This window comes from Nocardioides sp. Z38_18, assembly GCF_058215695.1.
Map to the genome: position 1 here is coordinate 112,362 of NZ_JBZAJE010000002.1, position 55,210 is coordinate 167,571.

Annotated in this window: 59 protein-coding genes and 1 pseudogene (2 of these 60 only partly in view); 26 read left to right on the top strand and 34 right to left on the bottom strand. The window is 71.1% G+C overall.

The genetic code is table 11. The annotated features are described in order from the left end of the window. Positions 1-367, bottom strand: partial view of a GNAT family N-acetyltransferase gene (locus tag AC4BGC_RS11615; protein WP_490555877.1) — the 5' portion only. 29 nt of this gene lie to the left of the window's left edge; 367 of the gene's 396 nt are visible here — the first part of the coding sequence; its start codon is at positions 365-367; its stop codon lies beyond the left edge, outside the window. 1 nt (position 368) lies between these two features. Further along, positions 369-1,427 carry an NAD-dependent epimerase/dehydratase family protein gene (locus AC4BGC_RS11620; RefSeq protein WP_490555881.1) on the bottom strand — a complete coding sequence of 353 codons (1,059 nt, stop codon included), beginning with the start codon at positions 1,425-1,427 and terminating at the stop codon, positions 369-371. Between the two features lie 102 nt (positions 1,428-1,529). Between AC4BGC_RS11620 and AC4BGC_RS11625 the strand changes: the two genes are divergently transcribed. Both AC4BGC_RS11625 and arfB read left to right on the top strand, forming a co-directional pair. Next, entirely contained in the window at positions 1,530-1,949 is a 420-nt protein-coding gene (locus AC4BGC_RS11625) for a CoA-binding protein (protein ID WP_490555883.1), read from the top strand. A 3-nt stretch (positions 1,950-1,952) separates the two neighbouring features. Beyond that, a complete protein-coding gene (gene arfB / locus AC4BGC_RS11630) occupies positions 1,953-2,411 on the top strand; it encodes an alternative ribosome rescue aminoacyl-tRNA hydrolase ArfB (RefSeq protein WP_490548309.1) in 459 nt (152 codons plus the stop codon). Between the two features lie 3 nt (positions 2,412-2,414). Here the strand turns inward: arfB and AC4BGC_RS11635 are convergent, their stop codons facing one another. Further along, positions 2,415-2,837 (bottom strand): VOC family protein, encoded by a 423-nt coding sequence (locus tag AC4BGC_RS11635; protein ID WP_490555884.1) that lies wholly within the window; start codon positions 2,835-2,837, stop codon positions 2,415-2,417. A gap of 87 nt (positions 2,838-2,924) precedes the next feature. Here AC4BGC_RS11635 and AC4BGC_RS11640 point away from each other — a divergent pair, with 87 nt between their 5' ends. After that, positions 2,925-3,878 carry a helix-turn-helix transcriptional regulator gene (locus AC4BGC_RS11640; RefSeq protein ID WP_490555885.1) on the top strand — a complete coding sequence of 318 codons (954 nt, stop codon included), beginning with the start codon at positions 2,925-2,927 and terminating at the stop codon, positions 3,876-3,878. A gap of 30 nt (positions 3,879-3,908) precedes the next feature. Here the strand turns inward: AC4BGC_RS11640 and purE are convergent, their stop codons facing one another. Next, on the bottom strand, positions 3,909-4,448 hold the full coding sequence (gene purE / locus AC4BGC_RS11645) for a 5-(carboxyamino)imidazole ribonucleotide mutase (protein ID WP_490555886.1): 540 nt from the start codon (positions 4,446-4,448) through the stop codon (positions 3,909-3,911). Next, on the bottom strand, positions 4,445-5,581 hold the full coding sequence (locus AC4BGC_RS11650) for a 5-(carboxyamino)imidazole ribonucleotide synthase (RefSeq protein WP_490557177.1): 1,137 nt from the start codon (positions 5,579-5,581) through the stop codon (positions 4,445-4,447). The genes purE and AC4BGC_RS11650 overlap by 4 nt, the downstream gene beginning before the upstream one ends. A 125-nt stretch (positions 5,582-5,706) precedes the next feature. Here AC4BGC_RS11650 and AC4BGC_RS11655 point away from each other — a divergent pair, with 125 nt between their 5' ends. Then, complete coding sequence (locus AC4BGC_RS11655; protein ID WP_490548304.1) at positions 5,707-6,270, top strand: NYN domain-containing protein; 564 nt, start codon at positions 5,707-5,709, stop codon at positions 6,268-6,270. A gap of 25 nt (positions 6,271-6,295) precedes the next feature. Here AC4BGC_RS11655 and AC4BGC_RS11660 read toward each other — a convergent pair whose 3' ends face one another. The 3 genes from AC4BGC_RS11660 to AC4BGC_RS11670 all read right to left on the bottom strand — a co-directional run bounded on the left by AC4BGC_RS11660 (position 6,296) and on the right by AC4BGC_RS11670 (position 8,610). Continuing rightward, positions 6,296-7,255, bottom strand: coding sequence for an adenylate/guanylate cyclase domain-containing protein (locus AC4BGC_RS11660; RefSeq protein WP_490555887.1), 960 nt, complete (start codon positions 7,253-7,255; stop codon positions 6,296-6,298). Beyond that, positions 7,242-7,754, bottom strand: a complete 513-nt coding sequence (locus tag AC4BGC_RS11665; protein ID WP_490555888.1) for a PH domain-containing protein — start codon at positions 7,752-7,754, stop codon at positions 7,242-7,244. The genes AC4BGC_RS11660 and AC4BGC_RS11665 overlap by 14 nt, the downstream gene beginning before the upstream one ends. A gap of 76 nt (positions 7,755-7,830) precedes the next feature. Next, on the bottom strand, positions 7,831-8,610 hold the full coding sequence (locus AC4BGC_RS11670; protein ID WP_490548301.1) for a biotin--[acetyl-CoA-carboxylase] ligase: 780 nt from the start codon (positions 8,608-8,610) through the stop codon (positions 7,831-7,833). A gap of 88 nt (positions 8,611-8,698) precedes the next feature. Between AC4BGC_RS11670 and AC4BGC_RS11675 the strand changes: the two genes are divergently transcribed. From AC4BGC_RS11675 to AC4BGC_RS11695, 5 genes are read left to right on the top strand one after another with little or no spacing between them, the layout of a single operon-like run. After that, positions 8,699-10,330: an acyl-CoA carboxylase subunit beta gene (locus AC4BGC_RS11675; protein WP_490548300.1), complete on the top strand. Its 1,632-nt coding sequence runs from the start codon at positions 8,699-8,701 to the stop codon at positions 10,328-10,330. Continuing rightward, a complete protein-coding gene (locus tag AC4BGC_RS11680) occupies positions 10,327-10,560 on the top strand; it encodes an acyl-CoA carboxylase subunit epsilon (RefSeq protein ID WP_490555889.1) in 234 nt (77 codons plus the stop codon). Before AC4BGC_RS11675 ends, AC4BGC_RS11680 begins: the two co-directional genes overlap by 4 nt. A gap of 52 nt (positions 10,561-10,612) precedes the next feature. Next, on the top strand, positions 10,613-12,055 hold the full coding sequence (locus AC4BGC_RS11685; protein ID WP_490548298.1) for an MBOAT family O-acyltransferase: 1,443 nt from the start codon (positions 10,613-10,615) through the stop codon (positions 12,053-12,055). A gap of 8 nt (positions 12,056-12,063) precedes the next feature. After that, positions 12,064-13,266 carry an alginate O-acetyltransferase AlgX-related protein gene (locus AC4BGC_RS11690; RefSeq protein WP_490555891.1) on the top strand — a complete coding sequence of 401 codons (1,203 nt, stop codon included), beginning with the start codon at positions 12,064-12,066 and terminating at the stop codon, positions 13,264-13,266. 11 nt (positions 13,267-13,277) lie between these two features. Continuing rightward, positions 13,278-13,877: a Maf family protein gene (locus AC4BGC_RS11695; RefSeq protein WP_490548296.1), complete on the top strand. Its 600-nt coding sequence runs from the start codon at positions 13,278-13,280 to the stop codon at positions 13,875-13,877. A 48-nt stretch (positions 13,878-13,925) separates the two neighbouring features. Here the strand turns inward: AC4BGC_RS11695 and AC4BGC_RS11700 are convergent. Further along, positions 13,926-14,345: pseudogene (locus AC4BGC_RS11700) on the bottom strand (GtrA family protein); the annotation flags it as partial. A 37-nt stretch (positions 14,346-14,382) separates the two neighbouring features. On the opposite strand from AC4BGC_RS11700, the gene rfbA reads away from it, so the two are divergent. Continuing rightward, positions 14,383-15,252 (top strand): glucose-1-phosphate thymidylyltransferase RfbA, encoded by an 870-nt coding sequence (gene rfbA, locus AC4BGC_RS11705; RefSeq protein ID WP_490555892.1) that lies wholly within the window; start codon positions 14,383-14,385, stop codon positions 15,250-15,252. Here the strand turns inward: rfbA and rfbD are convergent. Continuing rightward, a complete protein-coding gene (rfbD, locus tag AC4BGC_RS11710) occupies positions 15,223-16,083 on the bottom strand; it encodes a dTDP-4-dehydrorhamnose reductase (protein WP_490555894.1) in 861 nt (286 codons plus the stop codon). The two genes, rfbA and rfbD, sit on opposite strands and share 30 nt — an antisense overlap. Before the next feature lie 36 nt (positions 16,084-16,119). Here rfbD and AC4BGC_RS11715 point away from each other — a divergent pair, with 36 nt between their 5' ends. Beyond that, entirely contained in the window at positions 16,120-16,758 is a 639-nt protein-coding gene (locus tag AC4BGC_RS11715) for a dTDP-4-dehydrorhamnose 3,5-epimerase family protein (protein WP_490557178.1), read from the top strand. A gap of 3 nt (positions 16,759-16,761) precedes the next feature. After that, positions 16,762-17,616, top strand: a complete 855-nt coding sequence (locus AC4BGC_RS11720) for a glycosyltransferase family 2 protein (protein ID WP_490548293.1) — start codon at positions 16,762-16,764, stop codon at positions 17,614-17,616. Here AC4BGC_RS11720 and AC4BGC_RS11725 read toward each other — a convergent pair. The 3 genes from AC4BGC_RS11725 to AC4BGC_RS11735 are packed head-to-tail and all read right to left on the bottom strand — an operon-like array spanning position 17,606 to position 21,802. Further along, the gene (locus AC4BGC_RS11725) at positions 17,606-19,834 is read right to left on the bottom strand and encodes a hypothetical protein (RefSeq protein WP_490555895.1); all 2,229 of its coding nucleotides are present in this window, start codon (positions 19,832-19,834) and stop codon (positions 17,606-17,608) included. The two genes, AC4BGC_RS11720 and AC4BGC_RS11725, sit on opposite strands and share 11 nt — an antisense overlap. After that, entirely contained in the window at positions 19,831-20,745 is a 915-nt protein-coding gene (locus AC4BGC_RS11730) for an NAD-dependent epimerase/dehydratase family protein (protein ID WP_490555896.1), read from the bottom strand. Before AC4BGC_RS11730 ends, AC4BGC_RS11725 begins: the two co-directional genes overlap by 4 nt. A 43-nt stretch (positions 20,746-20,788) precedes the next feature. Continuing rightward, complete coding sequence (locus AC4BGC_RS11735) at positions 20,789-21,802, bottom strand: glycosyltransferase (protein ID WP_490555898.1); 1,014 nt, start codon at positions 21,800-21,802, stop codon at positions 20,789-20,791. 54 nt (positions 21,803-21,856) lie between these two features. On the opposite strand from AC4BGC_RS11735, the gene AC4BGC_RS11740 reads away from it, so the two are divergent. Next, positions 21,857-22,345 carry a GtrA family protein gene (locus AC4BGC_RS11740; protein ID WP_490555899.1) on the top strand — a complete coding sequence of 163 codons (489 nt, stop codon included), beginning with the start codon at positions 21,857-21,859 and terminating at the stop codon, positions 22,343-22,345. Positions 22,346-22,354: 9 nt separating this feature from the next. Then, positions 22,355-23,359, top strand: coding sequence for a class I SAM-dependent methyltransferase (locus AC4BGC_RS11745; protein ID WP_490555901.1), 1,005 nt, complete (start codon positions 22,355-22,357; stop codon positions 23,357-23,359). Between the two features lie 16 nt (positions 23,360-23,375). Here the strand turns inward: AC4BGC_RS11745 and AC4BGC_RS11750 are convergent, their stop codons facing one another. Then, positions 23,376-24,548, bottom strand: coding sequence for an acyl-CoA dehydrogenase family protein (locus AC4BGC_RS11750; RefSeq protein WP_490555902.1), 1,173 nt, complete (start codon positions 24,546-24,548; stop codon positions 23,376-23,378). A 61-nt stretch (positions 24,549-24,609) separates the two neighbouring features. Between AC4BGC_RS11750 and deoC the strand changes: the two genes are divergently transcribed. From deoC to AC4BGC_RS11770, 4 genes are read left to right on the top strand one after another with little or no spacing between them, the layout of a single operon-like run. Further along, positions 24,610-25,581 carry a deoxyribose-phosphate aldolase gene (gene deoC, locus AC4BGC_RS11755; protein ID WP_490555904.1) on the top strand — a complete coding sequence of 324 codons (972 nt, stop codon included), beginning with the start codon at positions 24,610-24,612 and terminating at the stop codon, positions 25,579-25,581. 8 nt (positions 25,582-25,589) lie between these two features. Further along, positions 25,590-27,071 carry an aldehyde dehydrogenase family protein gene (locus tag AC4BGC_RS11760; RefSeq protein ID WP_490555905.1) on the top strand — a complete coding sequence of 494 codons (1,482 nt, stop codon included), beginning with the start codon at positions 25,590-25,592 and terminating at the stop codon, positions 27,069-27,071. Beyond that, on the top strand, positions 27,068-27,925 hold the full coding sequence (locus tag AC4BGC_RS11765) for an aldehyde dehydrogenase family protein (RefSeq protein WP_490555906.1): 858 nt from the start codon (positions 27,068-27,070) through the stop codon (positions 27,923-27,925). Before AC4BGC_RS11760 ends, AC4BGC_RS11765 begins: the two co-directional genes overlap by 4 nt. A gap of 37 nt (positions 27,926-27,962) precedes the next feature. Beyond that, a complete protein-coding gene (locus AC4BGC_RS11770) occupies positions 27,963-28,574 on the top strand; it encodes an ATP-binding protein (RefSeq protein ID WP_490555908.1) in 612 nt (203 codons plus the stop codon). Positions 28,575-28,709: 135 nt separating this feature from the next. Here AC4BGC_RS11770 and AC4BGC_RS11775 read toward each other — a convergent pair whose 3' ends face one another. Further along, a complete protein-coding gene (locus AC4BGC_RS11775; protein WP_490555910.1) occupies positions 28,710-29,798 on the bottom strand; it encodes an adenosine deaminase in 1,089 nt (362 codons plus the stop codon). Between the two features lie 47 nt (positions 29,799-29,845). Between AC4BGC_RS11775 and AC4BGC_RS11780 the strand changes: the two genes are divergently transcribed. Further along, a complete protein-coding gene (locus AC4BGC_RS11780; protein WP_490555911.1) occupies positions 29,846-30,298 on the top strand; it encodes a MaoC family dehydratase in 453 nt (150 codons plus the stop codon). A 754-nt stretch (positions 30,299-31,052) separates the two neighbouring features. Here the strand turns inward: AC4BGC_RS11780 and AC4BGC_RS11785 are convergent. From AC4BGC_RS11785 to AC4BGC_RS11795, 3 genes are all read right to left on the bottom strand, one after another. After that, the gene (locus AC4BGC_RS11785; protein WP_490555912.1) at positions 31,053-31,286 is read right to left on the bottom strand and encodes a hypothetical protein; all 234 of its coding nucleotides are present in this window, start codon (positions 31,284-31,286) and stop codon (positions 31,053-31,055) included. 120 nt (positions 31,287-31,406) lie between these two features. Further along, positions 31,407-32,165: a 4-hydroxy-tetrahydrodipicolinate reductase gene (dapB, locus tag AC4BGC_RS11790; protein ID WP_490548278.1), complete on the bottom strand. Its 759-nt coding sequence runs from the start codon at positions 32,163-32,165 to the stop codon at positions 31,407-31,409. A 50-nt stretch (positions 32,166-32,215) separates the two neighbouring features. Then, positions 32,216-32,500, bottom strand: coding sequence for a DUF1540 domain-containing protein (locus tag AC4BGC_RS11795; protein WP_490548277.1), 285 nt, complete (start codon positions 32,498-32,500; stop codon positions 32,216-32,218). Between the two features lie 196 nt (positions 32,501-32,696). Between AC4BGC_RS11795 and AC4BGC_RS11800 the strand changes: the two genes are divergently transcribed. After that, entirely contained in the window at positions 32,697-32,867 is a 171-nt protein-coding gene (locus tag AC4BGC_RS11800) for a hypothetical protein (protein ID WP_490548276.1), read from the top strand. 10 nt (positions 32,868-32,877) lie between these two features. Here the strand turns inward: AC4BGC_RS11800 and AC4BGC_RS11805 are convergent, their stop codons facing one another. The 6 genes from AC4BGC_RS11805 to AC4BGC_RS11830 form a co-directional block, all read right to left on the bottom strand. Continuing rightward, a complete protein-coding gene (locus AC4BGC_RS11805) occupies positions 32,878-34,137 on the bottom strand; it encodes a M16 family metallopeptidase (protein WP_490548275.1) in 1,260 nt (419 codons plus the stop codon). A gap of 10 nt (positions 34,138-34,147) precedes the next feature. Then, a complete protein-coding gene (locus AC4BGC_RS11810) occupies positions 34,148-36,385 on the bottom strand; it encodes a polyribonucleotide nucleotidyltransferase (RefSeq protein WP_490555914.1) in 2,238 nt (745 codons plus the stop codon). A 232-nt stretch (positions 36,386-36,617) separates the two neighbouring features. Then, positions 36,618-36,893 (bottom strand): 30S ribosomal protein S15, encoded by a 276-nt coding sequence (gene rpsO, locus AC4BGC_RS11815; protein ID WP_490548273.1) that lies wholly within the window; start codon positions 36,891-36,893, stop codon positions 36,618-36,620. Positions 36,894-37,038: 145 nt separating this feature from the next. Further along, positions 37,039-38,178: a hypothetical protein gene (locus AC4BGC_RS11820; RefSeq protein ID WP_490555915.1), complete on the bottom strand. Its 1,140-nt coding sequence runs from the start codon at positions 38,176-38,178 to the stop codon at positions 37,039-37,041. Further along, positions 38,175-38,501 (bottom strand): PadR family transcriptional regulator, encoded by a 327-nt coding sequence (locus tag AC4BGC_RS11825; protein WP_490555917.1) that lies wholly within the window; start codon positions 38,499-38,501, stop codon positions 38,175-38,177. Before AC4BGC_RS11825 ends, AC4BGC_RS11820 begins: the two co-directional genes overlap by 4 nt. A 43-nt stretch (positions 38,502-38,544) precedes the next feature. After that, complete coding sequence (locus tag AC4BGC_RS11830) at positions 38,545-39,936, bottom strand: wax ester/triacylglycerol synthase family O-acyltransferase (RefSeq protein WP_490557179.1); 1,392 nt, start codon at positions 39,934-39,936, stop codon at positions 38,545-38,547. A 145-nt stretch (positions 39,937-40,081) separates the two neighbouring features. On the opposite strand from AC4BGC_RS11830, the gene AC4BGC_RS11835 reads away from it, so the two are divergent. Together AC4BGC_RS11835 and AC4BGC_RS11840 are read left to right on the top strand one after the other, a co-directional pair. Beyond that, the gene (locus tag AC4BGC_RS11835) at positions 40,082-40,900 is read left to right on the top strand and encodes a 1-acyl-sn-glycerol-3-phosphate acyltransferase (protein ID WP_490548270.1); all 819 of its coding nucleotides are present in this window, start codon (positions 40,082-40,084) and stop codon (positions 40,898-40,900) included. Beyond that, positions 40,897-42,531 (top strand): AMP-binding protein, encoded by a 1,635-nt coding sequence (locus AC4BGC_RS11840; RefSeq protein WP_490548269.1) that lies wholly within the window; start codon positions 40,897-40,899, stop codon positions 42,529-42,531. Before AC4BGC_RS11835 ends, AC4BGC_RS11840 begins: the two co-directional genes overlap by 4 nt. Here the strand turns inward: AC4BGC_RS11840 and AC4BGC_RS11845 are convergent. The 7 genes from AC4BGC_RS11845 to AC4BGC_RS11875 all read right to left on the bottom strand — a co-directional run bounded on the left by AC4BGC_RS11845 (position 42,528) and on the right by AC4BGC_RS11875 (position 50,346). Continuing rightward, positions 42,528-43,577, bottom strand: coding sequence for a hypothetical protein (locus AC4BGC_RS11845; protein ID WP_490555919.1), 1,050 nt, complete (start codon positions 43,575-43,577; stop codon positions 42,528-42,530). The genes AC4BGC_RS11840 and AC4BGC_RS11845 overlap by 4 nt on opposite strands. Continuing rightward, a complete protein-coding gene (locus AC4BGC_RS11850) occupies positions 43,574-44,551 on the bottom strand; it encodes a bifunctional riboflavin kinase/FAD synthetase (RefSeq protein WP_490555920.1) in 978 nt (325 codons plus the stop codon). Before AC4BGC_RS11850 ends, AC4BGC_RS11845 begins: the two co-directional genes overlap by 4 nt. A gap of 25 nt (positions 44,552-44,576) precedes the next feature. Further along, complete coding sequence (gene truB / locus AC4BGC_RS11855; RefSeq protein ID WP_490555922.1) at positions 44,577-45,467, bottom strand: tRNA pseudouridine(55) synthase TruB; 891 nt, start codon at positions 45,465-45,467, stop codon at positions 44,577-44,579. Beyond that, on the bottom strand, positions 45,464-45,970 hold the full coding sequence (gene rbfA, locus AC4BGC_RS11860; RefSeq protein ID WP_490555923.1) for a 30S ribosome-binding factor RbfA: 507 nt from the start codon (positions 45,968-45,970) through the stop codon (positions 45,464-45,466). The genes truB and rbfA overlap by 4 nt, the downstream gene beginning before the upstream one ends. A gap of 304 nt (positions 45,971-46,274) precedes the next feature. Next, entirely contained in the window at positions 46,275-49,220 is a 2,946-nt protein-coding gene (infB, locus tag AC4BGC_RS11865) for a translation initiation factor IF-2 (RefSeq protein ID WP_490555925.1), read from the bottom strand. A 122-nt stretch (positions 49,221-49,342) separates the two neighbouring features. After that, positions 49,343-49,699 carry a YlxR family protein gene (locus AC4BGC_RS11870; RefSeq protein ID WP_490555926.1) on the bottom strand — a complete coding sequence of 119 codons (357 nt, stop codon included), beginning with the start codon at positions 49,697-49,699 and terminating at the stop codon, positions 49,343-49,345. An 11-nt stretch (positions 49,700-49,710) separates the two neighbouring features. Next, positions 49,711-50,346: a TetR/AcrR family transcriptional regulator gene (locus AC4BGC_RS11875; protein ID WP_490555928.1), complete on the bottom strand. Its 636-nt coding sequence runs from the start codon at positions 50,344-50,346 to the stop codon at positions 49,711-49,713. A 142-nt stretch (positions 50,347-50,488) separates the two neighbouring features. Between AC4BGC_RS11875 and AC4BGC_RS11880 the strand changes: the two genes are divergently transcribed. Beyond that, positions 50,489-51,580, top strand: a complete 1,092-nt coding sequence (locus tag AC4BGC_RS11880; protein ID WP_490555929.1) for a class I SAM-dependent methyltransferase — start codon at positions 50,489-50,491, stop codon at positions 51,578-51,580. Between the two features lie 13 nt (positions 51,581-51,593). On the opposite strand, the gene nusA is transcribed toward AC4BGC_RS11880, so the two are convergent. Together nusA and rimP are read right to left on the bottom strand one after the other, a co-directional pair. Beyond that, positions 51,594-52,586, bottom strand: coding sequence for a transcription termination factor NusA (gene nusA, locus AC4BGC_RS11885; protein WP_490548254.1), 993 nt, complete (start codon positions 52,584-52,586; stop codon positions 51,594-51,596). Next, on the bottom strand, positions 52,587-53,054 hold the full coding sequence (rimP, locus tag AC4BGC_RS11890; protein ID WP_490548252.1) for a ribosome maturation factor RimP: 468 nt from the start codon (positions 53,052-53,054) through the stop codon (positions 52,587-52,589). Between the two features lie 109 nt (positions 53,055-53,163). On the opposite strand from rimP, the gene AC4BGC_RS11895 reads away from it, so the two are divergent. From AC4BGC_RS11895 to AC4BGC_RS11905, 3 genes are read left to right on the top strand one after another with little or no spacing between them, the layout of a single operon-like run. Then, positions 53,164-53,697 (top strand): hypothetical protein, encoded by a 534-nt coding sequence (locus tag AC4BGC_RS11895; protein WP_490555931.1) that lies wholly within the window; start codon positions 53,164-53,166, stop codon positions 53,695-53,697. Continuing rightward, positions 53,697-54,116, top strand: coding sequence for a ferritin-like domain-containing protein (locus AC4BGC_RS11900; RefSeq protein ID WP_490555933.1), 420 nt, complete (start codon positions 53,697-53,699; stop codon positions 54,114-54,116). The genes AC4BGC_RS11895 and AC4BGC_RS11900 overlap by 1 nt, the downstream gene beginning before the upstream one ends. 59 nt (positions 54,117-54,175) lie before the next feature. After that, complete coding sequence (locus AC4BGC_RS11905; RefSeq protein WP_490548249.1) at positions 54,176-54,532, top strand: HNH endonuclease; 357 nt, start codon at positions 54,176-54,178, stop codon at positions 54,530-54,532. A 4-nt stretch (positions 54,533-54,536) separates the two neighbouring features. On the opposite strand, the gene AC4BGC_RS11910 is transcribed toward AC4BGC_RS11905, so the two are convergent. Next, positions 54,537-55,210, bottom strand: the 3' portion of a protein-coding gene (locus AC4BGC_RS11910) for an HAD family hydrolase (protein WP_490555935.1). The gene runs 16 nt beyond the window's last position; the window shows 674 of its 690 coding nt (coding positions 17-690); the start codon falls outside the window, past its right edge; the stop codon is at positions 54,537-54,539.

Sequence of the window (55,210 nt, forward strand, 5' to 3'; positions counted from 1 at the left end):
GGCCGATCCCGGGCTCTCCGGCCTCCGCCTCGGTGTGCACGTCGCGCACCCCCAGCCGGGCGGCGTCCTCGACCCGGCGGGCGACCAGGCCGGCGTGGATCCCCCGACCCTGCCACCGCGGGAGCGTCGCTGAGCCGGTCAGGTACGCCGAGCCGCCCTCCACCAGCAAGGAGGCCACCGCGACGATGTCCCACCCGTCGAAGACGGCGTACGTCGTGCGCCCGGGCGCGGCCATCATCTCGCGGCACCACCGCTCCAGGTCCGCGTCCAGGGGCAGGTCGAGGCTCTCGGCCAGCACGCGCGCGACGTAGCGGTGCAGGTCCGGGCCGATCTGCTCGATCGGCAGGGGGCCGGAGTCCGATGCCACGTCAGGTGGCGGTGCGCCCGGTGGCCGTCACGATCCCCGCCTCCCGGGCGCCCCGGACCGTCGCCTGCAGCGTCGCCATCGTGTCGTGCTCGGGCCGCCAACCGAGCACCTCGCGTGCCCGGCTGGTGTCCATCACGACCGGGACCCTGGCTGCCTGGATCCACTCGACCTGGGACGGCATCGCCGGAAGCCGCCCGACCAGCTCGGCAGTCACGTCGACGGCCACTGCGGGGACCGGGATGCTGTGCCAGCCCAGCTCACGGGCCAGGTCGCGCATCGTGAACTCACCCTCGGCGGCGAGGTTGTAGTAGCCGGGCTCGCCCGCGCCCTCGACCGCGCGCACCAGTGCGTCCGCCACGTCGTCGGCGTGCACCAGCTGCATCGGGGTGCCGGGATCGAGGATGACCGGACCGGGCTGGGGCACCCGGTCGAGGAGGCTGCGGATGACCGCCGGCACCAGCGAAGGTGTGCCGAGGTAGGGGATGTTGCTCACCAGGGCGGGCGAGTCGGGACCGCCCACGACGCAGGGGCGGAACACGTAGGCCTCGACGTCGCTCCCCGCCAGCGAGTCCGCGAGCGTGGCCTCCAGCTCCGCCTTCTGCGCCGAGTAGTAGAACTCCTCGGTCCCTGCTGGCCCGACGTCCTCGTGGAGCGGCTGGGGGTTCGAGGCGTGGAAGCCGTACGCCGCCACCGAGGAGGTGTAGACGAGACGCTTCGCGCCCGCCGCCACGGTGGCCTCGAACACGTTGCGCGAGCCGGTCAGGTTCACCGCACGGCTCTCCTCGGGGGACCCGAAGATCAGGAACGCCAGGTGCACGACGACGTCGGCCCCCTCGACCAGCCGGTCGATCGCCTCCCTGTCGAGCACGTCGCCCTGGACGTAGACGGTCTTGGACAGCCCCTTGGCCTGCGGGTCGAACGGCCGCCGCGCCATTCCCCGGACCTCGGCGACCCGGTCGCAGCGCTCCAGTGCCCCCAGGAACGCGAGCCCGATCTCCCCGGTCGGGCCCGTGACCGCCACGGTCAGGCCTGCGGGCTGCATCGTTCCGGTCTCGCTCATGGTGCTCCTCGGCTCGTCACTGCGCTCGAACCTAGACGACGAGCCCCTCTCGTCGCAGCCCACGGGGGACCCCTGTGGGCACGGCCGGGTTAGCGTTGCCGCATGGCGAAGTGGCAGGACGACGAAGCGGTCCGGTTCATGCTCGACGAGTGCACCACCTGGGCGGTGGTGGGCCTGTCCGGTGACCCCAGCCGGACGGCGTACAGCATCGCCGCGCTGCTCCAGCAGCGCGGCAAGAAGATCGTCCCGATCCATCCCGACGCCCCCACGGTGCTGGGCGAGCAGGGCTACGCCTCGCTGGCCGAGGTGCCGTTCGGGATCGACGTGGTCGACGTCTTCCGACGCTCGGAGGCGGCCGGGCAGTTCGCGGACGAGGCGGTCGCCGTCGGCGCCAAGGCCGTCTGGTTCCAGCTCGGCGTCATCGACGAGGCGGCCTTCGACCGGACGCACGCGGCCGGCGTGCCGATGGTGATGGACACCTGCCCTGCCATCGAGTGGCGCAAGCGCCCGGCCGGCGGCTGAACCGTGCCGAGGTCGAGCCACGACCCGGAGCCGGGTCAGGACCTCGTCCTGCGCCCCGGGCCGGGACTGCCCCAGGGGCTGGTCGTCCCCGCGGGCGAGATCGTGGAGCAATTCTCCCGCTCCTCGGGCCCGGGCGGCCAGTCGGTGAACACCACGGACAGCCGGGTCGAGGTCGTCTTCGACGTGTCCGCGTCCTCGGTGCTCACCGACGCGATGCGCGAACGGGCGCTGCGCGCCCTCGGCTCCGGGCGGATCGTGGTCACCGCCTCGGAGCACCGCTCCCAGCACCGCAACCGCGTCGCCGCCCGCCAGCGCCTCGCGGACCGGCTGCGCACGGCGCTGGCCCCACCCGCACTCCCCCGGGTCCCGACCAAGCCGACCAGGGGCTCCCAGCGGCGCCGGATCGAGGGCAAGAAGCGCCGCTCCCAGGTCAAGGCGATGCGCGGCCGCGTGCGCGACTGAGCCTCAGCGACCCCCCGCCAGGATCTCCAGGTAGTGCGGGTTGGTCATCACCCCGAGCAGGTTGCCGAAGGGGTCGACCACCGAGGCGGTGACGAACCCCTCGCCGGCGCCCTGCGCCGTGATCGGCTGGTACTCCTTCGCGCCCATGGCCAGCAGGCGGTCGAAGGTGCCCTGGAGGTCGTCGACGTGCCAGTGCATCAGCGCGCCTCCCGGCTCGGTCGCCGAGGACGGCGGCCGGTAGCGGCTGTCGATGATGCCCAGCTCGGCCTGGTAGTCGCCGATGCGGAACTCGGCGTACGCCGTGCGCCCGTCGGGTCCCGGCACGCGGTAGTAGGCGTCCTGGCCCAGCAGGTCGGCGTACCACTCAACGGCCGCCGGCACGTCCTCGGCCCAGATGTTCAGCGTTGCGAATCCTCGAAGGCTCATCGGCCTTTCCTTTCCTCGGTGTCGGTGATTCCACGCTAGATCGACTTGCGGAACCTACGGTTCCTCAATGGCTGTCAGACTGGGCCGATGCTGGACACCTCGGTTCGACTGCTGCGGCTGCTCTCGCTGCTCCAGGCACGCCGCGAGTGGTCGGGGTCCGCTCTCGCCGAACGGCTCGAGGTCACCACCCGCACGGTGCGCAACGACATCGAGCGGCTCCGGATCCTCGGCTACCAGGTGCACTCCAGCACCGGGATCACCGGCGGCTACCGGCTGGGCGCCGGCTCGGTGCTGCCCCCTCTCCTGCTCGACGACGACGAGGCGGTCGCGGTGGCGCTCGGGCTGCGTGCCGCCGCCTCCGGGTCCGTGACCGGGATCGAGGAGACGTCGTTGCGGGCGATGACCAAGCTCGAGCAGACGCTGCCCTCGCGGCTGCGGCACCGGGTGGACGCGCTCCGGTTGGCCACCGTCTCCGCCGCGAGCCGCGGACCGACGGTGGCCGCGGAGACCCTGACGACCGTGGCGGCCGCCTGCCGGGACCACGAGCGGCTGCGCTTCGACTACCTCGGACACGAGGGCGAGCCGAGCCGGCGCGACGTCGAGCCGCACCGCCTCGTCTACACCGGGCGCCGCTGGTACCTCGTGGCGTGGGACCGCGATCGGGAGGACTGGCGCACCTTCCGCGCCGACCGCGTGCAGCCGCACCTGCCCACGGGCCCGCGCTTCGCGCCCCGCGAACCGCCCGAGGACGTCGTGCGCCACGTGGTCCGCGGCACCAGCTCCACCGGCTGGCCCCACCCCGCGCGCGTCCGGCTGCACGTCTCCGCCGCCGGCATCGGCGACCGGATCCCGCCCGCAGCCGGCCTAGTGACCCCCGAGGGCCCGGACCGGTGCGTGCTGGAGACCGGCAGCGGGTCCCTGGGCGACCTCGTCGGCTTCCTCACCAGCCTCGAGGTGGGCTTCGAGGTGCTCGACCCGCCCGAGCTGCGGGAGCTGTTCGCCGAGCTGGCCGAGCGCTACCGCGTCGCCGCCGGCGGCTGATCCCGCCGCAGCACGGCTGTCAGCGGGCGCTCAGAAGCCGGTACGGCGTGGCTTGCCCGCGGCCTCGCGGACGGTCCGGCCCTTGGCGTGAGCGGCGTCGCGCAGCTCGGCCTGGAAGTCGACCATCCGCTGCCGCAGGGCCGGGTCGCCCGCTCCCAGGATGCGTATGGCGAGCAGGCCCGCGTTGCGCGCGTTGCCCACCGCCACCGTCGCGACCGGGACCCCGGCCGGCATCTGCACGATCGAGAGCAGGGAGTCCATCCCGTCGAAGTACTTCAGCGGCACCGGCACGCCGATCACCGGCAGCGGGGTGACCGCGGCGAGCATCCCGGGAAGGTGGGCCGCTCCCCCGGCCCCAGCGATGATCACCTGGACGCCTCGACCGGCGGCCTCGCGGCCGTAGGCGAGCATCTCGTCGGGCATCCGGTGCGCCGAGACGACGTCGGCCTCGAAGGCGATGCCGAACTCCTCGCACGCCTCGGCGGCGGCCTTCATCACCGGCCAGTCCGAGTCGGAGCCCATCACGATGCCGACGCGGGCGGGGCCCTCGGGTGCTGCCGTGCCGCTCATTCGCTCTCCTCGCCGAGGTCTCCTGCAAACCATGCTGCCGCATGCCGCGCACGTTCGAGGCAGTCCTCGAGATCGTCGCCGTAGGCATTGACGTGTCCCACCTTGCGTCCCGGCCGCAGCTCCTTGCCGTAGAGGTGCACCCGCAGCCGCGGGTCGCGGGCCATCGCGTGCGGGTAGCCGTCGTAGAGGTGCCCGGTCTGGCGGTCGCCGCCCAGGATGTTGACCATCACCGTCCACGGCGCCCGTGCGTCCGGGGCGCCGAGCGGGAGGTCGAGCACCGCGCGCAGGTGGTTCTCGAACTGGCTGGTGACCGCGCCGTCCTGGGTCCAGTGGCCGGTGTTGTGCGGCCGCATCGCGAGCTCGTTGACCAGCACCTTGCCGTCGTTGGTCTCGAACAGCTCGACCGCCAGCACGCCGGTGACGCCGAGCTCGCCGGCGACCCGCATCGCGATCTGCTGTGCCTGCACGGCCAGCTCGGGGTCGAGATCGGGGGCCGGGGAGATCACCTCGTGGCAGATCCCGTCGCGCTGGGTGGAGGCGACCACCGGCCAGGCGGCGACCTGGCCCGAGGGCGAGCGCGCCACCAGCGCGGAGAGCTCGCGCCGGAAGTCGACACGCTCCTCGGCGAGGACGGCCGTGCCCGACTCGAAGGCGGCCGCGCAGTCCTCGGGGCCCTCGACGAACCAGACTCCCTTGCCGTCGTACCCGCCGCGCGTGGTCTTCAGGACGCAGGGCCACCCGCCCACCGACTCGGCGAAGGCCACGACGTCGTCGACGTCGGCGACCAGCGCGTTGCGCGGGCACGGGATGCCGAGCTCGGCCAGGCGGGCCCGCATCACGCCCTTGTCCTGCGCGTGCACCAGCGCCTCGGGGCCCGGACGCACCGCCAGGTCGGCCTCGAGCGCGTGCAGGTGGTCGGTGGGGACGTGCTCGTGGTCGAACGTGACGACCGCACAGCCGCGGGTGACCTCGCGCAGCGTCTCCAGGTCGGTGTAGTCGCCGACGAGCTGGTCGGGGATCACCTGCGCGGCGCTCACGCCGGGCGCCTCGGCCAGCAGGCGCAGCGGGATCCCGAGCGCGGCGGCGGGCTCGGCCATCATCCTGGCCAGCTGGCCGCCGCCGATCACGGCCACGGTGGGGGCCCGGCCCGGTGTCTGGCCCGGTGTCCGGCCTGCTGTCTGGCCCGATGTCGCCGCAGAAGTCACGCGCTGACCCTATCCACCGACCGCCGACGGCCGGACTCCCCTAGGGTCGTGCCATGCCACTGGACTCCCAGCGCACCAGCTACGTCCTCGTCGACGGCGAGAACATCGACGCCACGCTCGGCGCCTCGATCTTCGGTCGCCGCCCGAACCCCACCGAACGGCCCCGCTGGGAGCGGCTGCTCACCTTCGCGGAGGCCACCTGGCGCCAGCCGGCCAAGGGGCTGTTCTTCCTGGCGGTCAAGGACGAGCTGCCGATGAGCTTCATCCAGGCGCTGACCAGCATCGGCTACCGGCCGATCCCGCTGTCCGGGGCCCAGAACGAGAAGGTCGTCGACCTCGCGATCCAGCGCACGCTCGAGGAGCTTGCGCGCCGGGACGCCGACGTGATGCTGGTCAGCAACGACGGCGACTTCCTGCCCCAGATGGAACGCCTGCTCGACGGCCGCAGGGCCGGGCTGATGGCGTTCCGCGAGTTCAAGAACAGCGGGTTCACCTCGCTGATCGAGCGCGGCCTGGAGTTCTTCGACCTCGAGTACGACGTGCTCGCGTTCAACGAGCGGCTGCCGCGGCTGCGGGTCATCCCGATCGAGGAGTTCGACCCCGCCGACTTCCTGTGACCGGTGGCCGATCCCGCACGCGGGGTCAGCGGCTGGTGCGGCGTACGGCGACGGGCTCGAGGTCGCCGAACCCGCGCACCGGCCGGGCGGGCAGCACGCGCGTCTCGTAGCTGTCGCGGTCCAGCGCCGCGGCGGTGTGCTTGTCGGTGATCACCCGGTTGCGCCGCGCGACGGCGACCAGGCGTGCCGCCAGGTTCACCGCGGGGCCGTAGACGTCGCCCATCCGCAGCACCACGGACCCGGTGACCAGGCCGACGCGGACGTCGGGCAGCCGGGTGTCGCCGCCGATGACCTGGACGATGTCCCAGGCGATCTCCACCGCCGCTGCCGGGCTCGGCGCCAAGAAGAGCACGGAGTCGCCCAGGGTCTTCACCACTCGTCCGCGGTGCAGCGAGACCACGTCGTGGCTGCGCCCCTCGAACACCTCGACCAGGTCGCCGATCTCGTGCTCCGCGAGCTGGTTGGTCAGCGCGCTGAAGCTGACCAGGTCGGCGAACCCCACGGTGGCCTCGGCGACCTGCTCGTCGGCCGCGCTCTGGAGGCTGTCGACCCGGGTGACCGCGGCGAGCAGGTGCCGGCGCCAGACGTAGACCAGCAGCGCCTCGAAGTCGGGACCGATCGCCTTGACCAGGTCCAGTGCCTGGTCCCGTTGGGCCGCGGCGGTCGCGGACTTGTCGAGGACGGCGGACAGGGTGGCCACCTCCCACTCGGAGAGGCGGTCCATCGTCTGGCCGACCGCGCGGGTCATCCGCACGATCGTGTCGAAGTCGAGGCCGCCCTTCTCCACGATGGACGCGACCCGGACCAGCGCCTCCTGGTCGGCGCGGTTGAACGCGGGGGCGTCGCCGGCCTCTGGGAAGCCGAGCGCCCGCCACAGCCGCTGCGCGTGCTGGACCGTGAGGCCGGTCGGCTCGGTCACCTGCTCACCGGTCAGGTTGGGGGCCGAACCGATGATCGCGCGCTCGAGGTCCTCAGGATCCGTCATGGGTCCCGGAGGCGCTGGTGCGGTGGTAGAGCTCTTCGCTCACGGTCAGCTGGGCCTGCTCGACCCGGGGGATGTCGCGCAGCTCCACCCGGCCGAGCTCGCTGGCGTCGGAGACCACCAGGGTCCCGCATCCGAACATCCGGTCGATCAGGCTCTTCTCGTAGGAGACGTCGCTGATCCGGTTCAGCGGGATGTCGTGCCCGCGCCGGGTGAGCACCCCGGTCCGGGTGATCAGTCGCCGCGTGGTGAAGGTGTAGGTGGTCAACAGCCACTGCAGGAACGGCGCCACGCTGAACCAGACGATCAGCACCGCCGCGATCCCCCAGACCACCCAGCGCCACACGTCGGCGTTCGCGCCGTTCGGCAGGCTGGAGAGGTATCCCGCGAGACCGGCCACGACCAGTAGCGCCACCACAGGCAGCAGCAACGCCTTGACGTGCGTGCGGGTGCTCAGGATGACGTGCTCACCGTCGTTGAGCAGCTTGCGCGAGATGGCCACAGCGCGATCATGCCACGGTGCGGCTGCCGGGAAGTCGTGTCGCGAAAACCCGGCGGGGCCCGCGGCGGCGCCTCGGCTACTGCCTGCGGACGTGTACGACGTCCCCGGCGCCGAGGTGCTCCTCACCCTCCTCGGTGCGTACGACGAGCCGCCCGTCGGCGTCCACGTCCACGGCCGTCCCGAGCACCACGCCGCCGGGCACCTCGACCCGCACCTGCTGGCCGGGGGTCGCGCACAGCTGGAGGTAGACCTCGCGCAGGTCGTCACCGGCACGCCACCGGTCGTACCAGGTGCCCAGCTCCTCGAGCAGCGCGGTGAGCAGCGCGCTGCGGTCGACGGCACCGCCGGTGACGATCGCCAGCGAGGTGGCCTCGGGGACGGGGAGCTCGTCACCGGACTGCGCACAGTTGAGGCCGATCCCCACGACCGCGGCGGCACCACCGGGCCGCTCGACGCGCTCGAGCAGGATCCCGCCCAGCTTCTGCCCCCCGGCCAGCACGTCGTTGGGCCACTTCAGGTCGACGTTGGTCCCGGTGACCCGGCGTACCGCCCCGGCGGCGGCGATCCCCGTCAGCAGCGGGAGCCAGGGCCAGCGCTCGGCCGGGACCCCCTCGGGCACCAGCAGCATCGAGACCGTCAGCGACGCGCGGGCCGGGGTCTCCCAGGTCCGGCCCAGCCGACCGCGCCCGGCGGTCTGGTGCTCCGCGACCAGGACCAGCCCCTCCTGCTCGCCGCCGCGGAAGCGCTCGGCGACGTCTGCGTTGGTGGAGGTCGTCTCCTCGACCACCTCCACGCGCCAGCGTTCACCGGCCGTTGCCGGGCCAATCGGTGGGCGGCTGTCCTGCTGCTCGGTCATGGCCACTAGATTGACGCAGGAATCAACGGGTGGCTACACCGCCACGGACACCGGCCCGTCTCCACGGGGCCAGGAGGAGTCGACAGTCGTGAGCGCACAACCAGGTGCTGGCACCGAGGTCCCCGAGGACATCGACATCCACACCACCGAGGGCAAGCTGGCCGATCTCGACCGCCGGATCGACGAGGCGGTCCACGCCGGGTCGGCCAAGGCAGTGGAGAAGCAGCACGCCAAGGGGAAGTGGACTGCTCGCGAGCGGATCGAGCACCTCTTCGACGACGGCTCCTTCGTGGAGCTCGACGAGCTGGCCCGGCACCGGTCGGTGGCCTTCGGCCTGGAGAAGAACCGCCCCTACGGCGACGGCGTGATCACCGGCTACGGGACCATCGACGGCCGCCAGGTCTGCGTGTTCTCCCAGGACTTCACCGTCTTCGGCGGCTCGCTCGGCGAGGTCTACGGCGAGAAGATCTGCAAGGTGATGGACCTGGCGATCAAGACCGGCTGCCCGATCATCGGGATCAACGAGGGCGCCGGCGCCCGCATCCAGGAGGGCGTCGTCTCCCTCGGTCTCTACGGCGAGATCTTCCGGCGCAACGTGCACGCCTCGGGCGTGATCCCGCAGATCAGCCTGATCATGGGCTCCTGCGCCGGCGGGCACGTCTACTCCCCCGCGGTCACCGACTTCACGATCATGGTCGACGGCACCTCCAACATGTTCATCACCGGGCCCGACGTGATCAAGACCGTCACCGGCGAGGACGTCACGATGGAGGAGCTCGGCGGGGCCCGGACGCACAACACCAAGTCCGGCAACGCGCACTACATGGGCAGCGACGAGGAGGACGCCCTGGAGTACACCAAGGCGCTGCTCTCCTTCCTGCCCCAGAACAACCAGGACGACCCGCCGTCGTACGCGGAGTACCAGCTCGGCGGCGGCACGCTCGAGATCACCGACGAGGACCGTGCGCTGGACACGGTGATCCCGGACTCCCCGAACCAGCCCTACGACATGAAGTCGGTCATCGAGTCGGTGCTCGACGACGGCGAGTTCCTCGAGGTGATGGAGCTCTTCGCGCCCAACATGGTGATCGGCTACGGCCGGGTCGAGGGCAAGTCGGTCGGTGTCGTGGCCAACCAGCCGATGCAGTTCGCCGGCACCCTGGACATCGACGCCTCCGAGAAGGCCGCGCGCTTCGTGCGCACCTGCGACGCCTTCAACATCCCCGTGCTCACCTTCGTCGACGTCCCGGGCTTCCTGCCGGGCACCGACCAGGAGTGGAACGGCATCATCCGCCGCGGCGCGAAGCTGATCTACGCCTACGCCGAGGCCACCGTCCCGCTGGTCACGATCATCACCCGCAAGGCCTACGGCGGGGCGTACGACGTGATGGGCTCCAAGCACCTCGGAGCCGACATGAACCTCGCCTGGCCGACGGCCCAGATCGCGGTGATGGGCGCCCAGGGGGCCGCGAACATCCTGCACCGCAAGGAGCTCGCCAAGGTCGCCGACGACGGCGGCGACGTCGAGGCCCGCCGGGCCGAGCTCGTCGCGGACTACGAGGACCGGCTCGCCAACCCCTACGTCGCGGCCGAGCGCGGCTACGTCGACGCGGTGATCACCCCCCACGAGACCCGGGTGGAGATCGTCCGCGCGCTGCGCCTGCTCGCCTCCAAGCGGGAGACGCTGCCGCCCAAGAAGCACGGGAACATCCCGCTGTGAGCGACGAGGAGGGCGCCGAGGCCCCCGAGCCGCAGGCGCCGCTGCTGCGGGTCGTCAAGGGCGACCCCACTGCCGAGGAGCTGGCCGCCCTGGTCACCGTCGTCTCGGCGATGGCCGGAGCAGCCGAGGGTGAGGCCGGGGAGACCCGGTCGTCGTGGAGCAGCCACCACCGCAAGCTTCGGGCGCCCCATGCCCACGGACCTGACGTGTGGCGGCAGCACGCGCGCTGAGCCCTAGGGTTCACCCGCGTCCGCGTCCGCGACCGTCCAGGAGCCCACCGACTTGTCCTTCGCCAGCTCGCTCTTCCTCTGGTACTTCCTGCCCGCGATCCTGATCGTCCGGTGGGTGCTGCCGCACCACTTCCGCAACGCCGTGCTCGCGGTGTTCTCCATCGCCTTCTACGCCGTGGGCGGCAAGCAGTTCGTCCTGCTGCTCCTGGCGCTGATGGCGCTGAACTACCTCGCGGGCCTGGCGGTGGGCGCGGCCAGGAGCCGCGGGACCCGGCCCACGCCGCGGACGATCATGGTCCTCACGGTGGTGGCCGACCTCTCCGTGCTGGCCGTGTGGAAGTACCTCGGCTTCGCCTCCCAGGTCGCGCACACGATCGCGGAGAACCTCGGCCTCGGAGAGGTCAGCGTGATCCACCTGGCGCTGCCGATCGGGATCAGCTTCTTCACCTTCCACCACCTCTCCTACGTCGTCGACGTCTACCGCGGCACCCGGCCGCCGATGCGCAACCCGCTGACGTTCGCCACCTACATCGCGATGTTCCCGCAGCTCGTCGCCGGGCCGATCGTCCGCTACCACGAGATCGACGAGCAGTTGCGCAATCAGCGCAGCGACAAGCTCCAGGACTTCATCGACGGCTTCCCGCGGTTCGCTTGGGGGCTGACGAAGAAGGTGGTCATCGCCGACTCCCTGGCGCCCCTGGCCGACGTCGCCTTCGCCAGCGAGGACCCCTCCTTCACCACCGCCTGGATCGGCGCCCTGGCCTACGCCGGGCAGATCTACTTCGACTTCTCCGGGTACTCCGACATGGCGATCGGCCTGGGCCTGATGTTCGGCCTCCGGCTCCCGGAGAACTTCCGCCGGCCCTACTCCGCCGTCTCGATCACCGACTTCTGGCGGCGCTGGCACATGTCGCTGTCGCGCTGGTTCCGCGACTACCTGTACATCTCCCTGGGCGGCAACCGCCACGGCACCGCCAAGACCTACCGCAACCTGGTGATCGTCTTCTTCGCCACCGGGTTGTGGCACGGCGCGGCGTGGACGTTCATCCTGTGGGGGATCTACCACGGCGCGCTGCTGATCATCGAGCGCGCGACCGGGCTGGCACGCCTCGAGGGCTACGTCGTCGTACGCCGCCTGGTGACCTTCGTGCTGGTCGTCTTCGGGTGGGTGCTGTTCCGGGCCTCCGACCTGAACAACGCCGGGGTGATGATGCGCGCGATGCTCGTGCCCGACCGGCTGCGCGAGCCTTTCCTGGGCGCCTCCCCCGACCTCGTCCTGCTGCTCGACTTCCGGACCGTGGCGCTGCTGGCCCTGCTCCTGGCGATCGTGGCCCTTCCGGGGTCGCTGGTCGTGGGTCGCGTCATCGACGGCCTCGACGAGACCCCGCCCCGTCGACAGCTCGGTGCCCGGCTCGTCGCCCTGGCGGTCTCGCCGTACACCGCGCTCGCCGTGGTGGCCGGGTCCTTCAGCCCCTTCCTGTACTTCCAGTTCTGATGAGGACCATGGACAAGCCCTACCGCCTGCTCGCGCTGCTCGTCGCGGCGAGCTTCGTCTTCGGCCCGGCCGTGCTGTACGCCGCCGGCCAGCGACCCGTCGCGTTCGAGAACCGCCCGCTCGCCCCGGCCCCGGACCCGGCCGAGGGCTGGGACCTCCTCGACGCCGTGCCCGTGTGGGCGGCCGACCACCTGCCCGGGCGCCAGCAGGCCGTCCGGCTCAGCTCGTGGATCGACTACTTCGCGCTCGACTCGCTCCCCCGCACCGCCGCCACGATGGGGCGCACCGAGACGAAGCCCGACGGCGAGGTCGTCACTCGCTCACCCGAGGTCGTCCGCGGCAAGCAGGGCTACCTGTTCTACGGCCCTGAGTTCGACAGCGCCTGCGAGGCGGGCCCGGGCTTCGCCCGCGGGCTGCGCAACCTCGCCAGGCTCGCCGAGGTGATCGAACGGTCCGGGCGGTCGGTGGTGTTCGCGGTCGCACCCAACAAGTCCTCGGTGCAGCAGGACGCCCTGCCCGACGCCCTGCCCCACGGGGAGTGCGCGCGCCGCGGGATGGCTGGCCAGGCTGCCGCCCTCGACGCGATCGACCACCCCCGTTCGGTGCCGCTGCACCAGCGACTCGTCGCGAGGAGCGAGCGGGGCGAGCAGCTGTACTGGAAGACCGACACGCACTGGGGCAACCGCGGCAGCGCCGTCTTCACCGACCTGCTCCGCCGCAAGCTCACCGGCTCCGAGACCCCGCTCGCGCTGACCCCCACCCCTCAGGAGCGCCGCGGCGACCTGACCGTGCTCGCGGGGCTGTTCTTCCGCGAGCAGGCGCCGGGGGTGGTCGTCGACGGCACGTCGGTCACCGCCAAGCCGGGTAGTGCTCGCTACCGGCCCCAGAAGGACACCTACGGCCTGAACACCTGGCGCACCCGACCCGCCGCCGGGCTGGTCCCCGGTCGCACCCTGCTGGCGGGCGACTCCTTCGCCTACTACGGTCTGCCCACCCTGCAGCACGCGTTCGCCGAGGGCAGCTTCCTGTGGGCCGAGGCGAACCCGCGCGACACCCTGATCCGGGAGATCCTCAAGGCCGACACCGTGGTGCTCGAGATCGTGCAGCGCTCCGTCCACCGGACCACCCACCCGCTGGTGGACCCCCGGTTCCGCCGCGACCTCGAGGCCAGGCTGCAGAGCGAGTCCCGGCCTGTCGGGGCCGGCGACTAGGCTGCCCGATCGTGGCCACCCCTCCGCGTCTCGTACTCGCCTCCGCCTCCCCCGCGAGGCTCAAGACGCTGCGCAATGCCGGCCTCTCCCCCGAGGTGGTGGTCAGCGGCGTCGACGAGTCCCAGCTCGAGCACACCGAGCCGGCCGACTACACGCTGAAGCTGGCGCAGCTCAAGGCTGTCGCCGTGGCGGCCGGGCAGAAGCGGGCCATCGTGATCGGCTGCGACTCGGTCCTCGCCCTCGACGGCGAGATCCTCGGCAAGCCGGCCAGTGAGGCCGAGGCGATCGCCCGCTGGAAGAAGATGCGCGGCCGGGCCGGCGTGCTGCACACCGGTCACTGCGTGATCGACACCCACCGCGAGGTCTGGCTGGCCCGCTCCGCGGCCACCCAGGTGCGGTTCGCGCAGGTCTCCGACGAGGAGATCGAGGCCTACGTCGCCACCGGCGAGCCCTCAGCCGTGGCGGGCGCCTTCACACTCGACGGTCTCGGCGGAGCCTTCGTCTCGGGCGTGACCGGGGACCCCCACAATGTCGTGGGCATCAGCCTTCCCCTGCTGCGGCTGATGCTCGACGAGCTCGGGTTCGTGTGGACGGAGTTCTGGAACCGCTGACCCCGGCCCGGCGCCGAGCGCGATCGGGTTCCGCTTGAAGACGAAGCGGCGGAACGCCCAGAAGCGGAACGCCATCCCGAGGGCGGCCCCGACGACGTTGGCCGAGACGTTGTCGGCGAGCGCCGACTGCCAGTCCAGGACGTTGCGCGTGATCCACAGGCAGGCCATCGGGATGACGAACGAGGCCAGGTTCACCACGGCGTACTTCAGGGCACCACCGCCCACGCCCGAAGGCCGGCGGTTCTTGAACGCGTAGCGACGGCTCCCGTAGAAGCTCAGCCCCATCCCGACGCAGTTGGCGATGAACCAGGACGTCACCGGCCACCCGTTGAGCGGCCCGGGGTTGAAGGCCATCGGCACGCCGTGGACCAGGACGTTGAACAGCACCACCGCGACCACCGTGGCCCCGAGGTTCACCACCGAGAACTTGGCCGCCTCGCCTCCGATCCGGCCGAGTCTCAGTCCCATGGGTGCAGGCTACGCAACGAGTTGACAAGATGAACGCATGCGCGGCCTGATCCTCGCCGGTGGAACCGGCTCCCGACTCCATCCACTGACCCTGGGCATCAGCAAGCAGCTGGTCCCGGTCTACGACAAACCGATGATCTACTACCCGCTGAGCACGCTGATGCTCGCCGGGATCCGCGACATCCTGATCATCACCACCCCCCACGAGGCGGAGGGTTTCCAGCGGCTCCTCGGCGACGGCAGCGCCTACGGCATCTCGCTGACCTACGCCCAGCAGCCCTCCCCCGACGGGTTGGCCCAGGCGTTCACCATCGGCGCGGACTTCATCGGCGACGACTCCAGTGCCCTGATCCTCGGCGACAACCTGTTCTACGGCCCCGGCTTCGGGCGCAAGCTGAGCCGCTTCGAGACCCGCGAGGGCGCCACCGTCTTCGCCTACTACGTCTCCGAGCCCAGCGCGTACGGCGTCGTGGAGTTCGACTCCGACGGCAAGGCGATCTCGCTCCAGGAGAAGCCGCAGCGGCCCCGGAGCAACTTCGCCGTCCCCGGTCTGTACTTCTACGACAACGAGGTGATCGAGATCGCCCGCGGCCTGAAGCCCTCGGACCGCGGCGAGTACGAGATCACCGACGTCAACCGGCACTACCTCGACCGCGGCCTGCTCTCCGTGGAGGTGCTCGAGCGCGGCACCGCCTGGCTGGACACCGGCACCTTCGACTCGCTCAACGACGCCAACAACTTCATCCGCACCATCGAGCACCGGCAGGGCCTCAAGATCGGCGCTCCCGAGGAGGTCGCGTGGCGCCAGGGCTGGCTCACCGACGACGAGCTGCGCGAGCGCGCCGAGCCGCTGCTGAAGTCGGGCTACGGGACCTACCTACTGCAGATGATCGACCAGGACTTCTGAGGACGCCGCCTCCCAGCGCTCCTGCCAGTCCCCGATCGGCGCGATGCCGTGCTCGTGGAACCGGCGGTGTCCCAGCACGGAGTACGCCGGGCGCGGCGCCGGCCTGGTGAACGTCGCCGAGTCGGTGGGGCTGACCACGTCCGGCGACTGACCGGCCGCCTCGACGACGCACCGGGCGAACTCGAACCAGGAGGCCGTCCCTCCCGAGGTGGCGTGCCAGGTGCCGGAGGGGGCATCCGCCTCGACGAGGCGGATCATCAGGTCGGCGACGTCACGGGTCCAGGTGGGCTGGCCGACCTGGTCCTCGACCACGCTCACCGCTCCGCGCTCCGCCGCGACCCGGGCGATCGTTCGTGGGAAGCAGCCGCCGTGTGCGCCGTACAGCCAGGCGGTGCGCAGGACGAGGTGGTCCTCGGGCGCCTCGGCCCGCACGGCCCACTCACCGGCCGCCTTGGTGCGCCCGTAGGCCGACCGCGGAGCGAGCGCCGCCTCCTCGTCGTACGGGGTGGTGGAGTCACCGGCGAAGACGTAGTCGGTGCTGACCTGGACCATCCGGGCGCCGTTGGCCCGGGCCGCCCGCGCCAGCAGGCCCGCCGCGACCGCGTTGACCTCGAAGGCCTCGGCCTCCTGGGTCTCGGCGTCGTCGACCGCCGTCCAGGCAGCACAGTTGGCGACCACGTCGTGCCCCGCCACCGCGGCACCGACCGCACCGGCGTCGAGCAAATCGAGGTCACCCCTGCCCAGGGCAGTGAAGTCGATGCCACGGGCACCGAGCTCCCTGCAGAGGTCCGTGCCCAGCATTCCGCGCGCTCCTGCTACCAGCCATGTCACGCACTGAGGGTAGCGACCCGTTAATCTTCGGCGGTGATGGTTCGCCCGCTCTCCGTGTCCGGTGCCTTCGAGCTCACCCCTGTCCAGCACAGGGACGACCGGGGGGTGTTCCTGGAGTGGTTCCGTGAGGACGACTTCGTGGAGGCCACCGGCCACCCCTTCCGCCTCGCCCAGGCGAACTGCTCGGTCTCGGCCGCCGGCACCCTGCGCGGGATCCACTTCGCGCAGCTACCGCCCAGCCAGGCCAAGTTCGTCACCTGCGTCCAGGGCGCTGCCTTCGACGTGGTGGTCGACCTGCGCGTGGGGTCGGCGACCTTCGGCCAGTGGGACGCGGTCCTGATCGACGACGTGGACCGCCGGGCGGTCTACCTGCCCGAGGGGCTCGGCCACGCGTTCCTCGCGCTGGAGGACCACACGGTCGTGAACTACCTGTGCTCGGCTCCCTACGCGCCCGGCCGCGAGCACGGCATCCACCCGCTCGACCCGGAGATCGGCATCGAGTGGCCGACCACCGCCCGCGACGGCAGCCCCCTGCCCACGCTGCTCTCCCCCAAGGACGAGGCGGCCCCGACGCTGGCCGAGGTCCGCGACCAGGGCCTGCTCGCCACCTGGGACGAGGCGCAGGCCTTCACCGCCTCCCTGGCCGGCAGCACCGCACCGCGAACCGAGAGCTGAGCAATGGCTGCGCCGGTCCGCGTCTCGGTGGTGATCCCCACCTACCAGAACGCGCAGTACGTCCGGGCGACCCTCGAGTCCGTGCTCGCCCAGACCTACGACGACTTCGAGGTGGTCGTGGCCGACCACAGCTCCACCGACGGCACCTGGGAGATCCTCCAGGAGTTCGCCGCCGACCCCCGACTGCGCCTGCTGGTGACGCCGACCGGCGGCGGAGCCGAGCGGAACTGGAACAGGGTCACCTCCGAGGCCCGCGGTGAGCTGGTCAAGCTCGTCTGCGGCGACGACCTGCTGCACCCCGAGGCACTGGCCCGCCAGGTCGCCACCTTCGACGAGCACGGCGAGGGCGTGGCGATGGTCGTATCGGCGCGCGACATCGTCGACGCCTCGGGCAGCCCGGTGGTGCGCGAGCACGGCCTGGCGGGTCTCTCCGGGCGGGTCAGCGGCCGCGAGGCGGTACGCCGCTCGGTGCTGCGCGGGGCCAACATCTTCGGCGAGCCGTGCTGCACCATGATCCGGCGGCAGGCGCTCGAGGCCGCGGGCGGATGGCACGGCGACCCCGGCTTCATGATCGACCAGGCGACCTACTGCCGGGTGCTGCTCGACGGCGACCTCGCCACCGCTCCCGGGGCACTGGCGTCGTTCCGGATCAGCGCGACGCAGTGGAGCGTCTCCCTGGCCCGTGAGCAGGCCCGCTCCGCCGCCGAGATGCACCGGCAGCTCGCCGAGCTCGCCCCCGGGCTGCTGAGCCGGCGCGACGTACGCCTCGGCAACGCGCGCGCCACCCTGCGGGCCTTCCAGCGACGGCTGGTCTACCTCTACCTCGGCCGCCGGATGCACGCGCCGGCTACCTCTTAGGACGCCGCCTCGACCGCAACCGGGCGAGCCGCGGCCCGGCGGCCGCAGCCACGGACCACAGCAGTCCCAGGCCCAGGGCCAGCGTGAGCGTGGTGACCTCGATCCCCCAGCCGGGTGGGGACCAGCTCAGCTCGATCTCCTTGCCACTGGCGCTCTCGGGCACGTCGAGGGTGACCAGGTAGGAGTCCACGGGGTCCTTGGACAGCGAGGCCCCGTCGACGGAGTAGCCCGGCCAGTCCAGCCGGCTGAGCACGACCTGGCCGCCGCCCTGCGGCACGGAGCCCACGCGGAGCCGCACCGACCGGGTCTCCACCGAGGTCTCACGGACCTCCAGCCCCGGCGAGGTCCACACCACGCCGCCCGCGGGCGGCAGCACCTCGTCACGCACCCAGGTAACCGCCCAGCGGCTCTCCCCGCCCACCGACCAGCCCTTCGGCGGATCGAGCAGCCGTTCGCGCGGCCAGTTCTTCTTCACGAGGTGCAGGCTGCTGACCGAGAGGAGGTCGACGCGCTTGAGGCCCGTGACCGGCTCCTTGGAGAACAGCCGCCCGAGCGCCTCCGGGCACGTCCCACCGTGGTAGATGAAGCAGTAGCGGCGGTTGTACTCGGTGTACCCGATGGTGGTGTAGACGCTCTGCACCGGCTTGTCGGTGAGGAACCACGAGGACCCGACGAGCTGGTCGCGGGTGGCGCGCGGCCGCTCCAGGACCAGCTGCTCCGGGTCGCCGATCAGCATCGTGTCCCCCCGGGCGTCGGAGGCGACCTGCCGGTAGTCGGCGGGGTCCGCGGACATGTGCCGGTCCGCAGAGGACGGTGACGGGTAGTAGGCGTGCTGGACCACGACCGTGACCAGGCAGAACGCGGCTCCCACACCGGCGGCCAGCGGCCCGAAGCCACGGCGTTCGACCACTCGCCACATCAGTGCCAGCCCGGCGAGGACGATGAGCACCGAGACTGCGGTCATCGCCTTCTCGGTCCAGAACCTCGACACCACGAGGAAGCCCGCGGCCAGGACCCAGGCCGCGCTCATCACGAGGGCGGAGCGCCGCGGCCGGCGGTCGAGCGCCCGGGAGAGCAGCACCACCGTGACCAGCACGGCCACCAGCACGACCTCGGGCATCACCCTCAGTGGCCACCGGATCGGACCCATCTGGTTGGGCCCGATCGTCCAGGCCACGAACACCACGAGCAGCAGGTAGGCGCCGAGCATCGGCCGGAACAGCTCGCGCACCCGCTCGCGGTCGAGCCAGCACAGCATCGGCAGGAACCAGGCCACGAAGTGCACGGGCGCGAAGGCCGCGGTCGGTGACATCACGGTGGGCAGCATCGAGGCCAGCAGGCCCGGGACGTCGCCCTGCAGCCGGCCGTCGCTGAGCACCTCCCAGGTCCCGCGCGTGGTCACGCTCGCGGTGAGCAGGCCCGGCAGGTAGACCGTCACGGCCACGAGGCCGCTGAGCGCCCCGGCCACCAGGGTCCGGAGGAACGCGGCTCGCTGCCGGGCCACGGCCGCGTCCAGCAGGCACGCCAGGATGACCACGATCAGGTAGAGCGTCCCGTAGACGTAGCCCACGGAGACGATCAGGAACCCGAACAGCAGTGCCGGCGCGGGGCTGGCCGACCGGTCGGAGAGGCGCCTGAACGACCACCAGGCCCAGGGCAGCAGGGCCCAGACCATCTGGCCGGTCACCCACGAGGGCGACTCGAGGTACTGGGTGGCACCTCCGATGGTCACCGCCACCCCGCCGAGGTACGCCGCGGGCTTCGAGGCGCCGTAGGAGCGCGCCAGGACGTAGAGGCCCAGGGCCCCGCCCACGAGCAGTCCGGCCTTGAGCACGGTCACGAACACGACCAGGTTCGGCACGACCGTCGTGACCAGCGCGAACAGGATGGTCAGCGGGCTGAACAGTCCCCACTGCCCCTCGGCGACGAAGTTCCCCGCCCGCCAGGTCCCGAGGTCCAGCAGCGGCCAGGTGCCCTCGCGCAGCTGGGTGCCGAGGTAGTACCACTGCCCCACCGCACCTGCCTGGGTGTCGCCGGAGAAGTAGTAGCGCTGGTGGAAGAGCAGCGGCACCGCCGCGAGCACCAGGACCGTGAGCACCAGGGCGCCCGGCCACGCCAGGGCCCCCGCGAGCCTGGCCCGCGTGCGCTCGCGGGGCCGGGCAACGTCCGGGTCATCCCCCTCGACCGCGGTCCCTTGGTCGGTCACCGACTGGGTCATCTGCTTCCTTCGGGGTGGGAGCCGGCCAGCACCTGGGAGCGGACCGAGGCCAGCGTCGCCGAGATGCCCGCGGGCAGGGTCGTGCGCACGAACGCGGCCGTGTGCGGCCAGGCGACCGAGCGCAGGCGCAGGTCGTGCACCTGGAACCGTGCGTTGGGCGAGGTGCCCAGGACGACCGGCGGGCGCTTGCGGGTGACGTGGCGCAGGTCGCCGAGCACGGCGGCGATCGTGGTCGACCGCTCACTGGCCAGGACCTTCAGCGCCCGCGCGCCGCGGCTCGTCACCGCCTCCAGGCCGGAGACGGCCATCGCGGCCGCGTCGTCCACGTAGAGGTAGTCGCGCATGGTGTCGGTCGAGACGTAGACGCTCAGCGGCTGGCGGGTCAGCTGGGCCCGGCACAGCTGGGAGATCAGCCCCTGCGGCTTGGTGATGTCCTGGCCCGGGCCGTAGAGGTTGGAGAGCCTGCCCACCAGCAGGGCCGCGCCGGAGCGTACGGCGAACGCGGTCGCGATCTCCTCCGTCTCGAGCTTGGCGTTCCCGTAGGGCGACAGCGGGACGGGAGCGGTGTGCTCGGTGAACGGGGCACCGGCCGACCCGGCGTACACCCCGCCTGCGGAGGACGCCAGGAAGAGACCGCACGACCCGCTGCTGGCGTCCGGCTGCCACTGGCCGAGGAACTCCTCGAGCACCCTGACCTCGGCCGCGAGCTCCTCCGCGGTGCTGCCCACCACCCCGGCTCCGGCGCACCAGTAGAGCTCCCACCGCTCGGCAGGCAAGGCGGTGGCGGCCTCCAGCAGCGCCGCCACTGAACCACCGTGGTCCCCCCACGGGACCACGGTGGTGCGCACCTCCCGCCCCAGCGTCCGGAGACGGCGGCACACGCCGCTGCCGAGGAGCCCGCGGGCGCCCACGACCAGAGCGACCCGTCCGGGCCGCCTTCGGGTACGAGCAGCCTCAGGGGCGGGGTCGTGCGCGGCCAAGGGGGCCCCTCGAGGGATCCTGGGTGATCAGGTAGAGCGGCTTGCCCATCGCCATGTTGACCGCCACCCCGACGTACTCCGCGATCACGCCCAGGGAGAACAGAATCGCGCCCGTGGAGATCAGGATCACCACGATCAGCGAGGTCCAGCCCGCAGTCGGCGTCGGGTGGGTGAGCTGGTTGTAGACGAGGAACACGGCGAAGACGAGCCCGAGGAGGGCGAAGACCAGGCCGAGGATGCTGACCATCCGCAGACCGCGGGTCCCGCCGGTGAGCACCATCCGCCAGAAGTGCGAGAGCAGCTTGCGGGCCGAGTAGCCCGAGCGTCGCCCCTCCCCCTCGTCCCGCAGCTTGACCGGTGCAGTGGTCACGCCGTCGGCCACCCAGCCGAGCGCCACGTCGAGGTAGACACCCGAGCCGGCATAGGCGGCCACGCTGCGGCCGACCTCGCCGAGGATAAGGCGGTAGCTGTGGAACACCGAGGCGTCCACGCCCCCGCTGAGGCTCGTGACGACCCGCTTGGCTCCCCAGGACACGGTGTTGCGCAGCGGTCCGTGCGGAGCGGCGTTGGTGGGACGCGCGTAGACGACGCTGGACTGCCGCTCCAGCGCGACGTCGAGCATGCCCCCGATGTACGCCGGGTCGTGCTGGCCGTCCTCGTCCATCGTGACGATCCAGTCCGCCCCGGCCGAGGCCATCCCGGCGAGCGTGGCGGCGTGCTGGCCGAAGTTGCGGCTGAGCCAGATCGGGCGCACGAACGGGTGCGCCGCCTCCATCTCGCGGATCACCCTCGCCGAGTCGTCGGGACCGCAGTCGTGGACCAGCAGGACCTCAGTGACCCGGAAGGCGGTGCCGCCGGGCGAGGTCGAGGTCGCCGTGAACCGGGCGATCTCCTCGATGATCGCCGGGAGATGCCTGGCGGCCTGGTAGCAGGGGATCACGACGGATACCAGGTGCTCGCTCTCGTATGGGGCGACATCGGCTGGCACGAGCCCGACTATAGTCAAGGCCACAGGCGAACCTCGGGAGTGGACGGACACGGCATGGCGGCCCTCGAACCACCGTCCGAGGAGGCCCCACCCGGGCCGTTCCTGCGTCTCTTCAGGGACCGGCGGATCGCCTTCCTGATCGTGGGCGGCTTCAACACGCTCAACGGCCTGGCACTGTTCATCGCCTTCCACTACCTCCTCGGCGACGGGTTCGTTCGGTACATGGCGACGCTGGGCCTGTCCCACGTGGTCGCCGTGCTGTGCGCGTTCGTCCTCCACCGCAGGTTCGTCTTCCGCGTGAGCGGTCACGTCTGGACCGACCTCGCCCGGTTCGAGGTCGTCAACCTCGCCGCGCTGAGCCTCAACGCGGTGCTGCTTCCGGTCTTCGTGGAGGTGGCCGGTCTCCACGTCGTGCTCGCGCAGTGCGCGGCGGGCGGGCTCTCCGTCGTCTCCACCTACTTCGCCCACCGGCACTTCTCCTTCAGACGGCCGGCCGGGACGGCACTCGAGGACCTCAGGCCCACGAGAGGGACCGACCTCTAGGCTCACTCCATGAGCCAGGTCCGTCCCTGCCCCGTGTGCCAGCAGGTGGTCACTTCGCGCCGCCTCGAGATCCCGGAGCGGATGTTCGGGATGCCGGAGTCGTTCACCTACCTCGAGTGCGACCACTGCGGCTCGCTGTTCATCGAGGAGATCCCCGACTCGATGGGCCGCTACTACGACTCCTCGGCCTACTACTCCTTCGACGACGACCCGGCCTCGGTCATGGGCCGGGCAGGCGTGCGCCAGGTGGTGCAGCTGGTCGGGCGCTCGGTGCTCTTCGGTCCCCACCGCGCCGTGAGCAGGGCAGCGGCCGTGGTTCCCTCGCGGGAGTTCCGGACCCTGGTCTCGCTGTTCTCCTCGATCCGGCTCGCCGGGCTGCCCCGCGGAATGCAGACCTCCGTGCTCGACGTCGGCGCCGGTTCCGGGACGCTGGTCTTCGCCCTGGACCTGGTGGGTCTCGAAGGCGTCACCGGCATCGACCCGTTCGCGACAGGAGACCGACGGATCGGCAGGAGCGCCCAGCTCCTTCGCCGTGAGCTCTCCGAGGTGGAGGGCACCTGGGACCTCGTGATGCTGCACCACAGCCTGGAGCACGTGCCGAGCCCTCGCGAGACCTTGCAGCAGGCCCGCGAGCGCCTCGCCCCCGGTGGGCGGATCCTGGTCCGGACGCCCACCATCGACTCGGTGGCCTTCGAGCGCTACGGCACCTGTTGGCTCGGGTGCGACGCACCCCGGCACATGACCCTGTTCACCCGCCGGTCGATGGACCTGATGTGCGAGGAGCTGGGGCTGCGGGTGGAGGCGGTGGCGGACGACTCCAACGAGGCGCAGTTCTGGGCCAGCGAGCAGTACGCCCGCGACATCCCGCTCGTCTCGGAGCACTCCCACTTCATCGACCCCACGTCGTCGAGCTTCACGAAGGCGCAGATCCGGAGCTGGCGCCGGGAGGCAGACGCCCTGAACCGGCAGTCTCGGGGCGACCAGGCAGCCTGGGTCCTCAGCGTCGCAGACTGAGTCGGACGCCGACCATTCACTCCACCGGCAGGCCGAGTCCCCGCGCGATCAGCATCCGCTGCACCTCTGAGGTGCCCTCGCCGATCTCGAGGACCTTGGCGTCCCGGTAGAACCGGGCCACGGGGTACTCCTCCATGAACCCGTAGCCGCCGAAGACCTGGGTCGCGATCCGGGTCGCGGTCACCGCGGACTCGGTGCAGTAGAGCTTGGCCACCGCCGCCGCCTGCTTGAACTGCTGGTACGGCGCACCCGCGTCCTTAAGCGCCGCCGCCCGGTAGGTCAGGCCCCGGCTTGCGTGCAGCATCACCTCGAGGTCGGCGATCTGGAAGGCGACCCCCTGCTTGCGCCCGATCGGGCCGCCGAAGGTCTGCCGCTCCCCCGCGTAGGCCACCGACATCTCCAGGCACGCTTGGATGCAGCCGACCGAGAGCGCCGAGATCGCCACCCGGCCGTCGTCGAGGGTGGCCAGGAACTGGGCGTAGCCCCGCCCGCGCTCCCCCAGCAGGTGATCCGCGGGGACGCGCGCGTCCTCGAAGGACAGCGGGTGGGTGTCGGAGGCGTGCCAGCCGAGCTTGTCGTAGGCCTTCTCCGCGGTGAACCCGGGCGTGCCCGCCGGCACCATGATCGTGGAGATCTCCGGGCGCCCGTCGGGACGCTCGCCGGTGCGGGCGGTCACCGTCACCAAGCTGGTGACCTCCGAGCCGGAGTTGGTGATGAACTGCTTGCTGCCGTTGACCACCCACTCGTCGCCCTGCAGCTCCGCTCGGGTGCGGGTCGCTCCCGCGTCGGACCCGGCACCGGGCTCGGTGAGCCCGAAGCCGGCCAGCTTCTCCCCCGAGACCAGGTCGGGGAGCCAGGTGTCCTTCTGCTCCTTGGTCCCGTAGGTCAGGATCGGGTTGATCCCCAGGCCCACGGCAGCCTGCAGGGTGATCCCCATCGACTGGTCGACGCGGCCGATCTCCTCGATCGCCGCGCACAGGCTGGTGAAGTCGCCGTCCTCCCCCGCGCCGCCGTACTCCTCCGGCGCGGTGAGCCCGAACAGGCCGAGCTCGCCCATCTTGCGGACCACGTCGACCGGGAAGTGGTGGTCGCGGTCCCACTGCGCTGCGTGCGGGGCGATCTCCTTCTCGGCGAAGTCGCGCACGCTGCGGCGGAACTGCTCGTGGTCCTCGGAGAGCTCGAAGGTCATGTGCCGACCTTACGACTCGCGCCGGGCATGGGCGCGAGGAGCGGACGCCTAGACTGCTTCGGTGACGACGCAGAGTGCTACGACGAGCTTCTTCCCCGACGTGACGTCCTCGGAGAGCTCGCTGCGACGGTTCCTGCACGGCCTTCCCGGTGTCGACCAGGTGGGCGTGGAGCAGCGGGCAGCCGGGCTGGGCAGCCGGTCGATCAAGGCGGGCGCCAAGGAGGTCGCGATCGACCTGGCGATCCGGATGGTCGACCTGACCACGCTGGAGGGAGCGGACACTCCCGGCAAGGTGCGGGCACTCGCCTCCAAGGCGATGCGGCCCGATCCCGCCGACCCGACGTGCCCCCCGGTCGCGGCGGTCTGCGTCTACCCCGACATGGTGCCGTTCGCCAAGCAGACCCTGGGCTCCTCGGGCGTTCACGTCGCCTCGGTGGCCACGGCCTTCCCCAGCGGCCGCGCCGCCCGCGACATCAAGCTGGCCGACGTCAAGGACGCGGTCGAGGCGGGTGCCGACGAGATCGACATGGTGATCGACCGCGGCGCGTTCCTCTCCGGCCACTACCTGCAGGTCTTCGAGGAGATCGTCGCCGTACGGGAGGCCTGCGTCCGCCCCGACGGCACGCTCGCGCACCTCAAGGTGATCTTCGAGACCGGTGAGCTGCAGACCTACGACAACGTACGCCGGGCCAGCTGGCTGGCGATGATGGCCGGCGGCCACTTCATCAAGACCTCCACGGGCAAGGTGCAGCCGGCCGCGACCCTGCCGGTGACCCTGGTGATGCTCGAGGCGGTCCGCGACTTCCGGGCAGCGACCGGGCAGATGGTCGGTGTGAAGCCGGCCGGGGGCATCCGCTCCTCCAAGGACGCGATCAAGTACCTCGTGACCGTCAACGAGGTCGCCGGCGCCGACTGGCTGGACCCGGACTGGTTCCGGTTCGGCGCGTCCTCGCTGCTCAACGACCTGCTGATGCAGCGCACCAAGATCACGACCGGGCGCTACTCCGGTCCCGACTACTTCACCCTGGACTAGGAGACATCGTGGTTTCGACAGGCTCAACCACCTCGACCGCCGGCGGGGTCTTCGACTACGCCCCCGCGCCCGAGTCGCGGTCGGTGGTCGACATCAAGTCCTCCTACGGGCTGTTCATCAACGGCGAGTTCGTCGACCCCGCCGCGGGCGGGTCGTTCAAGACGATCTCCCCCAGCACCGAGGAGGTGCTGGCCGAGGTCGCCGAGGCGGACGCGGCCGACGTGGACACGGCGGTCAAGGCCGCCGGCAAGGCCTACACCCGGGTGTGGTCGCGGATGAGCGGCGCCGAGCGCGGGAAGTACCTCTTCCGGATCGCGCGGATCATCCAGGAGCGCGCCCGCGAGATCGCGGTGCTGGAGTCGATCGACAACGGCAAGCCGATCAAGGAGTCCCGCGACGTCGACGTCCCGCAGGCGGCGGCGACGTTCTTCTACTACGCCGGCTGGGCCGACAAGCTCGAGTACGCCCTGCCAGGAAATGGGCAGAGCGGGCCGAACCCGCAGCCGCTGGGGGTCGCCGGCCAGGTCATCCCGTGGAACTTCCCGTTCCTGATGCTGGCCTGGAAGATCGCCCCGGCGCTGGCGACCGGCAACACGGTGGTGCTGAAGCCCGCCGAGACCACGCCGCTGACCGCGCTGCTGTTCGCCGAGATCTGCCAGCAGGCCGACCTGCCCCCGGGCGTGGTCAACATCCTCACCGGCGCCGGGGCCACCGGCCAGGCGCTCGTCTCCCACGACGGCGTCGACAAGGTCGCGTTCACGGGCTCCACCGAGGTCGGCCGCGCCATCGCCAGGTCGGTGGCCGGGTCGACCAAGAAGGTCACCCTGGAGCTGGGCGGCAAGGCCGCCAACATCGTCTTCGACGACGCCCCGATCGACCAGGCCGTCGAGGGCATCGTCAACGGCATCTTCTTCAACCAGGGCCACGTGTGCTGCGCGGGCTCCCGGCTGCTGGTCCAGGAGTCCGTCGCCGACGACGTGCTCGAGCGGCTCAAGCGCCGGATGGGCACGCTGCGTGTCGGCGACCCGCTGGACAAGAACACCGACGTCGGCGCGATCAACTCCGCCGAGCAGCTCGCCCGGATCCGCGAGCTCTCCGACGTCGGCGAGGCCGAGGGCGCGGGCCGCTGGGCCCCCGCGTGCGACCTGCCGTCGCGCGGCTTCTGGTTCCCGCCGACGATCTTCACCGGCGTCACCCAGGCGCACCGGATCGCCCGCGAGGAGATCTTCGGGCCGGTGCTCTCGGTGCTGACCTTCCGGACGCCGAAGGAGGCGGTCGAGAAGGCCAACAACACGCCGTACGGCCTCTCCGCGGGCATCTGGAGCGACAAGGGCTCGCGCACCCTGTGGGTGGCCGGCCAGCTCCGCGCCGGCGTGGTGTGGTCCAACACGTTCAACAAGTTCGACCCCGCCAGCCCTTTCGGCGGCTACAAGGAGTCGGGCTACGGCCGCGAGGGCGGCCGCCACGGACTGGAGGGATACCTCAAGTGACACGCATCGACGTACGCAAGACCTACAAGCTCTACATCGGCGGGGCCTTCCCCCGCTCGGAGTCGGGGCGCTCCTACGAGGTCACCGACGCCAAGGGCAAGTTCTGGGCCAACGCCTCGCACGCCTCGCGCAAGGACGCCCGCGACGCGGTCACGGCCGCGCGGGCGGCGTTCGGCGGATGGTCGGGACGCACGGCGTACAACCGCGGACAGGTGGTCTACCGGATCGCGGAGGTCCTCGAGGACCGCCGCGAGCAGTTCGAGTCCGAGCTGCGCACCGCCGAGGGCCTCACCTCGGCCAAGGCGCGCACCTACGTCGACGCCGCCGTCGACCGGCTGGTCTGGTACGCCGGGTGGGCCGACAAGATCGCGCAGGTCACCGGCGGCGCCAACCAGGTCGCGGGACCGTACTTCAACCACACCGCCCCCGAGCCCAGCGGCGTGATCGCCGTGGTGGCACCCAGAGGGCCGCTGCTGGGGCTGGTCAGCGTGATCGCGCCCGTGATCGTCACCGGCAACACCGCGGTGGTGATCGCGAGCGAGCCGTACCCGCTCACCTCGATCACCCTCGCCGAGGTGATGGCCACCTCGGACGTGCCCGGCGGCGTCGTCAACGTGCTCACCGGCCCCCAGGCCGAGATCGGGCCCTGGCTGGCCGGTCACATGGACGTCAACGGCATCGACCTCACCGGGGTCGAGGACCCCGAGCTCGCGCGCAACCTCGAGATCGAGGCGGCCGAGAACCTCAAGCGCGTACGCCGCCCGCAGCCCGAGGACCTGCTGGCCGCCCCCGCGCTCGACCGGATGACCATCTTCCAGGAGGCGAAGACCGTCTGGCACCCGATGGGGATCTGAGGCCAGGGCGCCACCAACGGGATGAAATGATCCCCGAGTGCGCGCGCAGGTGATCGTCCTCGCCGGTCCCTCCGGGTCCGGCAAGTCCCGGCTGGCGGAACGGCTCGGGTTGCCGGTCCTCCGGCTCGACGACTTCTACAAGGACGGCGACGACCCGTCGCTGCCCCGGATCGACCTCGCCGGCGGTGAGCCGATCGTGGACTGGGACGACGCGCGCTCCTGGAACCACACCGCCGCGATGGCCGCGATCGAGGAGCTGTGCGAGAGCGGCCGCACCGACGCCCCCGTCTACGACATCGCGACCAGTGCGCGCACCGCCCACCGGGCGCTGGACCTCGCGGGGGCGGCGCACTTCGTGGCCGAGGGCATCTTCGCCCAGGAGATCGTCGCGGACTGCCGTGCCCGCGGCCTGGTGGCCGACGCCGTGTGCGTCACCCAGCAGCCCGTCGTGACGTTCCTGCGGCGGCTGGCCCGCGACCTGCGCGAGCACCGAAAGCCCCCCTTCGTGCTGGTCCGGCGCGGGCTGCACCTGCTGCTGGCCCAGCGCTCGGTCGTCCGGCGCGCGGAGGAGCTCGGCTGCCGGGTGCTCCCACCCGACGACGCGCACCGGCAGATCACGGCTCGGGTCCGACCTACCCCCTCCTACTGAGCACCACGCCAGTCCCCGGTCGCACACGCGCGGACACAAGTTCGCAGGGGTGCCTATGTTGCGCCGGTTTGCCCCATCGGAGATGCCGTGGCCGAGAACTTGTGTCCGCGCGTCTGCGTGCCCGAGAAGGCCTACCTAGCTCTGTTGCCGCACCGCGGCGTACCCGGGCTTGATCACCTCGTCGATCAACTGCAGCCGCTGGTCGAAGTGCACGAACGCCGACTTCATCGCGTTCACGGTCACCCACTCGAGGTCCTCGAGGTCCCAGCCGAACGCCTCCACCAGCGCGGACATCTCCTTGCTCATCGAGGTGCCGCTCATCAGCCGGTTGTCGGTGTTGACCGTGACCCGGAACCGCAGGTCGGAGAGGAGGCCGATGGGGTGCTCGTCGATCGACTTCACCGCGCCGGTCTGCACGTTGGAGTGCGGGCACAGCTCGAGCGGGATCCGCTTGTCGCGCACGTACTGGGCGAGCCGGCCCAGGCCGACCGTCCCGTCGTCGCGCACCTCGATGTCGTCGATGATCCGTACGCCGTGGCCGAGCCGGTCGGCGCCGCACCACTGGATCGCCTGCCAGATCGACGGCAGCCCGAACGCCTCGCCCGCGTGGATCGTGAAGTGGGCGTTCTCGCGCTGGAGGTACTCGAACGCGTCCAGGTGCCGGGTGGGCGGGTAGCCGTCCTCCGCGCCAGCGATGTCGAACCCGGCGACGCCGTCGTCGCGGTGCTGCACGGCCAGCTCGGCGATCTCGCGGGAGCGTGCCTGGTGCCGCATGGCGGTCAGCAGCTGCCGTACGACGATCCGCCCGCCCGAGGCGGCCATCGCCTCGTCGAAGCCGTCCTGGACGGCCCGCACGACCTCCTCCAGGGTGAGCCCCTGCTGCAGGTGCTGCTCGGGGGCGTAGCGGACCTCGGCGTACACCACCCCGTCCGCCGCCAGGTCCTCCACGCACTCGCGCGCCACCCGGCTGAGGTGGTCGGCGCGCTGCATCACCGCGACGGTGTGGTCGAAGGTCTCCAGGTAGCGCACCAGGGAACCGCTGTCGGCGGACTCGGTGAACCAGCGCTGCAGGGACTCGGCGTCGCCGGCAGGCAGGTCGTGCCCGATCTCCCCGGCCAGCTCGACGATCGTGGCGGGCCGCAGGCCACCGTCGAGGTGGTCGTGCAGCAGCACCTTGGGGACGGCCCTGACCAGGTCGGGCGTGAGAACGATAGGTTCGGGCACAGACCCATTCAACACCCAGCCGATGAACGTCCCAGGAGGTCCCGCACATGCGCGTGTTCACCACGTCCGAGGAGATCGAAGCCGCCACCGGTGAGGAGATCGGGACCAGTGACTGGGTCGAGATCACCCAGGATCGGGTCGACCAGTTCGCCGACGCGACCGGGGACCACCAGTGGATCCACGTCGACGTCGAGCGTGCCAAGGAAGGCCCCTTCGGCGGCACCATCGCCCACGGCTACCTGACCCTGTCGCTCGTGCCGTGGCTCGGCAACCAGGTCTTCAAGCTCGACACCCCCGGCGCGAAGCTGAACTACGGCGTCAACAAGGTCCGGTTCCCCAACCCCGTGCGGGTCGGTTCCCGGGTGCGCGCCAAGGTCACCATCGGCGACCTCGCCGACATCCCCGCCGGCAAGCAGCTGACCTTGAAGTACGTCATCGAGATCGAGAACGAGGACAAGCCCGCCTGTGTCGCGGAGACCGTGGTCCTGCTGCTGAGCTGACACGGCCGGGGTTGGACAGTCCGCAGGTGCCCGCGGGGATTCGTAACTGGGTGTCCACGCTGGGGGCAGACTGTGCGGATGGCACCCGAGCGGGTCAACGCCTCGTCACCAGCGGATTGGCCAGTGCCGCAAGTGGCACGTCACGATGGGCGCACGTCCGCCGACCGATTGGCGTAGGAAATGGACATCGACAATCTTCCACCGCAAGGGCGGGTCGGCCTGGCACTGTCTGGCCCGTCCCAGGGTCGCATCGTCTTCCTGTTCCATGCCCCCGACAGCGGCCGAAGTCCCGAAGGCGAACTTGAGCCTCGTTGGGGATGGTGGACCTCTCTCGGGCATGACTTCATGCTTCCTAGGGACCTTGTCGAAGAGGCCCTCGACGAGGCCGACTTCTACTGGTTCTCTGAGCCGGAAGACTCTCTGCTTGAGTCGGCGATCTTCGCCCTGCGCCCGTTGGGTAGTTCAGAAGAGCAGCCACGCCGACGTTGGTGGTCCCGCCAAGGCCCCTCGTGACCGTTGGGGTCAGCAGAAACCCGTGAGGTAGAGGAGCTGGTTGCCGTCCTCGTCTTCTCAAACCCCGGCGTTCCACAGCGCATGTTCACCCAGCTGTTTGCTGGTGGGCTGCACGGAGATGACGTAAGGGCCTGACCTCAGCCCACGTCTTCGTTGGGCCGTCACCCTCGAACCACTCGAACTGACCGCTGCTGTACATGTGGAGGACCAAGGATGCGCCGGAGGCGACCAGCTCGCTCGCTCAGCGTTCTGCGTCAGCGAAGTGGCGTGCGATGCGGCGAAGCCTGAACTTGGTCACCTCCCACGAAACCGCCCCGCCCACCAGGCCAGCGAAGAAGTACCAATCCACCTGACGAAAGCGGCTGGCGACTACCAAGATGCCGAGGGCCAGCACATAGAAGGCGACGTCCGACGTCCGCAGGGGCGCATATTTCTCACTGACGCGCTCGTACTCGGCGGAAGGGTCAAGAGCCACGCCGCTCACTGTATGGAGCCTCCAGGACCACCGATGTCGAACGGAGCAAATCGGGACTCGCCGGCAACGTCCGCTCTTCGGGCTGGACCGCTTGTTGCTGGGCCTTCGGGACCCTCCCAGTCAGAGCTCGAGGAAGCTCTCCAGGCCGACGGTCAGCCCCGGGTGCCCAGTGATCTTGCGCAGCCCGAGCAGGACCCCTGGGGTGAACGAGACCCGGTCGAGCGAGTCGTGCCGGATCGTCAGCGTCTCCCCCACGCCGCCGAGGATCACCTCCTGGTGGGCGACCAGGCCGCGGATGCGCAGGCCGTGGACCCGGATGCCGTCGACGTCGGCGCCGCGGGCGCCCTCGAGGCCGGTGGACGTGGCGTCGGGGGCAGGGCCGAGGCCGGCCTCGGCGCGGGCGGCCGCGACCAGCTCCGCCGTACGACGTGCGGTGCCGGAGGGTGCGTCGGCCTTGTCGGGGTGGTGCAGCTCGACGATCTCCACGGACTCGTAGAACCGTGCGGCCTCGGTCGCGAACCGCATCATCAGTACCGCACCGATGGAGAAGTTGGGAGCCACCAGCACGCCGGTGCCCTCGCTGTCAGCCAGCCAGCCGCGCAGGGTCTCGAGACGGTCCGCGTCGAAGCCGGTCGTCCCGACCACCGCGTGGATGCCGTGGGAGACGCAGAACTCCAGGTTGCCCATCACCGCGTCGGGATGGGTGAAGTCCACGACCGCCTGCACCCCGTTGTCCACCAGCGTCTGCAGGTCGTCGCCCACGTCGACGCGAGCCACCAGCTCCAGGTCGCCGTCCTCGCGGGCGGCCTCCTCGACCGCGTCGCAGACCGCACGTCCGACCTTGCCCAGCGCGCCGAGCACGCCCACCTTGAGAGTCACGGGCTCAGGCTACCCACCGGCCGCGGCGGCCCCGCGGCCCCGTCGGGGGCTCAGCGAGCCTGGTAGGACAGGCAGTCGGCCTTGTCGGAGGAGCCGCCCACCTCGATCGCCGGGGCAAGGCACTCCAGGTCGGTGTTGTGCACGCAGTCCTGGCGCTGGCATGCCCCGACCTGGGCTACCACGTCGAGTCCGCCCTTGTCGTTCGTGGGCAGGAACGTGGCGCAGTTCGCCCCGGTGTCGATGCTCACGGCGAACGCGTGGCAGCCGTCGTGGTTGTAGCCACACGAGGTGGCGGTGCAGCCGGTGACGTGCGGCATCTCGAGGACGGCGCTCATGGTTCCTCCTGCAGGAATCGGGTCCAGAACACGGTCCGATCGACGGTAGCCCCGGCTTCCATGCCACCCCAGGAAGGTGATGCTCACCTTCGGCGCCCTCTCCCCGCTCAGGAACCGGGTCTGTCCGCCGTGCCGACGAGCTCGCCCGCACCGTCCCGGCGGACTACTCCACCGGCGATATGGGTACGCATCAAAGATGACCCACTCGGAGGATCAGAACCAAGATCAGGACAACCCGCCGTCGCGTGAAGGACTCACCGAGGCCCAGGTCTGGGAGTGGGCGGACGACCACTGGCAGGTCCGCGAGATCGCGCCGAACGAAGTTCCCAACCTCGGGGGCAGTCCCGACCCCGTGGACGAACCCTAGAGCGGGCTGACTAGCTGGCCGGGCCCACGGAGGCCAGCGTCTGCGGCCGGGTGTAGAGCTCGCGTGCCAGGGCGTGCACGTCCGCCACGGTGACCGACTCGAGGCTCTCGAGCACCTCGTCGACCGAGCGCAGCCGGTGCTGGAACAGCTCCGCCTCGCCGAGGCGGGTCATCCGGGAGCCGCTGTCCTCGAGGCTGAGCACGAGGCCGCCGCGGGCCTGTCCCTTGCCGCGCTCGACCTCCTCCTCGCTCAGGCCGGACTCGGCGACCTTGACGAGCTCCTCGCGCACGACGCGCAGCAGCGGCTCGGCCTTGGAGGGCAGCGAGCCCGCCGCGACGCCGACCATGCCGGCGTCGGAGTAGCCGAGACCGAAGGAGTAGACCGAGTAGGCCAGCCCACGCCGTTCCCGGACCTCCTGGAAGAGCCGCGAGCTGGAGCCGCCGCCGAGGGCGGTCTGCAGGATCGAGAGGGTGTAGCGGCGCGGGTCGGACCGGGTCAGGCCCTGCATCCCGAGCACGACGTTGACCTGCTCGAAGGGCCGGGTGGTGGACACCTCGCCATGCCGCAGCGGCCGGGGCCGCTCGGCGAGGCGTGGGCCCGCGGGCTTGGCATCGCCGGCGAGGAAGCCGTTGCGCCCGAACGCGCGCCGGGCACGGCGTACGACGTCCGCGTGGTCGACGTTGCCGGCCACGGCCAGCGTCATCACCTCGGGCCGGTAGCGCCGCTTGTAGTAGCCGCGCACCTGGGTCGCGGAGAGTGCCTTGATCGACTCGGCAGTGCCGGCGATCGGCCGGGCCAGCGGAGTGCCGGCCCAGGCCGTCGAGGCGAACAGGTTGTGCACCACGTCGTCGGGATCGTCGTCGTGCATGGCGATCTCGTCGAGGATCACCTCGCGCTCGGCCTCCACGTCGGCGGAGGTGAGCAGCGAGGAGGTGAGCATGTCGCCGAGGACGTCTAGCGCCATCGGCAGGTCCTCGTCGAGCACCCGTGCGTGGTAGCAGGTGTACTCGCGAGCGGTGTAGGCGTTGAACTCACCGCCGACCTCGTCGAAGGCCGCGGAGATGTCCATGGCCGAGCGGGTCGGGGTGCCCTTGAACAGGAGGTGCTCCAGGAAGTGCGACGCGCCGTTGAGCTGCGCCGCCTCGTCCCTGGACCCCACCTGCACGAACACCCCGACCGCTGCCGAGCGAACGCCCGGCATGTGCTCGGTGACGACGCGCAGACCGCCCTTCAGGACGGTCCGGCGTACGCCGTCAGGAAGACCCTTCAAGACCTTGCGGTCACTCGGAGTCGTCTGCGGAGTCGTCGTCCGAGGACGGGACCGTCTCGGCGTTCTGGTCCACGACCGGGATCAGCGACAGCTTGCCGCGGTCGTCGATCTCGCCGATCTCGACCTGGAGCTTCTGGCCGACCGAGACGACGTCCTCGACGTTGTCCACCCGCTTGCCACCGGCCAGGCCGCGCAGCTTGCTGATGTGCAGCAGCCCGTCCTTGCCGGGGAGCAGCGAGACGAACGCACCGAAGTTGGTCGTCTTGACGACCGTGCCCAGGTAGCGCTCGCCGACCTCGGGCATCGTCGGGTTCGCGATCGCGTTGACGGCCTGGCGAGCAGCCTCGGCCGCCTCGCCGTTCGTCGCACCGATGTAGACCGTGCCGTCGTCCTCGATCGACAGGGTCGCGCCCGTGTCGTCCTGGATCTGGTTGATGACCTTGCCCTTCGGGCCGATGACCTCGCCGATCTTGTCGACGGGCACGCGCACCGAGATGATGCGCGGCGCGTGCACCGACATCTCCTCGGGCTCGGTGATGGCCTCGGCCATCACGTCGAGGATCGCGATCCGCGCGTCACGGGCCTGGGTCAGCGCGGCTCCGAGCACCTCGGCGGGAAGCCCGTCGAGCTTGGTGTCGAGCTGGAGCGCGGTGACGAACTCCCGGGTGCCGGCGACCTTGAAGTCCATGTCGCCGAAGGCGTCCTCGGCGCCGAGGATGTCGGTCAGCGCGACGTACTCGAGCTTGCCGTCGATCTCGCCCGAGATCAGGCCCATGGCGATACCGGCCACGGAGGCGCGCAGCGGCACACCGGCCTGGAGCAGCGACAGGGTCGAGGCGCAGACCGAGCCCATCGAGGTGGAGCCGTTGGACCCCATCGCCTCGGAGAGCTGGCGGATCGCGTAGGGGAACTCCTCACGCGAAGGCAGCACGGGCAGCAGCGCGCGGCGCGCGAGCGCACCGTGGCCGACCTCGCGACGCTTCGGCGAACCGACGCGACCGGTCTCACCGGTGGAGAAGGGCGGGAAGACGTACTTGTGCATGTAGCGACGCGACTTCTCCGGGGAGAGCGTGTCCAGCTTCTGCTCCAGGGTGAGCATGTTCAGGGTGGTGACGCCCAGGATCTGAGTCTCGCCACGCTCGAACAGCGCCGAACCGTGCACGCGCGGGACCACGCCGACCTCGGCGGACAGCGTCCGGATGTCGGTGAGGCCACGGCCGTCCATGCGGACCTTGTCGCGGAGCACACGCTCGCGGACGAGCTGCTTGGTCAGCGAGCGGAACGCCGCGCCGATCTCCTTCTCGCGACCCTCGAAGTCACCGGCGATCTTCTCGAGCAGACCGGCCTTGATGTCGTCGAGGCGGTCCTCGCGCTCCTGCTTGCCGGCGATGGTCAGCGCCTCGGCGGTGTCGTTCTTCGCGGCAGCCTCGACGGCGGCGTACACGTCGTCCTCGTAGTCGAGGAAGATCGGGAACTCCTGGACGGGCTTGGCGGCCTGCTTGGCCAGCTCGGCCTGCGCCTCGATGAGCTGCTTGATGAACGGCTTCGCGGCGTCGAGGCCCTGGGCCACGATCTCCTCGGTGGGAGCCTGGGTGCCGGACTGCACGAGGTTCCACGCATTCTCGGGGGCCTCGGCCTCGACCATCATGATCGCGACGTCACCGGTGTCGGTGACCCGACCGGCGACGACCATGTCGAAGACGGCGTTCTCAAGCTGGCTGTGCGTCGGGAAGGCAACCCACTGGCCCTCGATCAGCGCCACGCGGGTGCCACCGACCGGGCCGGAGAACGGCAGGCCGGAGAGCTGGGTGGACAGCGACGCCGCGTTGATCGCGAGCACGTCGTAGGGGTGGTCGGGGTCGAGCGCCATCACGGTGATGACGACCTGGACCTCGTTGCGCAGACCCTTCTTGAAGGTCGGGCGCAGCGGGCGGTCGATGAGGCGGCAGGTGAGGATCGCGTCCTCGCCCGGACGGCCTTCGCTGCGGAAGAACGAGCCGGGGATCTGGCCCGCGGCGTACATCCGCTCCTCGACGTCGATCGTCAGGGGGAAGAAGTCGAAGTGGTCCTTGGGGTGCTTGCCGGCGGTGGTCGCCGACAGGATCATCGTCTCGTCGTCGATGTACGCCGTGACGGCGCCAGCGGCCTGACGGGCGAGCAGCCCGTGCTCGAACTTGATGGTGCGCTTGCCGAACTTGCCGTTGTCGAGAACTGTCTCGACAACTGTGATCTCGGGGCCCTCAGTCAAGGGATTCCCTTTCTCTTCGCGGAGCGAGCCGCGCGCTCTTGAGCCTGTGGCGTCAAGGCCGGTCTTCGATCGAGGCTCACTCTGTACCGAGTTCTTCCGGTTGCTCTTCCAGAGCACAGAGGGAGCCACTACCGGAGGCCGGCGTCCGCGGGCCGCTCCTGGGGATGTGTGGTGTGTTTTCAGTTGTGCGGTCTAGCAGAAACGCACCCACCGAGGTGGGTGCGTTCCGGGTTCAGCGACGCAGGCCGAGGCGGGAGACGATCGAGCGGTAGCGCTCGATCTCCGTCTTCTCCAGGTAGTTCAGGAGACGACGACGCTGGCCCACGAGCAGCAGCAGGCCACGACGGCTGTGGTGGTCGTGCTTGTGCTGCTTGAGGTGTTCAGTCAGGTGAGCGATGCGGTGGCTCAGAAGTGCGACCTGCACCTCGGGGGAACCGGTGTCACCCTCGCCGGTGGCGTACTCGGCGATGATCTTCTTCTTGGTCTCTGCGTCAGTACCGATCGACACGTTGAACTACCCATCTCTCTTTGGTCGTTGCGCGGCGCGCCGGGGCCTGTTCACCCGGGCACTATCTGTCCGCGGCCGTTGCACGGCAAAGTCACCCTTTGCGGGCAACTATCCAAGGCTATCAGCGCACCACCGGTGGGCGAAATCAGCAGCCCTGGTCGATCGGGTTGATCGGCGCACCCAGCGAGGTCCCGGGCACGTAGGCCTTCGCCGGCGTGGTCGCCCGGCTCACCGGAACCCCGGGAAGGCTCGCCGCGGGCACCTCGGTCCGGGGGAACTGCCCGACGCCGGGACGGTCCGTTCCGGCGAACGCGTCGGGATCGGGGTCGGGGGTCTCCGGGCCCTGGACCCGGCTCGGGACCGGGAAGACGTTGCGCGCCTGGCCGGCCGCCGTCGTCCAGGGGTAGTAGACACGCCCCTTGTCGACGGGCGTGCCGTCGACGTAGACGCACTCGGTCTGCGTCTGCACGTCGACCGGCTTCCCCGTCTGGTCGAACAGCTGTACGCCGACCAGCGGGCGCCCGGCGGCGTCGTAGGGGTAGATGTTGGAGACCCAGCGGCCGTCGGCGTACAGCCCGGCGCGATCGAACTCCCCCAACGCGTCGTTGCGCCCCTGCTCGTAGCTCGCGACGGGGTCGCCCCATCCGACCTCCAGGCTGGCCGGCGTCGCCACGCTGGTCACCGTGACCGGGAGGCATGCCAGCGCCAGCGCGTTCGCGGCGAGGAGCAGCAGCCGGCCGATGAGACCGCCGCCGGGGCGTCCCGGCCACAGTCGGCCACGGCCGATCTGGACGCTCACCAGCGCAGCGACGGCCAGCAGGACCCAACCCCACCCCAGCAACGACGGGATCGGGGACAGGCCGAAGTTGTAGGAGCCGCTGCCCCACAGCAGGTCGACGAGCTGCAGCGCCACCCAGGCCCGCAGCACCCACCAGGCGGGGCGAAGCGCCTGGGCCAGGCCCCAGGGGTCGCCGGGCAGGCCGGAGACCAACGTCTCCCACCGCAGGTGGGCTGCGTCGAGGAACGCGGTCACGCGCTCCACCGGCTTGCGGTGCGGCCGCACGGGTCGCATCTCCGGGTCGAAGCCCGCTGCGGCGCGCAGCTCGCGCGCGTAGTCCCCCGGGTCGGGCAGCGCATCGACGCCCTTGTCCTCGACCAGGTCGTTGAGGTCGGCCTCGAGCCCGCCGACCAGCTCCTCGCGCTCCTCCTCGGTGAGGTCCTCGAGCCGCTCACGGACGGCCCGGACGAAGAGCCGGATCTCGGGGGTGAACAGGACCGTGTTCATGCGGTGGCTCCTTGGAGGATGCGGGTGACGGTGGTGGAGAACGACGCCCAGTCGTCGCGCTGCTGCTCGAGCTGGGTCCGCCCGGCGGGCGTGATCCCGTAGTACTTGCGGTGCGGCCCGGTCTCGCTGGCCACGACGTACGACGTCAGTGCGCCGGCCGCGTAGAGCCGCCGGAGCGTGCCGTAGACCGAGGCGTCCCCGACGTCGTCGAGGCCTCGATCACGGAGCCGGCGGACGATGTCGTAGCCGTAGCCGTCCTCGTCGTCGACCACGGCCAGCACCGTCAGGTCGAGCACTCCCTTGAGGAGCTGGGTGGTGTCCACGCGCTGCACACTACTACGCGATGCGGAATAGTGTGCAGAGCGCTCATCTGCGTGTCGCGGACCGCAGCTCCTCGAGCGCCACCGGCAGCCCGGCCACCAGTGGAGCCAGGTCGGGCACCAGGTCGGGGCAGCCCAGCACGGAGAAGTTCATCCGGTCGACATAGGACCAGGCGGTGACGTTGAGCCCGATGCCCTCCAGGATCGGGCCGACGCTGAACAGGTCGCACAGCCGCGCTCCGGAGATGTCGATCTCCTCGCCCGGCCCGCGCACGTTGGAGACCACCAGGTTGAACGGCGACGGGTGCCGGGCGGCCGCACCACTGCGCGAGTAGAGCCGCATCACCGCGCTCAGCGGCGCCGGAGGCGCGAACTGCACCCAGTCCACGAGCATGTCGGGGCCGAGCGTGCGCTGGACGACCTTCGACTCCCGGGTGACCCGCGCGATCGCCTGCAGGCGCTCCCCCGCGTCCGCGACGTCGGTGGCCAGCGAGGTGAACAGGTTCGAGACGCGGTTCCCGCCCAGCCGCGGCGGGGCGCCCGGGGCGTCGGTGCCGACCGGCACGCCGGCCACCAGCGGCCGGTCGGGCAGCTCCCCCTCGCGGAGCAGCCAGCTGCGCAGCGCACCCGCCACGACGGCCAGCACCACGTCGTTCAGCGTCACCGAGTGGGCGCGCTGCACCTCCTTGAGGTCAGACAGGGACAGCGTGCAGGTCGCGAAGTTGCGCCGCGGGGTGAGCGGTCCGTTGAACCGCGTGTCCGGCACGTCGAGGATCGGCCGCGGCACCGCGACCGATGAGGTGCGCTTGTGCCGCAGCAGCGAGAGCACCGCGCTCACAGTCCGGCCCACCAGGCCCGGGACGCTGCCCAGCTGGCGGATCGCGTCCCACAGCGCCGAGCGCAGCTGGTCGCGCCGCGACGGGGTGGGCTCCAGCTCGAGCGCCGGCAGGTCACGCTCCCGCGCGGGTCGCGGGACCTCGTTGCCGGCGGCGCCGTCGACCAGCCCGGACATCAACGCGTTCGCCGCAGCCCCGTCGGCCAGCGCGTGGTGCATCTTGGTGATCACTGCCACCCGCCCGTCGTCGAACGGCTGGCACACGTGCATCTCCCACAGCGGCCGGGACCGGTCGAGCGGCGTACCGGCGACCTGACCGATCAGCTCCTCCAGGCCGGGCATCCCCCCGGTCACCTCGTGCCAGAACACGTGCCGGTCGGGATCGACCTCGCGGTCGGCGAGCCACAGCGGGTGGTTCAGGTGGAAGGGGGGCACCAGCACCCGGCGACGCAGCGGCGGCAGCTGGGCGAGCCGGGCCAGGAGCTCCTCGACCAGGCGGGAGAGCTCGAAGGGCTGGGCCGGCTGCAGGATCGCGACCTTGAGGGTGTGCATGTGCATCGCGGGCGTCTCCATGTAGAGGTAGCCCGCGTCGACACCCTCCATCCGCTCCACCCCCGAGAGTCTGGGGCGTGGACCCGCCGGCGGCAAGCGAGAACTGGAATGTGTTCCAGTTCTCGTTTCCAAAAAGGAGAACACGTTCTAGGTTGTAGCCCATCACGCCGCCGTGCCGTCGACGCCTGGAGCCCTCATGGACAACCTGCCCGAGGAGGACGGCGACCGCTCCCGGGAGGTAGGCCACCGCGACGGCGCGTACGTCGCCGGGCTGATCCCGCTGCTGCGGCTGGTGGTCAGGACCTGGTTCCGCTCGGAGGTGACCGGGATGGAGAAGGTCCCCGAGGGCGGCGCCCTGATGGTCTCCAACCACTCCGGCGGCCTGATCGCGATGGACGTGCCGATCCTGGCCGTGGCCTTCCACGAGGCGTTCGGGGCCGAGCGCCCGCTCTACGTGCTGGCCCACGACCTGTTGTTCCTCGGGGCGGCGGGGCCGGTGATGCGCCGGGTCGGCTTCCTGCCCGCGACCAGGCAGAACGCCCACGCCGTGCTCGCCTCCGGTGGCGTGACGATCGTGTTCCCCGGCGGTGACTACGACGTCTTCCGCCCCTCCGCCCGTGCGCACCTGATCGACTTCGGCGGTCGCCGCGGGTACGTCCGCACCGCCCTGGCCGCGGGGGTGCCGATCGTGCCGGTGGTCAGCATCGGCGGCCAGGAGAGCCAGCTCCACCTGTTCCGCGGTGAGCTGCTGGCCAGGCTGCTCAGGCTGGAGCGGCTGACCCGCACGAAGTACCTGCCGGTGAGCTTCGGCTTCCCGTTCGGCCTCACGCTGGCGTTCCCGCCGAACCTGCCGCTGCCCACGAAGATCCGCACCCGGGTGCTGGACCCGATCGACATCGTGGAGGAGTTCGGGCCCGACCCCGACATCGCCGAGGTTGACGAGGCGGTGCGGGAGCGGATGCAGACGGCCCTGAACGAGCTGAAGCGCGAGCGCCGCTTCCCGGTGCTCGGATGAACCGGCTGCGCGCGGCCCTGCACGCGCTGCGGATGCTGCTGTGGACCTTCCGCGTCCTGGTGGTGGCCGGGCTGGTCGCGCCGATGCGGCCGGACAAGTACCTGCGCCAGTCGGCGGTCCTGCGCCGCCAGGGCGCCAACGCGATGACCGGGATCAGCCTCTCGGCCGTCCGCAGTCCCGGCGCCGTCGGGCTGATCGACGAACGCGGCCAGCTGACCTGGTCCGAGCTCGACCGTCGCAGCGACGCCGCGGCCGTGGCGCTGGGCGAGCTGCTCGGCGACCGGTCGGGGACGCTGGGCATCCTGTGCCGCAACCACCGGGGCCTGGTCGAGTCGCTCTCGGCGGCCGCCAGGATCGGGGCGGACGCGCTGCTGCTGAACACCGGCTTCTCCGGCCCGCAGCTCGGCGACGTGCTGGAGCGGGAGAACGCCAGCCTGGTGGTGTACGACGAGGAGTTCGCTCCGCTTCTCGAGGAGGCCCGGTCCCGGGTGGACGGGCTGGTCGAGGTGCTCGCCTGGCGCGACGACCCCCACGCCCCCACGAAGGCGGACCACCAGCTCGACGTACTCATCGAGCAGCACCTCGGCGAGAGGCCCGCGACGCCGCCACGTCCGGGCCGGACCGTGCTGCTCACCTCGGGCACGACCGGCACCCCCAAGGGCGCCCGGCGCTCCGGCGGTGGCGCCGGGTCACTGGCCGCGATGCTGGAGCGGATCCCGTGGCGTGCCGGCCAGACCACGGTGGTGGCCGCGCCGATGTTCCACGCCTGGGGCTTCGGGCAGCTGGCGATCTCCGCCTCGATGGCCTGCACCGTGGTGATGCGGCGCAGGTTCGACCCCGAGGCGACCCTCGACCTCGTCGAGCGTCACCGCGCCACCGGGCTCGCGCTGGTCCCGGTGATGCTGGAGCGGATCATGGACCTGCCCGCGGAGACCCTGGACCGCTACCGGCTGGAGACGCTGCGGTTCGTCTCGGCCAGCGGGTCCCGGATGCGCCCCGACGCGGTGACCGCGTTCATGGACCGGTACGGCGACGTGGTGCACAACTCCTACAACGCCACCGAGGCCGGCCTGATCAGCACCGCCACCGCGGCCGACCTCCGGGTGGCCCCGGACACCGCCGGCCGCCCGGTCGTGGGTACGACGCTGCGCATCCTCGACGACGAGGACCGCGAGGTGGCGCCGGGCGAGGTGGGACGGATCACCGTGTCCAGCGACAGCCAGTTCGAGGGCTACACCTCCGGCGACACGAAGTCCTTCCACGACGACTTCATGGTCTCCGGCGACCTCGGCCGGGTCGACGAGGCCGGGCGGCTCTACGTGGTCGGCCGTGACGACGAGATGATCGTCTCCGGGGGCGAGAACGTCTACCCCCTGGAGGTGGAGGAGACGCTCGACGCCCACCCCGACGTCGTGGAGGCGGCGGTGATCGGCGTCGAGGACGAGAAGTTCGGCCAGCGTCTCGACGCCTACGTGGTGCTCCGGCCGGACGCAGCGGCCACCCCCGAGGACCTGAAGCAGCACGTGAAGAAGCACCTCGCCGGCTACAAGGTCCCGCGCCAGGTGGTGGTCCTCGACGACCTGCCCCGCAACGACGCCGGCAAGGTGATGAAGCGCCAGCTCCCCGGCTAGAGGGACCCGCCGGCAGGGGTGATCGGCTGCGTCATCGGGGTCTGGTCCGCACGGTCACGCTCGCGCAGCGCGAGGTAGACCGCCCGCACCCCCACGGCCCGCTCGAGCTGGCGCTGCACCTGGGAGAAGAACTGCTCCCGGTAGGTCTCGTCGGTCACCGTGGACACGGTCAGGTAGAGCCCGGAGAACGCGGCGAGGAAGACCGAGACCTGGAACAGCTCCAGGGTCACGTTCGGCAGCCACGGGATCGCGTGCACGCTCTCCTCGCCGATCCACGACCGGGTGACGTCACCGGTCATCACCAGCGACCCGAACAGCAGGAAGAACACGAACACCGACACGGCGATCAGCAGCACCTGCACGGTCTGCACGATCACCAGGACCAGCACCAGGTTCCACCGCTCGAAGCCGGTGACCTCGGCGTGCGCCCGCGGGTCGATCGCGGGGTCCGCGACCAGCTCGCGGGCGACCTGCTCCAGGGGCGTGCCGGCGCAGGCGCTGAGCAGGAACGCGTCGTCCACGTCGTCGTCGGTGCGGTCCACCTCCTCGGGCAGGCGCACCAGCAGGAACGCGACCGAGAGCACCGCGAACAGCAGCACGGTCAGCCACAGGACTCCCCCGTCCAGGGTGGCCGCGACCTGCCAGACCTCGGCGTTGATGAACAGGAAGGTCACGAACAGCAGCAGCAGCGGCAGCGCCCGGCTCATCATCGGCAGCAGCGTGCGCAGCCCGCCGAAGGTCCGCGACAGGGCCCAGGTGACGATCGGGCGCACGTGGAGCGCCGTGAGCGCGTACCAGACCGCGGCGAGCATCGCGACGGTCAGCAGGGTGGCCGGGGCCAGGCTGAGCTCCTCGGTGAACCAGGCCAGGCCCAGCCCCACGGCCGCGGCGACCAGCACGCCGGTCAGCAGCAGCGGCAGCGTGCGGCGCAGGCGCAGCGCCTCCCGGGCGGACCGGCGCTGCTCGGGCACGAAGTAGGAGAGGCCATTGCGCAGGAACCACGCGTCGGTCGCGGCCAGGGTCTCGACCGGCCTCGCGCGCCTCATCCCCGGTCCAGGCCCAGCAGGGCCCGAGTGCGTACGACGTCGTCGGCCATCGTCTCGAGCAGGGCGTCCACGCCCTCGAACTTGACCATCCCGCGGATCCGCGCGACGAACGAGATCGCCACCGTCTCGTCGTAGAGGTCGAGGTCGCGCGGTTCCCCGTCCGGGGTCTCGGGCAGCACGTAGGCCTCCACGCTGCGGTCGCGCTCCCCCGCGAAGGTCGGGTTCATCCCCACGCTGATCGCCGCGGGCAGCGGCTCACCGGCGGGCTGGCCCGTCGCGGGATCGAGCACGGTCAGCCATCCGGCGTACACCCCGTCGGCGGGGGCGGCGAGACCGCGGGCCGCGACGTTGGCCGTCGGGTAACCGAGCTCACGACCGCGGCGCTCGCCGCGCACGACCGGACCGACCACGGAGTGCGGGCGTCCCAGCGCCTCGGCGGCGCCCTCCACGTCCCCGCCGGCCAGGCAGGTGCGCACGTACGTCGAGGACCACACCTGCGGGCCGCCGTCGAGCTCGACGCCGTCCACCGCGAAGTCCTGGGAGCGACCGGCCTCGGCCAGCATCGCCACGTCACCGGCGGCACGGGCACCGAACCGGAAGTTCGCGCCCACCACCACCGCTGAGGCGTGCAGGCCCTGCACCAGCACCCGGTCGACGAACTCCTGCGGGCTCCAGGCGGCGATCTCGCGCGAGAACGGGATCACCAGCACGTCGTCGACCCCTGCCTCGGCGAGCAGGAAGCAGCGGCGCTCGATGTCGGTCAGCGCCTGGGGGGCGTGCTCGGGCCGCAGCACCGCCATCGGGTGCGGGTCGAAGGTCACCGCCACCACGGGCTGGTCCTGGGCGTCCGCGAGCTCGCGGGCGCGCCGGATCACGTGACGGTGACCGAGGTGGACCCCGTCGAAGTTGCCGATGACGGCGACGACGCGGCCGAGGTCGGCCGGCAGGTCGTCGAGGGAACGCCAGATTCGCACGGCGTGAACACTACTGGCGACGGCCTCAGACGAAGACCGCGACCGCCGCTGCCAGCGGATCGGTGGCGTCCGCGACCTGCTCGTAGAGGGCCAGGAACTCCCCATCGGGGGCGAAGACGGCCACGGGGCCGCCGTGCCCGAGCTGGACCGGCAGCTTGCGCCCGACGCGGACGTCGGCGGCCTGCGAGTCGTCCAGCTCGTACGCCGGGAAGCTGGCCCGGGCCGCCTGCGCGATCGGGAGCACGACCAGCTCCTCCTGGTGCTGCTCCAGCGTCCGCGCCTGCTCGATGCCGAACTCCCCCACCGAGGTGCGCCGCAGGGCGGTGAGGTGGCCGCCCACGCCGAGCCCGGCACCGAGGTCTCGGGCGATCGCCCGGATGTAGGTGCCGCTCGCACAGCGCACGGAGACCTCGACGTCCACCCCGTCATCACCGAGGCGCAGCTCGTGCACCTCGATGGAGTCGATCCGGACCTTGCGGGACGGCAGCTCGACCGCCTCCCCCGCGCGAACGCGTTCGTAGGCGCGGCGTCCGTCGACCTTGATCGCCGAGACGGCCGAGGGCACCTGCTCGATCTCGCCCACGAGCCCGCTGAGCGCCGCCAGCACCTGCTCGTCGGTGACGTCCTTCGTCGACGCCGTGGCGACCACCTCGCCCTCGGCGTCGTCGGTCGTCGTGGAGGCGCCGAGCCGGATCGTCGCGTCGTAGGACTTGTCGGTGACCAGCAGGTGTCCCAACAGCCGGGTGGCCCGGTTCACGCCGAGCACGAGCACGCCGGTCGCCATCGGGTCGAGCGTGCCCGCGTGGCCGACCTTGCGGGTGCCGGCAAGCCGGCGGACCTTGGCGACGACGTCGTGCGAGGTGATCCCGGCGGGCTTGTCGACCACCACCAGGCCGCTGAGCGGTCCCGCTGTCACTGGTCCCGGTCGTCCGTGGCCGCGGAGTCGTCCCCGGAAACGTCCTCGGACTCCTCGGAGTCCTCGGGGTCGTCCTCGGCCTCGGGCTCACGCGGCTTCTTGTACGGGTCCGGCTCCCCGGCGTACGCCCCGGCCCTGGCGGACTTGGCCGCCTCGGCGTCGGCCGCCCGCACCCGCTCGAGCAGGTCGTCGATCTGGCGCGCGGTCTCGGGCAGCGCGTCGTGGATGAAGTCGATCGTCGGCACGTGCCGCATCCCGAGCTGCTTGCCGACCTCGGAACGGATCAGCCCCCGGGCGGACGCGAGCGCTGCCGCGGTCCCCTCGAGATCCTCCTCGGCCCCGAGCACGGTGTAGAACACCGACGCCTGCAGCGTGTCACCGGAGACCCGAACGTCGGTGACCGTCACGAACCCCAGCCGCGGGTCCTTGATCCGCCGCTCGAGCATCTCGGCGACGATGACCTTGATCCGGTCGGCGATCTTCCTGACCCGTGGGTTGCTCATTTTTCTCTGGCCTGGCTTTCCGTGCGGCTGGGTTGTGTTGCCTGGTTGACGTTAACGCTGCGGCCCTCGGCCGCTCGTGGCGGTCGGCTGTGACGGTTCGCCCCACCAGCGACTCCGGCGGGCCGCGGAGCGGCCGACCGAGCGTGGATGGGACTGGCCCCCCGGAGCGAGGAACGAGCGGAGGGGTGGTTGCGAGGGAGGCCGCGCAGGGGCCCGCCGGAGTCGTCCGACGGGCGGCGGCAGCACCTCCCGGAGCGAGCGGTCGGGGGCCGCCCCAAACAAGGGCGACCCCCGATCACAGGACTCAGGTGCGCGGGATCTCCTTCATCTCGAAGGCCTCGACGATGTCGCCCTCCTTGATGTCGTTGAACCCACGGAGCACCAGACCACACTCGAAGCCCTCGCGGACCTCGGAGGCGTCGTCCTTCTCGCGCTTCAGGGAGGCCAGGTCGAGGTTGTCGGCCACGACCTTCCCGTCGCGGAGCAGGCGCACCTTGGCGTTGCGGCGGATCAGGCCGCTGGTGACCATGCAGCCGGCGATGTTTCCGATCTTGGAGCTGCGGAAGATCGCGCGGATCTCCGCCTGGCCCAGGGTCCGCTCCTCGTACTCGGGCTTGAGCATGCCCTTGAGCGCGGCCTCGATCTCCTCGATGGCCTGGTAGATCACCGAGTAGTACCGGATCTCCACACCCTCGCGGTCGGCCATCTCGGTCGCCTTGCCCTGCGGGCGAACGTTGAACCCGATGATGATCGCGTCGGAGGCGGCCGCCAGGTCGACGTTGGTCTCGGTGATCGCACCGACACCGCGGTCGATGACGCGCAGCGACACCTCGTCGCCGACGTCGATCTTGGCCAGCGCGTCCTCGAGTGCCTCGACAGAACCGGAGACGTCGCCCTTCAGGATCAGGTTGAGGTCCGGGACCGCACCCTTCTCCATCGAAGCCATGAAGTCTTCCAGGCTGCGGCGCACGCGACGCTTGGCCTGCATGGCCGCACGCTCACGCGACTCACGCCGCTCGGCGATCTGACGCGCGATCCGGTCGTCCTCGACCACGATGAAGTTCTGGCCCGCACCGGGAACACCGGACAGACCGAGCACCATCGCGGGCCGCGACGGGTCCGCCTGCTCGATGGTCTCGCCGTGCTCGTCGAGCATGGCGCGCACCCGGCCGTACGCCGGACCCGCCACGATCGAGTCGCCGACGCGGAGCGTTCCGCGCTGGACGAGGATCGTCGCCACCGGTCCGCGACCGCGGTCCAGGTGTGCCTCGATGACGAGGCCCTGGGCGTCCTGGTCGGGGTTGGCCCGCAGGTCGAGCGAGGCGTCCGCAGTCAGCACGACCGCCTCGAGCAGCTTGTCCAGGTTCAGGTGCGACTTGGCCGAGACGTCGACGAACATGACGTCGCCGCCGTACTCCTCGGGCACCAGGCCGTACTCGGTCAGCTGGCCGCGGACCTTGGTCGGGTCGGCGTCCGGCTTGTCGATCTTGTTCACCGCGACCACGATCGGGACACCGGCGGCCTTGGCGTGGTTGAGCGCCTCGACCGTCTGCGGCATCACACCGTCATCTGCGGCCACGACGAGCACCGCGATGTCGGTCGCCTGGGCACCACGAGCACGCATGGCGGTGAACGCCTCGTGACCCGGGGTGTCGATCAGCGTGATCGTGCGCTCGTCGCCGTCGACCTCGGTGCGGACCTGGTAGGCGCCGATGTGCTGGGTGATCCCACCGGCCTCCTTCTCCACGACGTTGGCCGTGCGCAGTGCGTCGAGGAGCTTGGTCTTTCCGTGGTCGACGTGACCCATGACGGTCACGACCGGCGGACGTGCGACCAGCGACTCCTCGTCGCCCTCGTCCGACCCGAACTGCAGGTCGAAGGAGTCGAGCAGCTCGCGGTCCTCGTCCTCGGGGGAGACGACCTCGACGGTGTAGTTGAGCTCCTCACCGAGCAGCTGCAGGGTCGCGTCGTTGACCGACTCGGTCGCGGTGACCATCTCGCCCAGGTGGAACAGCATCTGCACCAGCGAGGCGGGGTCGACGCCGATCTTCTCGGCGAAGTCGGTCAGCGAGGCGCCCCGGGCCAGGCGAACGGTCTCGCCGTTGCCCTTGCGGACGCGCATGCCGCCGATGGTCGGAGCTTCCATCTGCTCGAACTCTTGACGACGCGCGCGCTTGGACTTGCGTCCCCGTCGCGAAGGGCCACCGGGACGACCGAAGGCGCCCTGGGTGCTGCCGCGCTGGCCGGGACGACCGCGTCCGGGACCACCCGGGCGACCGCCCGGGGCTCCGCCCGGCGAACCGCCGGGACCACCGCTCATGCCGGGGGCACCGCCACCGAACCCGCCGCGGCCGGGAGGGCCACCACGGGCGGGAGCGCCGCCGGGGCCGCCACGGGCACCGCCGGGGCCACCACGAGCGCCACCGGGGCCACCACGAGCACCGCCGGGGCCACCACCGAAGGCAGCCGGGGACTTCGGCATCATCGCCGGGTTCGGACGGGGCATGCCGTCGCGCGCCGCGGCCGGGCGCGGCGGACGCTGGTCGTTCGCACCGGGGGCAGCAGGAGCCGCGCCACCGGGAGCCGCGGGCGGCGCACCGGGAGCGGGCGCCGGGCGGCTGCCCATGCCCTGGGTCGAGGAGAACGGGTTGTTGCCGGGGCGAGGAGCGCCGGGGCGGGCCGGGCGGGGCCCGGGCTTGAAGCCCGATCCCGCACTGGCGGCGGGCGCAGCCGGCTCTCCGCCGTCGGCGTCCGGTTCCGCGGCCGGCTGGGCCGGCGTCTCGGGAGCCGCCTCGGCAGCGGGCTTCGCTGCCTCGGGCTGGACGGGCTCGACGACCTCGGGCTCGGGCTCGGGGACCGCCTGGACCCGCGGACGGGGGCCAGGGGTGAACCGGGGCGCAGCGGGCTCGGCCTTGGCCGCGGGCTGCGCGACCTCGGGCTGCTCGGCCGGTACGGCGGCGGGCGCCTCCGGGGCGTCGGCCTGGGCCGGCGCGGCAGCCCCGTTCGTCGCCTCGGCCGGCTCTGCGGCGGGCGCGGCGGGGGCCTTCTTGGCCGCCTTCTTCGCTGCCTTGGCCTCGGCCTTGGCGGCGAGGTCGGCACCGTAGGTGTCGTTGAAGCGCTTTTCGACGAGGGGGTTGATGCCGGACGACGGCGCCTTCACGAACTCGCCGAGGTCCCCAAGGAGGCCGATGACCTCCTTGCTGGGAACGCCGTACTTCTTAGCCAGATCACTGACTCGGGTGTTTGCCACGTATTTCCTCCTGGTCCGTACCGACCCAGAAGGGCAGCGGACCGCTAGTTGATGTGCATGCTCATCGCGAAGTTCTCATCGCAGGCTCATGAGCTGATGCTCCAGTTCTTGTAGGCGCTTGACTAAGACGAATCTTGCTCGAGTTGCTGTCCTGCCTCGTCGAGATGCTCTCTCAACCGCTCGAGGCTCAGTGCTCCCCGGACCCTGGCATCATGCCGCAGAGCCCGCGAGAAGGCACGTTTGCGCTCGGCGAGCGACAGACATCGGGCAGTGGGGTGCAGGTGCGCCCCACGTCCAGGTGCGGTGCCGTTCGGGTCGGGTACGGCGAACCAGGACCCGGACTGCGATCCCTGGGTGTTCTCCGCGTCCGTCCCTGCGACGATCCGCAGCAACTCACGCTTGGTGGCCCGCTTCCGGCACCCGATGCACGTCCGTATGGGACTGTCGGAGTGCGTCGAGATGTCCAGTCGCGAATCCACCGGAACCCACTCTACCGGGGCGGCGCCCCAGAACCGAACCCGGTGAAGGTGAGCGCGAGCTGCGCCCGGAACAGGCGCAGCTGGGCGACCATCACACCGGGGTCCCCCACCGCCCGGGAGACGACGAGCCCTCCCTCGAAGACCACGTTGACCGAGTCGGCCAGCGCGTCGAGGTCGACGCCCTTCGCCGGGGCCCGGGTGAGCGCGATCTCCCCCAGCTTGGCGCGCAGGCGCCGGCGCCAGGCGAGCATCGCCTCGGCGAGCACCTCGAGGGTCTCGGGAGCGAACATCCCCGCCTGGTAGGTGTACGCCGCGAACAGGCAGCCCGGCATCTCCCCGGCCGAGCTCTCCGCCTCCTCGATGAAGAACCCGACGAACAGGTCCAGCTGCTGCAGCGGGTCCTCCACCAGCCGCTCGGCCCGGCCGAGCTTCTCCTCGAGGTGGCGGGCATCGCCCTCGGCCCACCGCCTGATCAGCGCGTCCCCGAGGTCCTGCTTGGAGTCGAAGTGGTGGAAGAAGGCCCCCTTGGTCGTCCCGGCCGCCTCGACGATCCGGTCCACGGGCGCCCCGGCGAACCCGCGCTCGAAGGTGAGTCGCTCCGCGGCGTCGAGGATCGCGGTGCGGGTCGGCGTGCCGTCGCGTGGCATCTGACCTCCTGGACCATCTGGTCGGTTAGGAGTGCCCAGCCTACCCAGCAGAGCACCTCGCACGGTCCAGACCGGCCTTGCCCAGGCGTGGGATCAGGCGCAGTGTCGTTCCATACCAATCAGTCTGTAACTGGAGGTTGCCATGAGCGTGCAGCAGCAGCAGGTCGACGAGAACCGGCTCGAGCAGGCCCTCGACCGCCTCGTCCGGGTCGTCAACGACGCCTCCCTGGCCCTGATGATCTCCCTGGGGCACCGCACCGGGCTGTTCACCGCCCTGGCCGGTCGCGGGCCGGTGGACAGCGCGGGCCTCGCCGAGGCGGCCGGGCTCCAGGAGCGCTACGTCCGGGAGTGGCTGGGCGCGATGACCGTCGGCAGGATCACCCATCACGACCCGGCGACGGCGACGTACTGGCTGGACGCGGAGCACGCCGCCCTGCTCACCGGCAGCGGTGGGCTCAACGTGGCGGCGACCGCGCAGTTCGTCCCGGTCCTCGCCGGCGTGGAGGACCGACTGGTGGAGTGCTTCCGCGAGGGTGGCGGCGTCGCCTACGAGGAGTTCCCACGGTTCCACGAGGTGATGGAGGCCGACTCGGAGCAGACGGTGCTCGCCGCGCTGGAGGAGGAGATCCTGCCGCTGGTGCCGGGGCTGAGCGAGCGGCTGCGCGCGGGCATCGACGTGCTCGACGTCGGCTGCGGCCGCGGGCGGGCCCTGCAGCAGCTCGCCGCAGCCTTCCCGGCGTCCCGGTTCACCGGCCTCGACCTCTCCCCCGACGCGATCGCGCACGCGGAGGGCGGCTCCTCCGGACTCGACAACCTCCGGTTCCTGGTCGGGGACGCCACCTTGCTCGGTGACCTGTGGCCGGCGCGGAGCTTCGACCTGGTGACCACCTTCGACGCCGTCCACGACCAGGCGCACCCGGCGCGAGTGCTGGCCGGGATCAGCGGCCTGCTCCGCGAGGAGGGCACCTACCTCGCCCAGGACATCAACACCTCGGGCTCGCACCACGGGGACCTCGACCACCCACTGGGGGCGTTCCTGTACACGATCTCGTGCATGCACTGCATGACCGTGTCACTGGCCCAGGGCGGCGACGGGCTGGGCGCCGCGTGGGGCCGGCCGATGGCCGAGCAGATGCTGGCGGGCGCCGGGTTCTCCGTACGCGCCCACCAGCTCCCGCACGACGACCAGAACCTGTACTACGTGTGCACCCGACCCCCGGAGGGGACCGGGTGAGCGGGGCCACGGGTCAGGCGGCGGGCGTGTTCGGGGCGACCGGCGCCTCGTCGGAGCGGATGTCGATCCGCCAGCCGGTCAACCGGGCGGCGAGCCTCGCGTTCTGGCCCTCCTTGCCGATCGCCAGCGAGAGCTGGAAGTCGGGCACCACGACGCGTGCCGAGCGGGAGGCCTCGTCGACGACGGTCACGCTGGAGACCCGTGCGGGGCTCAGCGCGTTGCCGACCAGGCGGGCCGGGTCGTCGGACCAGTCGATGATGTCGATCTTCTCGCCGTGCAGCTCGTTCATCACGGCGCGCACGCGCTGGCCCATCGGGCCGATGCAGGAGCCCTTCGCGTTCACGCCGGGCACGTTGGACCGCACCGCGATCTTGGTGCGGTGGCCGGCCTCGCGGGCGATGCCCATGATCTCCACGGTGCCGTCGGCGATCTCGGGGACCTCGAGGGCGAAGAGCTTCTTGACCAGGCTGGGGTGGGTGCGCGAGAGCATCACCTGAGGACCGCGCATGCCCTTGCGGACGCTGATCACCAGGCACTTGATCCGGGTGCCGTGCGAGTAGTCCTCGTCGGGCACCCGCTCCCCCGCGGGCAGCAGCGCCTCGAGCTTGCCGAGGTCCACCATCACGTCGTCGGGGTTGCGGCCCTGCTGGATCAGCCCGGAGACGATGTCGCCCTCCTTGCCGGCGAACTCACCGAACTTGCGCTCGTCCTCGGCGTCGCGCAGCCGCTGCAGCATGATCTGCTTCGCGGTGGTCGCGGCGATCCGACCGAACCCCTCGGGGGTGTCCTCGAACTCGCCGACGACGTTGCCGTCCTCGTCGAGCTCCTGGGCCATCACCGTGACGTGGCCGGTCTTGCGGTCCAGCGCGATGCGGGCGTTCTCCTGGCCTTCGTGCGACTTGTGGTACGCCGTCAGCAAGGCCTGCTCGATGGCCTCGACCAGCACCTCGAAGGAGATCTCCTTCTCCCGCTCGAGCATGCGCAGGATGCTCATGTCGATGTCCATCTAGTCGGTCTCCTTCTTGAACTCGATCTGGACCTTGGCCTTCTTCACCACGGCGTACTCGACCCGCTGCTCGGTGCCCTCGACGTCGAGGACGGCGCCTTCGTCGTCGGTGGTGATGATCCGGCCGGTCACGGGCTCCCCTTCGGGGAGGACCACCTTGACCAGTCGTCCAGTGTTGCGTCGCCAGTGGCGGGGAAGGGTGAGCGGTCGCTCGACCCCGGGCGAGGAGACCTCGAGGGTGTAGGGCCGCTCGCCCATGACGGTGCTCTCGTCCAGCACGCGGGAAACCTCTCGGGTGGCGTCGGCGATGTCATCCATCGTGACTCCGCCGTCCTTGTCGATGGCCACCCGGAGGACGCTGCGCTTGCCGGCAGTGGTCAGGTCCACGGCCTCGAGGTCGAGCCCCAGCTCCCCGAGGGGACCGGTGAGCTCCTCAGCCAGGCGATCTCTGGTGTCCGCGACGGGCATCTGTGCCAGGCCTCCCTGCTGTGTTGTTGTGGTCCGCTCAGCCTAGCGCCACTCGCCACGACCTCCGACCATTCCGGGGCCCGGGGCCGACCAGCCCTAGGATTCCCCCGTGGTCGACTCCCCCGCACTGCGTACCGCCCTCGGCGGCAGCTCCGTCTCGCGGCGGTCGCTGATCGCCCTCGCGGTGGCGGGCACGGCCGGGGTCGTCGCCAGCGGGTGCAGCGTGGACAACCCCGTCGACGACGAAGCGCCCGCGCGGCCCGCCGAGCTCGCACCCGACGTCGCGGTGGCCACCAGCGCCCTCGCCGAGATCCGCGCGGTCAGCGCCGCGGTGGCGGGCACGGTGACGCGGTTCCCCGCCCTCCGCCCGCAGCTCGCCGCGCTGGCGCAGATGCACCAGGCCCACGAGAAGACGCTGGTCGACGCGGTCCCGACACGGGCCCAGGCGTCAGCGAGCGCGACCCCGGCGCCGTACGCCGTCCCCCGCCGCCGCGAGCCGGCCCTGGCCCAGCTGCGCAGGCGGGAGCAGCGGCTGCACGACAGCCTCGCCGAGCTGGCCGTGCGCGCGGAGAGCGGCGACTTCGCCCGCCTGCTCGCGAGCATGGGCGCGGGCGTCACCCAGCGACTCGCGGTGTGGTCCTGATGACCCCGGTGGAGGCGTTGCAGAAGGCGCTCGCCGCGGAGCACGCGGCGGTGCACGTCTACGGACTGCTCGGCGCGCAGTCCTCGAAGTCGCGACAGCCGGAGCTGTTCACCCGGCTCGACCAGGCCTACGGCGACCACCGGGCCGCCCGCGATCACCTCACCGTGCTCGTGGCGGCGCAGGACGCGGACCCGGTCGCGGCGGAGCCCGACTACGAGGCCCCCGGGCCGACCTCCACCCCCGACCAGATCATGGACGTGGCCCGCACCATCGAGCAGCGCGTCACCCGCACCTACGCCGAGGTGGTGGCGAACACCGCCGGCACCGAACGCCGCTGGGCGATCACCGCCCTGGACTCCAGCGCCCTGCGCGAGATCGCCTTCGGTGTCCCCCCGAGCAACTTCCCCGGCCTCACCTGAGTCACCAGCTCGCGCGCGCCGGGCGCCGGCTCGGGCGAGCAGTTGCCTACGCTGACGCGGTGCCGATCGACCGGAGTCGCAGGGGACGGGCCGTGCGGAAGCGCAAGCGCCGGATGGCCGCCGTGGAGCACGACCTCAGCGACGAGCAGTGGAGTGCGCTGAAGCAGGCCTGGGGCGGCTGCGCCTACTGCGGTGCGAGTGACAAGCCCCTACAGCGCGACTGCGTGCAGGCCCTCTCCCGGGGTGGGCGCTACACGCTGGCCAACCTCGCGCCCGCCTGCGGCTCCTGCAACGCCAGCAAGTGCAACGACGAGGTGACCGGCTGGCTGCGGCGCAAGCGGCTCGACGAGCGCGCCTTCCTGGTCCGGCACGTGGAGATCCAAGCGGCTCTCGCGCTCCGGTTCGCGACCGACTGACCTCTCAGAGCCCGAGCAGCCCGGGGATCTCGACGAGCTCGTGGGCGACCGCGTTGGGGACCCCTACGGAGTGGCCGACCTGCTCGACGGGGATCACGCTGTGCGGGATGTGGATCGCCCTCAGCCCGGCGTTGCGAGCACCCCAGATGTCGTCGTAGAGCCGGTCACCGACGTAGACGCAGCGACCGGGCTCGGTGGCCCCGACGGCGTCCATCGCCGCCGCGAACGCCTCCGGCGACGGCTTCGTCCACGGCACCTCGCTGGTGTAGACGGCGCCGTCGATCAGGTCCAGCACCCCGTCGCGGCGGAACCAGTCCTCGTGCCAGTCGCGTGGCCAGATCGTGTTGGAGAGCACCCCGACCCGGATCCCCCGCTCGCGAAGCGTGGTGAACAACGGCTCGACCTGGGCGTCCGTGGTGGTGTGCGGCTCCCAGAACTCGCGGTAGTGGCCGAGCAGCTCGGGGTCGTGGGCGAGACCCGCCTCGGCGAACAGATCGGCCAGGGTGGAGCTCTGCTGGTGGTCGCGGCTGCGGCCCCAGATCACCTGGTTGGCGCGGTGCAGGGCCTCGACGTGCAGCTCGGGACCGCCCTCGGTCGCGACCACGGCGTGCGCCAGGGCCAGCGCCTCGGCATGGAAGTCGATGTCGTGCCACTGGGTCAGCGTGCCGCCCCAGTCGA

Bases quoted from the DNA above. Each gene is read 5' to 3' on its own strand.
- AC4BGC_RS11625 (WP_490555883.1), top strand. From the start codon at position 1,530: ATGGCGAAGTGGCAGGACGACGAAGCGGTCCGGTTCATGCTCGACGAG.
- AC4BGC_RS11655 (WP_490548304.1), top strand. From the start codon at position 5,707: ATGCCACTGGACTCCCAGCGCACCAGCTACGTCCTCGTCGACGGCGAG.
- AC4BGC_RS11840 (WP_490548269.1), top strand. From the start codon at position 40,897: ATGAACCGGCTGCGCGCGGCCCTGCACGCGCTGCGGATGCTGCTGTGG.
- purE (WP_490555886.1), bottom strand. From the start codon at position 4,448: ATGAGCGGCACGGCAGCACCCGAGGGCCCCGCCCGCGTCGGCATCGTG.
- AC4BGC_RS11900 (WP_490555933.1), top strand. From the start codon at position 53,697: ATGACCCCGGTGGAGGCGTTGCAGAAGGCGCTCGCCGCGGAGCACGCG.
- AC4BGC_RS11830 (WP_490557179.1), bottom strand. From the start codon at position 39,936: ATGGAGGGTGTCGACGCGGGCTACCTCTACATGGAGACGCCCGCGATG.
- AC4BGC_RS11670 (WP_490548301.1), bottom strand. From the start codon at position 8,610: ATGACCGAGCAGCAGGACAGCCGCCCACCGATTGGCCCGGCAACGGCC.
- rfbA (WP_490555892.1), top strand. From the start codon at position 14,383: ATGCGCGGCCTGATCCTCGCCGGTGGAACCGGCTCCCGACTCCATCCA.
- AC4BGC_RS11640 (WP_490555885.1), top strand. From the start codon at position 2,925: ATGCTGGACACCTCGGTTCGACTGCTGCGGCTGCTCTCGCTGCTCCAG.
- AC4BGC_RS11845 (WP_490555919.1), bottom strand. From the start codon at position 43,577: ATGAGGCGCGCGAGGCCGGTCGAGACCCTGGCCGCGACCGACGCGTGG.
- AC4BGC_RS11795 (WP_490548277.1), bottom strand. From the start codon at position 32,500: ATGAGCGCCGTCCTCGAGATGCCGCACGTCACCGGCTGCACCGCCACC.
- AC4BGC_RS11800 (WP_490548276.1), top strand. From the start codon at position 32,697: ATGACCCACTCGGAGGATCAGAACCAAGATCAGGACAACCCGCCGTCG.
- AC4BGC_RS11750 (WP_490555902.1), bottom strand. From the start codon at position 24,548: ATGACCTTCGAGCTCTCCGAGGACCACGAGCAGTTCCGCCGCAGCGTG.
- AC4BGC_RS11725 (WP_490555895.1), bottom strand. From the start codon at position 19,834: ATGACCCAGTCGGTGACCGACCAAGGGACCGCGGTCGAGGGGGATGAC.
- AC4BGC_RS11740 (WP_490555899.1), top strand. From the start codon at position 21,857: ATGGCGGCCCTCGAACCACCGTCCGAGGAGGCCCCACCCGGGCCGTTC.
- AC4BGC_RS11720 (WP_490548293.1), top strand. From the start codon at position 16,762: ATGGCTGCGCCGGTCCGCGTCTCGGTGGTGATCCCCACCTACCAGAAC.
- AC4BGC_RS11780 (WP_490555911.1), top strand. From the start codon at position 29,846: ATGCGCGTGTTCACCACGTCCGAGGAGATCGAAGCCGCCACCGGTGAG.
- AC4BGC_RS11745 (WP_490555901.1), top strand. From the start codon at position 22,355: ATGAGCCAGGTCCGTCCCTGCCCCGTGTGCCAGCAGGTGGTCACTTCG.
- AC4BGC_RS11875 (WP_490555928.1), bottom strand. From the start codon at position 50,346: ATGCCACGCGACGGCACGCCGACCCGCACCGCGATCCTCGACGCCGCG.
- AC4BGC_RS11660 (WP_490555887.1), bottom strand. From the start codon at position 7,255: ATGACGGATCCTGAGGACCTCGAGCGCGCGATCATCGGTTCGGCCCCC.
- AC4BGC_RS11835 (WP_490548270.1), top strand. From the start codon at position 40,082: ATGGACAACCTGCCCGAGGAGGACGGCGACCGCTCCCGGGAGGTAGGC.
- rimP (WP_490548252.1), bottom strand. From the start codon at position 53,054: ATGCCCGTCGCGGACACCAGAGATCGCCTGGCTGAGGAGCTCACCGGT.
- AC4BGC_RS11635 (WP_490555884.1), bottom strand. From the start codon at position 2,837: ATGAGCCTTCGAGGATTCGCAACGCTGAACATCTGGGCCGAGGACGTG.
- AC4BGC_RS11715 (WP_490557178.1), top strand. From the start codon at position 16,120: ATGGTTCGCCCGCTCTCCGTGTCCGGTGCCTTCGAGCTCACCCCTGTC.
- AC4BGC_RS11880 (WP_490555929.1), top strand. From the start codon at position 50,489: ATGAGCGTGCAGCAGCAGCAGGTCGACGAGAACCGGCTCGAGCAGGCC.
- nusA (WP_490548254.1), bottom strand. From the start codon at position 52,586: ATGGACATCGACATGAGCATCCTGCGCATGCTCGAGCGGGAGAAGGAG.
- rbfA (WP_490555923.1), bottom strand. From the start codon at position 45,970: ATGAGCAACCCACGGGTCAGGAAGATCGCCGACCGGATCAAGGTCATC.
- AC4BGC_RS11820 (WP_490555915.1), bottom strand. From the start codon at position 38,178: ATGAACACGGTCCTGTTCACCCCCGAGATCCGGCTCTTCGTCCGGGCC.
- AC4BGC_RS11690 (WP_490555891.1), top strand. From the start codon at position 12,064: ATGGACAAGCCCTACCGCCTGCTCGCGCTGCTCGTCGCGGCGAGCTTC.
- AC4BGC_RS11620 (WP_490555881.1), bottom strand. From the start codon at position 1,427: ATGAGCGAGACCGGAACGATGCAGCCCGCAGGCCTGACCGTGGCGGTC.